Genomic DNA, 56,802 nt, shown 5'->3' on the forward strand with positions numbered 1-56,802 from the left:
CGGCAAGTAGCGGGGCAGGTACTCGGGATGGCAACGGAAAATGGGAGATAAGCAAATGTTGATGCGTAAACTGCTCGCCGCTTCGGCGATGTCGCTGGTCATGGGCGTCGCCGCCACCGCGGCGCTGGCCGCCGATGGCGAGGCCTGCAAGAAAGTTCGAGTTGCTGAGGCTGGTGGCTGGACGGATAACACAGCTACCAATGGGTTCTTTACCACTGTGTTGAAGGGCCTGGGCTACGAAACATCAGTCGATTTGCTGGCTCTGCCAGTCATCCTGGAGTCTCTCAAGAATAAAGACCTCGATGTCTTTCTCGACAACTGGATGCCCAGTCAGACGGCCGAAATGAAGCCCTATATCGAAGAGAAGACGGTCGATAGCATCGGCGCCAATCTGGAGGGTGCTGGTTACGGCCCAGTTGTTCCGCAGTATGCCGCTGATGCCGGCGTCAAGGATCTGAAGGACCTCGGCAAGTTTACCGAAAAGTTCGACGGCAAGTTCTACGGCATCGAGCCGGGCAATGACGGCAACCGCATCGTCCAAGCCAAGATCGACGATCCGGCCAATGGTCTCGATGGTTGGGAGATGGTGGAGTCGAGCGAGCAGGGGATGCTCGTCCAGGCCGAAAAAGCCATCTCAAAGAATGAATTTGTGGCCTTCCTCGCTTGGACCCCGCACCCGATTATGGGCAAGATGCCGCTCCACTATCTCAGCGGCTTCGAGGCTGACGGATTTGGGGGAGCAACAGTTTATACCCTGAGCCGCTCGGGGTACTCCGCCGAATGCCCCAACGTCGGCGCGCTGCTCAAAAACCTGAAGTTCTCGCTCGATCAGGAAAGCGCGCTCATGGAAGCCATTATCGGCGGCAAGGATGGTGAAGCCGCAGCTGCGGAATGGCTGAAAGCCAATCCTGCCGTACTAGATGCATGGCTGGCCGGCGTCACCACTCTTGACGGCAATGATGGTCTCGCGGCGGTTAAGGCCAGCTTGGGCCTTTAAGACTTCCAATTGACTAAGGGCGGCCTTGGCACGGTAGAATGTGCCAGGGCCGCCTGCATTTCGGGGGTGTCTGTCATGTCAGAAGTCGGCATGGCAGACTGATGGGGGCAAGTGCGATGGAATCGCTTGAGAAACTGATCACGGCGAACAAGATTCCCTTCGGCCTGTGGTGCAAAGCGATTGTCGACTGGATGAAGGAAAACCTTGAGTGGTTTTTCGACATCGTCACCTTTGTCATCAAGGGGATCGTCGATGGCACCAGCGGGTCGCTCCTAGCGATGCCGTCTCTTGTCTTTATCGTCGGAATAGCAGCTCTTGCCTTTGCACTTCAGCGCAGCTGGAAACTAGTTATCTTTACGATTCTTGGGCTTCTGCTCGTTCTGAATTTTGGCCTCTGGAAAGAGACGATTGAAACGCTTGTTCTAGTGCTTTACTCCACGTTTGCTTCATTGTTGATCGGCGTGCCAATCGGCATCCTGGCGTCGCGGCGCCCGTGGGTTTATCAGGCGATGAGCCCTGTCCTGGATCTCATGCAGACCTTGCCTACGCTAGTTTACTTGGTTCCCGTGCTCTTTTTCTTCGGGCTGGGTTTTGTACCAGGTTTGGTGGCGACTGTGATCTTTGTGGTCCCTGCACCAATTCGCTTAACGTATTTGGGTATAAGCCAGGTTCAAAAACCTCTAATCGAGGCGGGCGAGAGTTTTGGATGCACACGTTGGCAGCTCCTTGTAAAGGTGAAGTTGCCTGCAGCGATGCCGACGATAATGGCGGGCGTGAACCAGACTATTATGCTCTCGCTTTCCATGGTCGTGATCGCTGCGATGGTTGGTGCCAATGGTTTGGGTAAGCCGGTCTTGCGAGCGCTGGCGCAGGCGAATGTGCCATTGGGAGCTGAATCTGGGCTTGCCATCGTTATTCTCGCGATCATCCTCGATCGAATGCTGAAATATCGTCAGCGCGTCGATCACAGCAAGCGCTGAGCGAGGAGAACGACAATGCAAAGCAATAACGCCGTCCGTTTCGAGAATGTCGACGTCGTATTCGGGCAGAATGCGAGCCAAGCGATTTCCCTTCTGGACAAAGGCGAAGGCCGAGACAGCATTCTGCAATCAACCGGCTCCCTCGTCGCCGTTCACGACGCCTCGCTTTATGTCAACGAGGGCGAGATCCTCGTGCTGATGGGCCTGTCCGGGTCGGGCAAATCGTCGCTGCTGCGCTGTGTCAACGGCCTCAACCAGGTCAGCCGCGGCCATGTGCAGGTGGCGACCGGCAAGGGCGAGGTCGATGTCGCCAGCTGCTCGGAGGAGACGCTGCGCGAGCTGCGCCGCAACCGCATCTCGATGGTGTTCCAGCAATTCGCGCTGATGCCCTGGCTCTCGGTGCGCGACAATGTCGGCTTCGGCCTCGACATTCGCGGCATGGCGAAGGCGGAGCGGGACCGGATCGTCGATGAGAAGATCGCCCTGGTGCGCCTCGACAAGTTTGCCGACAAATATCCGCACGAGCTGTCGGGCGGCATGCAGCAGCGCGTGGGCCTCGCGCGCTCGTTCGCGACGGAAGCCGACATCCTGTTGATGGACGAGCCGTTCTCCGCGCTCGATCCCTTGATCCGCGAGCATCTGCAGGACGAACTCATCGAACTGCAGCGCAAGCTCAAGAAAACCATCATCTTCGTCAGCCACGATCTCGACGAGGCGCTGAAGATCGGTACGCGCATCGCCATCATGGAGGCCGGCAAGGTCGTCCAGTTCGCCGTGCCGGAGGAGATTATCCTCAACCCCGTCAACGACTATGTGCGTCAGTTCGTCGCCTCGATGAACCCCCTCACTGTCCTCAAGGGCGGCACGCTGATGCGTCCTGCGGGCGACCTGGTGCGCGAGCCGGGCTCCAGCTTCATCCAGCTCGACCGTGCCGGACGCTGCCGCTGCCAGCTCGACGAGGCTGGCAGGCCGATCAACCTCATGGTCAATGGGCGGCCCGCCCAGTTCGTGTCCTATTCGAGCGAACTCGACCTGGCCGAGATCGCCGAGAACAACATGATGGTGACCGGCCTCGACCGCACGCCGATGCGCGCCGCCGTTACCGTACGCCAGCAGACAAAGCGCCCGTTGATCCTGCTCGGCGATGACGGTGCCTTGCTGGGCGTGGTGGGCGAACATGAAATCTATCGCGGCATGCTGCGGCAGACGGAGTATGCCAAGGTAAACACGTCCGGCCCCGACAAAGTGGCGGTCTGACCCCGTGCCCCAGATTTCAGAATCCATTCACGCCATCCTGTTCGACAAGGACGGGACGCTGTTCGATTTCTACAAGACCTGGGGGCCGGTCACCGAGGAAGCGGCGCTGCTGGTTGCGCGTGGCGATCCGGCCAAGGCGCGGCATATACTCAAGGAAAGCGGCAAGGATCCGGAGACCGGCAGGTACGTGCCCGGCTCGCCGATCGCCTCCGGCAGCAATCGCGAGATTTCCGATCTCTGGGCGACGCTGGCCGGCCGTGCCGACCATGACACCGTCTATGAGGAAGTGCACCAGCTGTTCCTGAAGCGCCAGGCGACGGCGGCAACGCCGGTCACCGACCTCGACGTGCTCTTCACGCGGCTGCGCGTCAAGGGCCTGTCGCTCGGTGTCGCCACGATGGACAGCGAGGAATCCGCCCGCGCCTCGATGGCGCGCTTCGGCGTCCACGGCTCGCTCGACTTCATCTGCGGCTTCGATACCGGCCACGGACTGAAGCCGGGCGGCGGCATGGTGGAAGCCTTTGCGCGTCATGTGAACCTGCGTCCCGCCATGGTCGCGGTCGTCGGCGACAGTCCGCACGACATGGCCATGGCCCGTGCCGGCGGTGCTGGAAAGGCGATCGGCGTCCTTACCGGCGTCAGTCACCGCGAGCATCTGATGGATCACGGCGCCCATGTCGTGATCGAAAGCATCGCCGAGCTGGAAAGCGCGCTCTAACCCAGCGTGATGACCTTGACCTTCTTGCCGGCCGTGGTCAGCGCCAGCTTGCCGTGCTTCAGCTTCAAGGCTTCCTCGCCGAAGATCTCGCGCCGCCAGCCCTTGAGGGCCTGGATATCGGCATGATCGCTGGCGGCCAGCGCCTCAAGGTCGCCTGAATTGGCGATGAGCTTCTGGGCGACTTCATATTCGTCGCAATGGAATTTCAGGAGCACGCGCAGGAGTTCGATGATCGGCCCCAGCCCCGGCGGAATATCCGGGCGCGGATCGAGCTTGGGGGCGTCGCCTTCGGGCATATCCAGTCCGCGCTGCACGGCAGCGAGCACCCCGTCGCCCAGCTTCCCCTCGGCAAAGCTGCGCGATAGGCCACGGCAGCGGGAGAGGGCATCGACATCCTTCGGGGGGTGCGCCGCTATCTCCAGCAGCGTCTCGTCCTTCACCAGGCGGTTGCGCGGCAGGTCGCGGGCCTGCGCCTCGCGCTCGCGCCAGGCGGCGATTTCCTTGAGCACGGCCAGGAAGCGCGGCTTGTCGCTGCGCGTCTTCAACCGCATCCAGGCATTGTTGGGGTCGGCCCGATAGGTGTTGGGGTCGGTGAGGATCGCCATCTCGTCCTCGACCCAATGCGCCCGGCCGGATTTCTCGACCTTGGCATGCAGCTTCTCATAGACCGTGCGCAGATAGGTGACGTCCGACAGGGCATAGGCCAGCTGCTTCTCGGTGAGCGGCCGGTGCGACCAGTCGGTGAAGCGCGAGGATTTGTCGATCCGGGCGCCGGCCAGCTTGGTGGCCAGCGTCTCGTAGCTCGCCGCGTCCCCGAACCCGCAGACCATGGCGACCACCTGGGTGTCGACCAGGGGGGTCGGCACCTTGCCCGTCATGCGGACGAAGATCTCCACATCCTGCCTCGCCGCATGGAACACCTTGATCACGCGCTCATTGGCAAGAAGTTCGAAAAGCGGTGCTAAATCAATGCCCTCGGCCAGCGCGTCGATGGCGGCGGCCTCATTCGGGCCAGCCAGCTGCACCAGGCACAGGACCGGCCAATAGGTCTTGTCGCGGAGGAATTCGGTATCGATGGTGACAAAGGGCGCCGACGACAGCCGCTGGCAAAAGGCGGCCAAGGTGGCGGTGTCGGCGATTACCGTGGGCTGTTGTTTTGCTGCGACCATGTTCATCAGGTTAACCTATAACGACACCCACCGAGTCAAGGGAAGGGCCTCGTTTGCATTGCGGGACCGCCGAGCAGCAGACCTGCCGAAACCCTTGACAATCCGCCGCTTTCCGCGTCTTTTGCCCCCGAATTCCAACACCGTTTCCCTACAAAATCCGCTTGTTTTCAAGGACTTCCCAAGATGCATGCCTATCGTTCCCATACCTGCGGCCAGTTGCGTGCCAAAGACACGGGCGAGACCGTCCGCCTGTCCGGCTGGATCCATCGCAAGCGCGATCATGGGAATCTGGTGTTCATCGATTTGCGCGACCATTACGGCCTGACTCAGTGCGTGCTCGATGTCTCGAACCCGATTTTCGGCCGCGTTGAGCAGACCCGCCTTGAGAGCGTCGTCACCGTGACCGGCAAGGTCGTCGCCCGGACCGGCGACACGGTCAACCCGCGCATGCCGACGGGCGAGATCGAAGTGGTGATCCAGGATTATACCGTCCAGGGCACGGCCGATGTGCTGCCGCTTCAGGTCAACAGCGACGAGGATTACAGCGAGGAAATCCGCCTCACCCACCGCTTCCTCGATCTGCGCCGCGACAAGGTGCATCGCAACATCGTGCTGCGCGCCAATGTGATCGCGAGCCTCCGGCGTCGCATGATCGCGCAAGGCTTCACCGAGTTCCAGACGCCGATCCTCACTTCCTCCTCGCCGGAAGGGGCGCGCGACTTCCTGGTGCCCTCGCGCCTGCATCCGGGCAAGTTCTACGCGCTGCCGCAGGCGCCGCAGCAGTTCAAGCAGCTCCTCATGGTGGCGGGTTTCGACCGCTATTTCCAGATCGCCCCCTGCTTCCGCGACGAGGACAGCCGCGCCGACCGCTCACCCGGCGAGTTCTACCAGCTCGATTTCGAGATGTCCTTCGTCACCCAGGAAGATGTCTTTCAGGCGATCGAGCCGGTGCTCCATGGCGTGTTCGAGGAATTCGCCGAGGATCGCGTGGTATCGGCGATGCCGTTCCCGCAGATTCCATTTGAGGAATCCATGCTGCGCTACGGTTCCGACAAGCCGGATCTCAGGAACCCGATCCGCATCGCCGATGTGACGGAAGTTTTCCGCGGCTCCGGCTTCGGCATCTTCGCCAAGGCGGTGGAGGCGGGCTCCGTCGTGCGTGCCATTCCGGCACCGGGTGCTGCCGGGCGCCCGCGTTCCTTCTTCGACAAGCTCAACGATTGGGCCAAGGCCGGCGGTGCCGCCGGTCTCGGCTACGTCATCTTCGAAGCGGCGGGTCCCAAGGGGCCGATCGCCAAGAACCTCGACGAAGCGCGCCTTGCGCAGCTGAAGGAACAGGCCGGCCTCAAGGACGGCGATGCCGTCTTCTTCTCCTGCGACAAGAAGCTCGTCGCCGCGAAGTTCGCTGGCGCCGTGCGCACGCGTCTCGGCGAGGAGCTGGGTCTCATCGATCCGAAGAAGTTCGAGTTCTGCTGGATCGTCGACTTCCCGATGTACGAGCTCAACGAGGACACCGGCCAGGTCGAGTTCAGCCACAATCCGTTCTCGATGCCGCAGGGCGGGCTCGATGCGCTTCTGAACAAGGATCCGCTGACGATCAACGCCTACCAGTACGACATCGTCTGCAATGGCATCGAACTCTCGTCGGGCGCCATCCGCAACCATCGCCCGGACATCATGTACAAGGCGTTCGAGATCGCCGGCTATCCGGCCTCGGTCGTGGAAGAGAAATTCGGCGGCATGCTGAACGCCTTCAAGTTTGGCGCGCCACCGCATGGTGGCTCGGCGCCGGGCATCGACCGCATCGTCATGCTGCTGGCCGAGGAGAAGAATATCCGTGAAGTCATCGCCTTCCCGCTCAACCAGCGGGCGGAGGATCTGCTCATGCAGGCGCCGACCGAAGTGCCGCCGGCGCGGCTGAAGGAATTGAGCATTCGCCTCGATTTGCCTTTAACGAAAAAGTAGGTCAGTATCCCGCGAAATTCCACGCCGTGGAGGCCCCACCGGACCCAAACCGGCGGGAAATGGACCAGCCAATCAAACGCTGGCGGGCGTCGGAACGATCGGACCAATATCCAGGGGAGCGGATGTCCTTACCCTTCGATGACGGCTTTACCGTTCCGGCCGAGTGGGCAGACCATGCCCGTTGCTGGATGGCTTGGCCGACCCGCGCCGAAAGCTGGGGCGAGCATCTGGATGCGGCACGCGATTGCGTGGCCGAGCTTGCCAACGGCATTGCGGAATTCGAACCGGTGTCGATGATCACCAAGCCGAAGAATGTCGCCGAGGTTTCCTTGGCGACGGGCTCCGGCGTCAGCCAGATCTCCTTGCCGCACGACGATTGCTGGATACGCGATATGGGGCCGGGCTTTGTCGTCTCCGGCAGCGGCGATGTTGCCGGTGTGACCTGGGGCTGGAACGCCTGGGGCCATCGCTTCGAGGATTTCGAACGCGACGCCGCCGTCGCCGAGTCCGTGCTGAACCGGATAGAGATGCGCCGCTACGCAGGGTCGCTCATCCTCGAGGGCGGCGCCGTCAACAGCGATGGCGAAGGCACGCTGCTGACCAGCGAGAGCGTGCTGCTCAATCCCAATCGCAATCCGAATTTGAGCAAGGAGCAGGTCGAGGAGCAGCTCATTCAGATGCTCGGCGTGCGTCACATCATCTGGCTTGGCGAAGGCCTGCAGGACGATATGCGCGGCGGGCATGTGGAGAATCTGGCGCGCTTCGTGCGGCCGGGCGTTGTGCTCGCGGTATCCTGCAGCGATCCGGCCGACCCGAACTTCAAGGTCTGCGCCGACAATATCCAGCGCCTGCGCCAGACCCGCGACGCCAATGGCCGCGAGCTGGAGATTGTCGAGGTCGAACAGCCCAGGCCCCGTTTCGACGCCGAGGGGCGCAGGTTGGCATTGTCCTATGTGAATTTCTATCTGCCCAATGGCGCCGTCATCCTGCCGGCCTTCGAAGACGGCCCGGCCGACAAGCGCGCCTATGACGTCGCCACCCGCATCTACCCGAAGCGCGAGATCGTGCAACTCCCGGCCATCGAACTGGCCTATGGCGGCGGCGGCATCCATTCCATCTGCCTGCCGCAACCGGCCGGCAATATCGCCAGGCCGCTCTGACCGAGCCGCGCGGCATTGACGAAGGCACCCTTGCTGCGCTGATCGCAGCAAGAGCATCCGCGAACCGGCGTCTCATGGTCGGCATCGCCGGTCCGCCGGGTGCTGGCAAGAGCACGCTCGCCGAGGCCCTATGTGATCGCCTCAACCGGGATATCGAAGGTTCGCCGGCATCAGTCGTGCCGATGGACGGCTATCATTTCGACGATGCCGTCTTGAAAGCACGCGGCGATCTCCCGCGCAAAGGGGCGCCGCATACTTTCGATGCCGCCGGCTTCTATCACCTGCTCGCCAGATTGCGCGGCAGCGAAGCGGAAGTGGCCTTGCCGGTCTTCGACCGCACCCAGGAACTCGCCCGCGCCGGCGCCCGCATCGTGACAGCGGCACAGCGCATCCTGCTGGTCGAAGGCAACTACCTGCTGCTGAAGCAGGAGCCCTGGGCCAGGCTGAGGCCGCTCTTCGACCTCACCATCTTCCTTCCCGTGTCGCTCGCCGAGCTGGAGCGGCGCCTCATCCAACGCTGGCACGATCACGGCTTTTCGCCGGCGGCCGCCGAAGCGAAGGCACGCGGCAATGACATCCCCAATGCCGAGCTCGTCCTGAAGGAAAGTGCAGCCGCGGACTACAGGTTGATCGCATGAGGAAAAGCGGATGATCCGCCCGTCGCCGAATGCAGATATACGAGGGCGGGGCGAAGGGCTTATTGCTGAGGCGCGGTCGAAACTCCCTCGCCCCGCGACAGCGGGGAGAGGGGGGGGTGAGGGGCGTTTCCGTCAAATGCCGGAACGCTCTGGAAGTCAGGTGTTGCCACGCAGGAACGCCCGCATCGCCGCCAAACCTTCCGGCACATGATTGCGCCCGAAGCCGATGCGGAAGCGGTCGCTGGGCGTCGAGGTGAGTTCGGATCGGTAGAGGCTGGCTGGCAGCAGCACGACGCCGGCTTCCTCCACCAGGCGGCGGCAGAACGTCTCGACCCCATCCTTGCCCAGATAGCGCGGAAAGGCGATGCAGCCGCCGTCCGGGTGCCGCCAGTCGAACAGGTCCGGAAACTCGGCAAAGAAGGCATCGACGGCGGCGAGGTTGCGCCCGATGAGGTCGCGGTTGCGCCCGATGATCTTCTCCGACGCTTTCAGGGCGACGACCGCCAGATGCTCGCTGGGACCGGCATTGCAGATGGAAAGATAGTGCTTCATCCGCTCCATCTTGTAGAGGAGGGCGTGGTCCTTCGACGCAATCCACCCTACGCGCAGGCCCGGCAATCCATAGGCTTTCGACATGACGCCGAGCGTCAGGCCCTTCTCATATGCCTCGATGGCGGAGGGCAGGCGGATATCGGCTGACCGTTCAAGCCCGCGATAGACCTCGTCGGAGAACAGCCAGATGCCGTGCTGCCGGCACAGTGCCACCAATCCGTCGAAGGTCTTACGGTCGATCACCTTGCCGGTCGGGTTGTGCGGAAAGTTGATGGCGATGAGCTTGGTATTGGGCCGGATCGCCGCTTTCACCCGGTCCAGATCGAGCGCCCAGTTCCTGGCCGGATCGAGCGCCACGCCGGTGGTGGCGCACAAGGCGCGCGGCAGCTCCTCGCTCGATTGATAGTTGGGCGTCACGACGATGGCGTGATCGTCCTTATCGAGCAGCGCGTGCATCGCGCAGAAAATGCCTTCCTCTGCGCCGGCAAAGGCCAGGATATCCTCCGGCTTGACGCCTTCATAGGTCGCGGCAATGGCGGCACGTAAGGGCGCGGTGCCGGTGGGCTCGATGTAATGCAGCGGCAGTTCCTCAAAGGCGGCGCGGTCCTCGGGCGTCGCCATTGCCAGCAGTTCCTTGAGGCTAAGGGTCTGCATGTCCGACGCCGTCATGTGATAGCGGCAGGCAAATTCCCATTTGCCGAGATATGTCTCCAGGCGGAAGTCGGGCAGCATCGTCATCGTTTTCGTCCTTCAGCTCTGCCGGGCGTCGGCCAGCAAATTGTAGATCGTTGCGCGCGAGAGGCCGAGCGCATCGGCGATATGCTGCGCGGCCTTGCGGGTGGCAAAGAGATTGCGTTCGTCGAGATAGGAAACCAGCTGGACGCGGTCTTCGCGCGCCAGCGCCTTCAAGGTCAGTTGCCGCTCCTGCAGGAAGGCGCGGATGCCCAGATTGATCTGCTCGCGCCAATCCTGCGCGAAGATCGGTTCGGGGCGCGGCTGCCCCGCCCGCGTGAACGCACCGAGCAGGCCGATCGCCTGGTCGAAGATGGCGAGATCGAAATTGATGCACAGCAATCCGATGCGCCGGCCCGTCTCATCCTTCAAGACGGCGCTGATCGACTTCAACCGCCCGCCATCCGGCGCTGCCTTCTCGTAAGGCCCATGGACATCCTTCTCGCCGATAAGTTCGGGATCGTCGCCCAGATGCGATGGATCGCCGACCTTGCGCTTGGAAAAGGCATTCCAGATACCGGCCACCCGATCGTTGCGCAGATCGTGCACCACCACTTCCGCCTGCGGCGCCAGCAGCGCGGCGATGGCGGCGGCGGTCGGAAAATGCAAGGCAAGGCTGCCTGGCGATTTGGAAAGTTTGCGGCTCATGTGGAGAGCGATAGTCCAAATTAGACGAATTGTCAATATTCCCTGTTTGTTCTTGACAAGATGCTAGGAATTTGATACTAATACAGCTGTGCACACATCACCTCCGGTCCCCAGCCGGAACCGCTCGGTTGTCCGCGGCGCAAGCCTCATCGAGGCGCAGGCCGCCATATCCGCTCCCTTATCCGGAGCAACCCCAGGCCGGGGGTCAAACCGGCCTCCCGGATCGGTTGGATGAGCGATCCCCCGCGAGTCCCGGGTCACAGGACGCTCCCCTTGGGCCGCAGCGGTTGGCGGCCCCCGCCGGACCCGACGCGGTGACCGGGTTCCCCTTCGGTGCTGCAGGCAGCAGCACCCGTCACGGCCGAAACGAACGGCCGGCATGATCTGCCCGAGCGGTTTCGGATGGGGATCTGGAGAGAGAGGGAAGAGAGACTGGAGAGGAGAGAATTTTCAGCCACAGCCCCCCACCCGCCGACGCATGTCGGCATTCGCCGACGGGCCTCCCCCCTGAAGGTGGGAGGAGAAGAAAGAAAACCCCTCCCACCTTCAGGGGGAGGTTGGGAGGGGGGCCGCAAGTGACGGCTATTCGCCCATTAAACCCCTCCCACCTGGTCGGGAGGGGGCTGGAGGCGAAGACTCTTACATCCGCTCCGGCGTGGCAATGCCGAGAAGATCGAGGCAGAGTTCCAGCTCCTTCAACACCAACTCGGCCAGCGCCAGGCGCGACCGGCGGCGGGCGGCGTCCTGTTCCGAGAGGATATGAAACGCGCTGTAATAGGAGCTGAAGGTCTGCGCCAGGTTGAAGGCGAAGTCGGCAATGCGGTTGGGTGCGAGTTCGGCATAGGCGGCGTCGACCGCGTCCGGCATCTGCCCCAGCATCAGCATCAGATCGCGCTCGCCTTCCTCAGGCGAGAGAATCGTGCCCGGTCTGTCGCCCTGCGCCTCGGCCTTTTTCAGCAGCGACTTCACGCGCACGGCGGCGTAGAGCAGATAGGGCCCGGTCTTGCCTTCGAAGCGCGAGAAGCGGTCGAGGTCGAAGACGTAGTTGGCGATCGGGTTGTTGCTGAGATCGGCGAACTTCAGCGCGGCGACGCCGACCTTCCTGGAGATATCGGCCCGTTCCGCTGCGGAATAATCCGAGCCCAGTCCATGTTCGGTGAGCTTCTTCATCGCTTCGTCCGACATCATCTGGATAAGGTCGTCGAGGCGCATGACGCCGCCGGCGCGTGTCTTGAACGGCTTGCCATCGACGCCGTTCATGGTGCCGTAGCCGAGATGGAACAGCTTGCCCTTGCCGTTGATGCCGGCCTTGATCGCGGCGCGGAACACCTGGAGGAAGTGCAACCCTTGGCGATGGTCGACCACATAGATCGAACGGTCCGGATTCTGGCAATTGACCCGATCGACAATGGTCGCAAGATCCGTCGTCGCATACATCGCGGCGCCGTCCGACTTGATGAGGATCAGCGGCGGAATTTCCTGCTTGTCGCTCTCTTCCTTCACATGAACGATGAGCGCGCCCTTGTCTTCGACGGCGATGCCCTTCTCGCGCATCTCGGCAACCATCGGCGGGATGATGTCGTTGACGCAGGCCTCGCCCTTCCACAGATCGAAATGGACGCCGAGATTGCCGTAGTCGCGTTTCATCGCGGCAACCGAGATATCGAAGAAGTGCTGCCACACGGCGCGGTAGCCCGGGCGCCCGTCCTGCAGTTCCGCCGTCGCCAGCCGCGCGCGTTCAAGCCGCGCGGGGTCCGCTTTGCAATCGCCGGACGCCTTCGGATACATCTCCTCCAGCTCGGCCAGGGTGACTGGGCTTGCGTTGGGATAGGGGCCGGTGAATTTCGCGTCGAAATAGGGCAAGTCCGGGCGGCGGATTTCGAGCTCCGAAATCAGCATGCCCATCTGCAGGCCCCAATCGCCCATATGCACGTCGCCGATGGTTTCGTCGCCGACGAACTTGAAGATGCGGCGGATGGCATCGCCGATGATGGCGGCGCGCAGATGGCCGACATGCATGGGCTTGGCGATGTTCGGTCCGCCATAGTCGAGCATGACGATTTCGGGCTTCCCCTTGGCCGGTTGCCCCAGGCGCGGGTCGGCGGCCACGCGGTTCATCGCCGTGGCGAAATAATCGTCGGTGACGCTGAGATTGATGAAGCCGGGGCCGGCCAGCGACACGTCGCGGAAGATCGGGTTGGCGCGCAGCGCCTCGGCCACTTTCTCGGCGATGCCGCGCGGATTGGATTTCGCGGCCTTGGCGGCGGCCAGCGCGCCATTGCACTGGAACTGGCCCAGATCGGGCCGTCCCGAGACGATCACCTGCCCGAAGGCTGGGTCGAGCCCCTGTGCCTGGAAGACGGAACCGGCGATTTCACTGAGCTGGGTGGTGAAGGAAGTCATCGTGTTTGCTAACTATCTATCTGATCTCAAAAAGACGTCATCCCCGGGCTTGACCAGGGGATCCAGTTTTACCAGGCAAATGTGGATGCCCGGGTCCCCGCCGACGCATGTCGGCATGCGCCGACAGGGCCCGGGCATGACGCATGGTTGGGACGCCGTTATACCGGGATTAGAACGCTACGTCGCCAGCCGATGTGCGGTCGCGGCGGCGGGCGCGCTTGGTGGCCTGAACGGGATCCTCGCCGGAAAGCTGCGCCGTGGCACCTGCCGTCACCGGTCCCAGCCGTGCCACGATGGTGTCGACGCCGGGCTTGTCGCCGGGCGTATAGGCATTGAGGGCGCTGCGCATATGCGCCAGATGCTCGGCCGATGTGCCGCAGCAGCCGCCGACGATCCGGGCGCCGGAATCCCGCGCGAGGCGGCTGTAATCGGCCATCAGGTCTGGGGTGCCGTTATATTTGATCTTGCCACCCTCGAAGAAGGGGATGCCGGCATTCCCCTTGGCGATGATGATGTCGCCCGGATGGGCCGCCGCGGAAAGCTGGACAATCGTGGCGGTGAGGTCCGAGGCGCCGACGCCGCAATTGGCTCCATAGGCCACCGGCTTGGGCTCCAGCGTGTGCACGAAGGCGACGAAATCGGCCGGGGACAAACCCATCATGGTGCGGCCGTTGGTATCGAAGCTCATCGTGGTGACGATGGGCAGATCGGCTGCCGCCGCACCTTTGACGGCGGCGGCTACTTCGTCCTTGGCGGACATGGTCTCGATCCACAGCACGTCGGCGCCGCCGGCTTTGAGGGCCAGGGCCTGCTCGCGAAAGGCGGCGACGGCGTCAGCTTCGGTCAGGGAACCCAGCGGCTCCAGCAGCTCGCCGGTCGGGCCCATGGAGCCGGCAACCACGATGTCGCGTCCGCTGCGGTCGGCAACCCGCCGCGCGATCTCGGCCGCGCGCTGGTTGATCTCCGTGACGCGGTCCTGGGCCCCATGGAGCTTCAGGCGGTACTTCGTCCCGCCGAAACTGTTGGTCAGGATGATATCGGCGCCGGCACGCACGAAGCCTTCGTGCAAGGCTTCGATCCGGTCGGCATGCTCGAAGTTCCACAGCTCCGGCGCCTCGCCGGCCTGAAGGCCCGCCTGGAACAGGTTCGTGCCGGTGGCGCCGTCGGCCATCAGGAATGGCTTTTCCGCCAGCAGGCGCAGGAAACGGTTGGTCATTGGCTCAGAGATCCCAACTAGCAGCGCCGGAGTTCGCGCGATGTTCTCCATATAACGAGATTGTTATATAACATGCAACCTAAGACTTTCAGAGCCCCGGTTCAAGCCGATATCGACCGGGCAAACGGCCGCGGATCCCGCCGAATATCGGCCCGACTAGCCGATGGGGATCGCTTTCTCCTCCTTCAGCACGGAAAGCACGATGCTGGATTGCGTGTCGCGGACGCCGGGCATGCGCAGCAGCGTGTGGGTCGAGAATTCGCCGAGCGCGTCGAGGTCCGATGTCATCACATGAATGAGGAAATCGCTGCTGCCGGTGATGGCGTAGCAAGCGACGACCTCCGGGCGGCGCAGGAGGGCCGCCTCGAACGCAGCCACGGTCTTCTCCGCGTGCCCATCGAGGCGGATCCGCACGAAGGCCTGCAGGCCGCAGCCCACCTTCTTGGCGTCGAGCCGGGCGTGATAGCCGCGGATATAGCCTTCCTCTTCCAGGCGTTTTTGCCGCCGCGCGCAGGGTGTGGCCGAAAGCCCCACTTCGTCGGCAAGGCCGGTGGTGGAGATTCGCCCGTCTCGCTGCAGCACGCGGAGGATCTTCAAATCCGTCGCATCCAGATCCAGCATAAGTGAAAACCTCTAAAGAATGTTGAATTTCTGGAATAATACGCCACGCAACGGAGATTCAGAAGTGAGGTTTAGCGAATTTCGCCCAGCCGTTGGGGGCAAGATCATGTATCGACCATTTGCAGCGAGAAGCACGCCATGCTGAATTGGGAAACTCGTTCGACCGCCGCCACGGCGCAGGACTGGCTTGCCACGCAAGAGAAGCTGCGCGGCGATTACAGCGGCTGCGCCGCCGATTTCCGGGTCGAACAACATCTCGGCGCTTATGGCGCCGCCGAACACGCCTTATGGCGCCAGCTGTTCGACCGCCAGTCGAAAGTGGCACGGCGTTTCGCCGCCAGTGCATTTCTCGACGGCATGCGTAATCTGGATATGTCCTCGGACCGCATCCCCGATTTCGAGGCAGCCAGCAAACATCTGCGCCGGCTGACGGGGTGGGAGATCGTCGCCGTACCGGGTCTCATTCCCGACGACGCATTCTTCCGCCATCTCGCGCATCGCCGCTTTCCGGTCACAGTCTGGCTGCGCGAGCCCGAAGAAATCGACTATCTCGTCGAACCCGACGTGTTTCACGATTTCTTTGGCCATGTGCCGCTGCTCACTCAGCCGGTCTTTGCCGACTATCTCCAGGAGTATGGCCGCAAGGGCGACGAGGCGATGCGGCTCGGTGCCACCAAGATCCTGGCCCGGCTGTTCTGGTACATGGTCGAATTCGGGCTTATCCGCGAGAAGGGGACGATCAAGGCCTATGGGGCCGGCATGCTTTCCTCGGCAACCGAGACGGCCTACAGCGTCGAGAGTGCGAAGCCGCACCGCATCAGATTCGATCTGACCCGCGTGATGAGTACCGACTTCAAGATCGACGAGTTTCAGTCCACCTATTTCGTGCTCGACGATTTCGGCGCGTTGTTTGCGGCAATGGACCGTCCCTTTGCCCCGATTTACGCGGCACTGAAGCTCCGCCCACCGATCCCGGCGGGCGAAACGCGCCCTGGGGACATCCTTATTTCCCGAGGCCGTGCCGAATCTTGAGCATTTCCGGTATTAATGTTGCAAATCACAGATATTTTCCTGCCTTTAGCGTGATGTTCATCACATAACGCCGTGAATGACATTTTATCCAGCCCGGATCGTGCCAATTCTCTTGGCAACGAGGCAAGCGGGCGCCTGATGTCCCGCATTTAATGTGGGAGTTTGGTCATGAAATTGGTTGATTCCACGGTCCCCTTGGAACTCGAGAAGCGCAATCTGGACCTCCTCAACACGACCGCCTCGGGCAGCAAGGTTGCCGCGGGCGGCGATTTTCTGTTCGCCCCGATCGGACCGGATCTCGATCCGTTTCCGGCCGGGCCCGCCCAGTTCCTGATCGTCGGCACCGCCGGCGCGGACCAGCTCTACGGCACCGATTTCGACGATCTCATCCAGGGGCTTGGCGGCAACGATTATATCGAGGGCCGCTATGGCAATGACGAAATCCAGGGCGGCACCGGTAACGATTTCGCCTATGGCGGCGCTGGCAACGACCATTTGATGGGTGAAGACGGTGACGATTATCTGAACGGTGAAGCCGGCCGCGACTGGCTTGAGGGCGGAAACGGCAACGATGCCCTCTATGGCGGCTCCGGCGATGATTCGCTCTTCGGCGGTGACGGCGCCGACAGTCTCGTCGGCGATGACGGGCAGGACTATCTAGATGCCGGCGCCGGCAATGACGGGATGCATGGCGGTGCCGGCAATGACTGGCTGCTGGGCGGTCTCGGCGACGATTTCATCCAGGGCGGCGATGGCAACGATTATCTGGATGGCGGCGAGGGTATGGACGATTTGCAAGGCGGTGCGGGCGACGATCAACTCTATGCAGGTGCCGCGCGGGATCTGCTCTGGGGCGGCCTCGGCAACGACGTATTGAATGGCGGCGAGGGCAACGACTATCTGAACGGCCAGGAGAATGACGATTCCCTTTTCGGCGATGCCGGCGACGACGTCATGTATGGCGGCTCCGGCAACGACACCGTCTCGGGCGGCGACGGTGCCGATTATGCCGATGGCGGCGAGGGCAACGACACGCTGCGCGGCGATGCCGGCGACGACGGGCTCAATGGCGCCGCCGGCGATGACCGTATCTATGGCGGCGTCGGCAATGACTATATCAATGGCGGCACCGGCTACAATTATCTCTATGGCGAGGATGGCGACGATTATATCCTGGGCAGCGGCCGCCTCTATGGCGGTGCCGGTATCGACGCACTCTATGGCGGCGCCGGCGGCGACGCGCTCTATGGCGGCACCGACAACGATATCCTGAATGGCGGCGACGGCGCGGACACGGTGAGCGGCGACGAAGGCGACGACCAGATTTATGGCGGCGCCGGCAACGACACCGGCTTTGGAGGCGAGGGTAACGATGCCCTCAATGGCGATGCCGGCAACGACCGTCTTTCAGGCGGCATCGGCGATGATTTCATCAGCGGCGGCGACGGCAACGATACGCTCTATGGCGGCGGCACCGGTGTCGTCTATTCCGGCTGGGATCGCTTGGCCGGCGGCAACGGGCATGATTCCATCTTCATGGGGACGATGCCCAGCAGCTTCATCCCGGTCGAAAACCTCAACCGCACGGTCGACGCATCGGGCGGGGACGGCAATGACTGGATCGTCGGCACCAACTGGCAGGATCGAATCTATGGCGATGCCGGCAATGACGTGGCGCTTGGGCAGGGCGGCCGCGACTATATCAATGGCGGCCTCGGCGACGACACGCTCGCGGGCGGAGCGGACAATGACATTCTGGTGGGCGGCAGCGGCGAGAACAATCTGATCGGCGAGCAGGGTGACGACCTCATCTTCGCCGATTTCGAGGTCTATAGCGGCCAGCCCGGATTCCCGCCGTCCAACAGTCCAATCTACGACTATTTTGTCGATCATGCTTTCGATCAACTGCGCGGCGAGGATGGCAACGATCGGATCTACAGCAATGGCGCCGACCAGATTTCGGGTGGTGGCGGTTCCGATCTGATCTTCGTTTCGGGCGGGCGCAATACGGTCCTGATGGAAACGGCTCTCGACGGTCACGACCTGGTCTTCGGTTTCCGCGACGGCAATGACGGCAGCGGCATGCAGGATACCGTCAATCTCGACGCCCTGTTCGACGCATTGCACATCGCCACGGCCGACCGTGCCGGTCGCGTCAGCATCGAGCATGACGATTTCGGCGGCTATAATGGCGCGACGATCAAGATCGACACCAATGGCGACGGAATATTCAGCGATGCGGAAACGCAGGTGACGCTGGTGGGACGACCCAGCAGCGACATCGACATTGGCCAGGACGTGATCCTGGGCGCGCTCTGAGAAAGACAGGCGGGCGGCGGTTCAAGGACCGCCGCCCATACTGTTACTGTTCGGCGAAGGCTTTTTCGATCACATAATGACCGGGTTGCGCCACGCTGCCTTCGGTAAAACCGCGGGCTTCGAAGATCGGGCGCAGGTCGGCCAGCATCGCCGGCGAGCCGCACAGCATGATGCGGTCGTCATGGGAATTGAGCGGCGGCAGTCCGATATCCGAGAACAGTTTGCCATTCTCGATAAGATGCGTGATGCGGCCATTGTGCTTGAAAGGCTCGCGCGTCACGGTCGGGTAGTAGATCAGCTTCTCGCGCACCAGATCGCCGATCAGTTCATGTGCCGGCAGTTCCTTCTCCAGGAAATCCGCGTAAGCCAGTTCGTTGATATGCCGCACGCCATGAACCAGGACGATCTTTTCATAATGGTCGTAGACCTCCGGATCCTTGATCAGGCTGAGGAAGGGGGCGAGGCCCGTGCCGGTCCCCAGCAGATAGAGATGCTTGCCGGGCAGCAGGTTCGTGGGCAGCAGCGTGCCGGTTGCCTTGCGGCCCACCAGGATCTTGTCGCCGGTCTTCAGATGCTGAAGGCGCGAGGTGAGGGGACCGTCCGGCACCTTGATGCTGAGGAATTCGAGCATGTCTTCGTAAGCGGCACTCGCGATCGAGTAGGCGCGCAGCAGCGGCTTGCCGTTCACTTCAAGGCCGATCATGGTGAACTGGCCGCTGGCGAAGCGGAAGGCCGGGTCGCGCGTGGTCTTGAAAGTGAACAGGCGGTCGGTCCAATGGTGGACATCAGTCACTTCCGCCTGCAACAGATTGCTCATCGTCTTCTTCTCTTCACCAAAACAGCGAGCCGCCGATCAAGCGGCTCATATTGCATTGCAGCATTGAACACTTGTTGCGCGCTGTCTAACCGGAAAACGACAGAATATCAATCACCTGCAAGGCGATATCCCGCGCTGGGCAGTGTGAATTCGGTGGATGGCGCTGAACATCATTATTGCGAACGAGTCGCAAGTGCAAGTCGAAAGAGCCGGGCCGGACCGACAAACGCCTGCATCGGAACGAAAATCGGGAAGCTCGCCGGCTGCATTCATGACCATCCGCCTGAAACGGTCTGGGCGAGCCATGCGCAACTGCATCGCCGGCACGCCATTTTCTCATCGCTGGACTCAAGGTCTCGGCGCGGTCCACTCCCGGTCGAGCAGGGCGAAGACGAGTTCGTCGGTCCACTCGCCCTTGATGAATTCGTTCTCCAGAAGATGTGCTTCCCGGCGCATGCCGAGCTTGGCCATGACGCGCGCGGATGCCGTGTTGCGACCGTCGCAGCGGCCGATGATGCGGTGGAAACCCATCTCCTCGAAGCCGAAGGCGAGCAGGGGCCGGATCGCCTCGCCGGCGAAGCCCTGACCCTGGCAGGTGGGGTGGATGATGAACCCGGCTTCCGCCGACCGGTGCACGGCGCTGAGCCACACCAGTATGATTTCGCCGACGAGCCTGCCGGTCGCTTTCTCTTCCACGGCCAGGATGAGCTTGTCGCCTTCGGCATCGAGTGCCGTCTTGGACCGGCGTTCACCGAGCGACTTGGTGATCTCCTCATCGGAGCGCGGACCGACATAGAGATAGCGTAGCACCTCGGGAATGGCATAGAGCGCGATCAAGTCCTTCAGATCCCTGTCGGCGAACGGGCGGACAAGAAGACGCTGGGTTTCCATTGGATAGGTCGGAGCCGGCATCGAGACTGCCTCAAACAGGGCCGCGACACATAACCGCATCGTGACTGGGGTTATGACGCGCGCGCAATCAACGGATACTCGATATCATCGCCGAGTCGGGGAAGCACCAATAGCGAAAGGAGTGTCACATGGCGCAGAGCATGCGACAGGGATATTCAGGACTGCAGATCCTTCTGCATTGGGTCATCGCCCTGCTGGTCTTGTTCCAACTGGTCTTCGGCGAAAGCATGGGCGCCGTCGGCCGGGCCATCGAACGCGGCGAGACACCCGACCCCACCGAACAGTCCTTGGCCAGCGCCCATTACTGGGTCGGCATCGCCATCCTGGTGCTGGTCATGCTGCGGTTGATCCTGCGCGCGGTTCAGGGCGCGCCCGCGCCGATCGGCAACGGCGCGCAACTCCTCATTGCCAAGCTTATCCATGGCGTCTTCTATCTGCTGCTGATCGCGGCACCCGTGACGGGTCTGCTCGCCATCTATGTGAATGAGGAAATCGGCGAGGTGCATGAAGTGGCCAAGCCGCTCTTTATCGCCTTCATCGTCATTCACGCGTTGGGGGCGTTCCTGCATCACTTCAAGCTGAAGGATGCGACGCTGCGGCGGATGTTGGTGCCGAAATAGCGCGGGTCACCCGGTCGATGGATCCCCGCTTTCGCGGGGACGACAAATGGGGCAGAGCAAGAAGAAACGCCCCGGTCTTTCGGCCGGGGCGTTTTGTTTGGATCAGATGAAGCTCGCAGATCAGGTGCGCGGCTTCAAATTCTCCGGGTCGTAGAGGGGCTTGTAGCCGACGCCAGCGACTTCGACCGGGTATTGCTCGCCGAAATATTCGACGATGAGCTTGCGGCCCACTTGGGCATAGGACCATGGCAGGTAAGCAAGTGCGATGTTCTTGCCGATGGTGGGACCGTAGGCCACCGAGGTGGTGAAGGAGCGGCGGCCGAGTTCGTCGATTAGTGTCTCGCCTGTGGCCGGGTCCATCACCGGCATGATGCCGACCGGGTAACGGGCGACGCCCTTGCTGTCGATGTTCTCGGTCATCACGAGGGTGCAGAGCATCGCTGCCTGGTTCGGCAGCGCGCGGTGCCGGATATTCGCCGCCTTGCCGCGGAAATCCGCTTCCTTGACCTTGGGGCGCTGCAGATCGCTCTCGATCAGATTGTATTCGGTGAGGAGATCGGCGTTCTGCAGCCGGAGGCTCTTCTCCATGCGGCGGCTGTTGGCGTAGGTCTCGACGCCGAAGGCCATGACGCCCGTCGAGCGCAGCGCGTCCCAGACGGCGAGGCCGTCCTCGTAACGCATGTGCAGTTCCCAGCCCTGCTCGCCGACATAGGAGATGCGGAAGGCGGTGACGGGTTTGCCGCCGATCTTGATCTGCTTGATCGCGGCGAAGGGGAAGGCGGCGGGCTCAAGGCCGGCCGGATCCTCGACGACCTTCTGCAGGGTCGTGCGGGCGTTGGGCCCCCAGATGCCGATGGTGACATACTCAGCCGCGACGTCGGTCACCTTGACGTTGTAGCCCTTATCCTCGGCCATGCGGCGGATGTAGTGGAAATCGCGCGGGCCCGCATCGGCACCGTCGATGACGCGGATGCGGTCGGCCATGCGGATGACGGTCAAGTCGGCGCGCACCATGCCCTCGTCATCGAGGAAGTGCGTGTAGATGCCCTTGCCGATATTGGCATCGCCACCGATCTTGGCGGCGCAGATCCATTCCATCAGTTCGACATGGTCGGGACCTTCGACGTCGAACATGTAGAAGTGCGAGAGGTTGACGATGCCGCAATCCTCGCTCATCGCCAGATGTTCGGCATTGGAGACGCGCCAGAAATGGCGGTTGTCCCATTCGTTCGCGCGCACCGGCACGCGGTCGCCGTATTTTTCCAGGAGATGCTCGTTGGCCTTGTAGCCATGGGCGCGTTCCCAGCCGCCCAGTTCCATGAAATAGCCGCCGAGTTCCTTCTCGCGCTCGTAGAAGGGCGAGCGCTTGACGTTGCGGCCGGTGTCATAGGGTTCGCGCGGATGAACCGCGGGGTTGTAAATCTTCATGGCCGCTTCGCCGCAGCGGCCTTCGATGAACTTCTCCTCCATCATATGCGGGTAGAAGCGGCTGAAATCGATCCGGTTATGGTCGATCGACGTGCGGCCGTCGGTCATCCAGTCGGCCAGCAGCTTGCCCATGCCGGGGCCGTCCTTCACCCAGACGCCGACCGCATACCACAGGCCGCGCACCTTCTGGCTTTCGCCGATCGACGGGCCGCCATCCGTCGTCACCTGGAGGAGGCCGTTGAAGGAGCGCTTCTCCTCATAGCCGAGTTCGGCGAGGATCGGCGTCAGTTCGATGGCGCGCTCCAAGGGTGCCAGTATCTGTTCCATGTCCAGATCGCGCTGCGAGGGCGACAGACGCGCCTGTTCCTTTTCGAGGAGGTCGCGCGGATGACAGAGGCGCGGGTTCTTTTCCTCGTAATAGCCCCATTCGATCATGCCGCCTTCGGACGTCTTGGGATCGCCGGTGTCACGCATGTAGGCCGAGTTGCCCTGGTCGCGCAGCAGCGGCCAGCCGATTTCCTTGCCGGTATTCGTGAACTCGTTATAGGGCCCGAAGAAGCAGAGCGGATGGTCGACCGGCATGACGGGCAGATCCTCGCCCGCCATTTCCGCGATGAGGCGGCCCCAGAGGCCGGCGCAGACCACCACGTAATCGGCCATGATGGTGCCGCGCTCGGTGACGACACCCTTGATGCGGCCATTCTCGATGACCAGCGATTTCGCCGGCGTGTTGGTGAAGACCTGCAGCTTGCCGGCGGCCTCCGCCTGGTTGACCAGCTTGCCGGCAACGGTCTGCGAGCGCGGGATGACGAGACCGGCATCCGGATCCCAGAGGCCGCCCTGCACCTTGTCTTCCTCGATCAGCGGAAACTTCTTCTTGATCTCGGCGGGGCCGACGAGGCGCGCGCGGGTGCCGAAGGCTTTCGCCGAGGCGACCTTGCGCTTGATTTCGTCCATGCGCCCGTCATCGCCGACACGGGCCACTTCCAGGCCGCCGATGCGCTCGTAATGGCCCATCTTGTCGTAGAAATCGATGGAGTAGAGCGACGACCAGCAGGACAGGAAATCGTGGCTGGTCATGTAGCAGAAGTCGGATGCGTGGGCCGTCGACCCGATGTCGGTGGGCACGCCCGACTTGTCGATGCCGACGATGTCGTCCCATCCGCGCTCGATCAGGTGATGGGCGACCGACGCGCCCACGATGCCGCCAAGGCCGATGATGACGACCTTCGCCTTTGCCGGAAACTCTGCCATAACCCGCTACTCCGAAGTGGTATTGCTGTCAGACTATAGGGCGGTGGCGCCGCGCCATTGCCGCCTGTTTGCGACATTAGCAAAATGCGGCGCGACAAGAAGCCGGCGAAATCGGTGCTAGACGGCTGTTATCCCAGCAGTTTTCCCTATGTGCCGGGGCGAATCGCCCGTGATGCGCGTCGATGGCGCGAATGAGACAGGTTGCGGTATTGCGCCGCAAAATCAACGTTTTCCGCCATGGCGCATTTGGCGCGATCAGATGAGGGCTTGTCGCGCTTTCGCTAGAGGAAACGCCCTGCCGGTGACGATATGGGCGACGAATATGTCATCGGTCTATTAGTTTGATTCACGAGAAAGGCGCACAAGAAATGTCCACAGCGGAACAGACGGCGGAAGCGGGTGGTGGTCGCCGGGCACGTGGCGGCGCCGATGCGCGCCGTGCCCAGCGCCAAAGGCCCAAGCTGGTTCAGAACCCCTACATCGTGCGCAACATTCCGCTGGTGACGGTGCTGGACGAAGAGGGCCTGAGCATCATCGAGCGCAATGCCGACACTATCCTGCAGGAAGTCGGCATCGAATTTCGCGACGAGCCGGAAGCGCTGGAACTGTGGAAAAATGCCGGCGCCGACGTGAAGGGAACGCGCATTCATTTCCCGCGCGGCCTGGCACGCTCGATCGTGCAGAAATCGGCGCCCAAGCAGTACATCCAGCATGCGCGCAATCCGGAGCGCAGCGTGCAGATCGGCGGCAACGCCACGGTCTTCGCGCCGGTCTATGGCCCGCCCTTCGTGCGCGACCTCGATGGCGGCCGCCGTTATGCGACCATCGCCGACTTCCAGAATTTCGTGAAGCTCGCCTACATGTCGCCCTCGATCCATCATTCGGGCGGCACGGTCTGCGAGCCGGTCGATCTGCCGGTGAACAAGCGGCATCTCGACATGGTCTACAGCCATATGAAGCTCAGCGATAAGCCGTTCATGGGCTCGGTCACGGCGCCGGAACGCGCCGAGGACACGGTCGAGATGGCCAAGATCCTGTTCGGCGCCGACTTCGTCGCCAAGAACACGGTCATCACCAGTCTCATCAACGCCAACTCGCCGATGGTCTGGGACGGGACGATGCTGGGGGCGATGAAGGTCTATGCCCGCAACAACCAGGCCTGCATCACCACACCGTTCATCCTGGCTGGCGCGATGAGCCCGGTCACCGCGGCGGGCACGCTGGCCCAGGTGCTGGCCGAAGTGCTGGCCGGTGCCGGCACCTCGCAGCTCTACAATCCGGGTGCCCCGGTCATCTTCGGCGTCTTCGCCTCGTCCATTTCGATGCAGTCGGGTGCGCCGACCTTCGGCACGCCGGAACCGACGCTGGTGAGCCTTGCCGCCGCGCAGCTCGCCCGTCGCTTAGGCATTCCGTTCCGCACCGGCGGCTCGCTCTGCGGCTCCAAGATCGCCGACGCCCAGGCGGCCTACGAAAGTGCCCAGACCCTGCTGCCGACTCTCCAGGCGGGGACCAATTTCGTGCTGCACGGCGCCGGCTGGCTCGAAGGCGGCCTCTCGGCCGGCTATGAGAAGTTCATCATGGATGCCGATCAGCTCGGCATGATGCAGGTGCTGGCCAAGGGCATCGACCTTTCCGAAAACGGCCAGGCGCTCGACGCCATCCGCGAAGTCGGCCCCGGCAGCCATTTCCTCGGCTGCTCGCATACCCAGGCCAATTTCGAAACGGCCTTCTATCGGTCGAACATCGCCGACAACAACTCGTTCGAGCAGTGGGAAGCCGAAGGCGGGCTCGACGCCGCCCAGCGCGCCAACAAGATCTTCAAGCGCATGCTGTCGGAATACGAAGCCCCGGCACTCGATCCAGCGATCGACGAGGCGCTCAACGAGTTCATCGCCAAGAAGAAGGCGGCGACGCCCGACAGCAACGTCTAGGACGAAACGACGAAAAGGGCGCCCTCGCGGCGCCCTTTTTGCGTCTAGCCAAGGAAGGCCCTGGCGATGGCAAGAATGCCGATGGCCAGGAGGAAGAAGAGGGCAACGCGCTGATAGGTGCTGGCCTTGGCGCGGTCGAACAAGCGGTCGCCGATCACATTGCCGAGCGCCATCACCGGGATCATCAGCAAGGCCAGCACCAGGACCTTGAGGTCGATGAGGCCGGCCACGGCCTGCGCCACGATGCTCCAGGCGGAGATGAAGAAGAAGTAGACCAGCAAAGAGGCGCGGCCGATGGTCACACCTTCGGGTGCTGCCAGGAAGAAGAGGATGACCGGCGGCCCGCCCATGGCGGTGGCGCCGTTGAGCAGGCCGGATGTGATGCCGATGCCGATCTGAGCCGCGGTCGGTGGCCGCTGCTTGAAGCGGTAGCCGCGCCACAGGGCGAGCACGGCGAAAAGCAGAACGAGCCCGATCATCGCGCGCATGGCATTGGCCGGCAGATAGGTGAGGGCGAGGACGCCGAACGGCGCCCCCAGCACCGCGCCGATCAGCAGGCGATTGATCGCGTGCCAGTTCGCCATTTTCCAGGCGCGACGCAATTGCTCCGCGCCCGCCACCATGGCGACGATCGGGATGGACGGCACAACGGCAGCGGGCTCGACGAAAAGCGTGATGACCGGCACGGCGGCGAGCGCAAATCCAAAGCCGGTAAAGCCGCGCAGGAAGCCGGCCAGGAAGACGGTCCCGAAGACCAGGGCGGCCGCGCCGGTACTCATGTCCGGCAGGAGGATGGTGAGAGCTGCCGCCGTCACGATGTGCGTCAGCTCTGCTCCGTCGTCTCGACCATATGGCGCTTCATCAACGGCATCTGGCTGAGGCTGAACAGGATGGTGAGGCCGAATATGCCGAACACCTTGAAGTCGATCCAAAGGTCTTCCGACACATTGCGCCAGACGATTTCATTGAGGATCGCCATGAAGGCGAAGAAGAGGGCGAAGCGGAAGGTCAATTGCCGCCAGCCGGCATCGGTGAGCTTCAGGGCCTCGCCCATCACGTATTGCAGCGTCGGGCGCTTCAGGATCAGGCCGCCGAACAGGATGATGGCGAAAATCCCCTGGACGATCGTGGGCTTCATCTTGATGAAGGTCTTGTCCTGCAGCCAGAGGGTGAGGCCGCCGAAAATGACCACGACGACGGCCGTTATCAGCGGCATCAGGGCCAGGCGCCGCGTGGCGCCGTAGGCCAGGGCCAAGGCCGCCACCGTGGCGACCACCAGGGCAAGGGTGGCGGTCATCAGGCCGTCGATCTTGTAAGCCACGAAAAAGACTGCCAGCGGACCGAAATCTACCAGGTATTTGATGCCTTTGGGAGAAGATGCGCCGGCCATGAGACGGGTTGGTCCTATTGTTCTGATGCAGCGCGGCATGGTATGCGAGGTCCGGCATTCTGCCTAGTCCCAGGCTATTCTCCGCATCCAGGGCGCTTCCCATGTCCGAAAAGACCCATGCCGAACTCTTCGAGCGCAACCGCAAATGGGCCGAGCGGCAGCGCGCCGCCGACCCCGCATATTTCAAGCGCCTGGCCGAGCAGCAGGCACCCAGATATTTCTGGATCGGCTGTTCCGACGCCCGCGTCCCCGCCAACCAGATTCTCGATCTGCCGCCCGGCGAAATCTTCGTCCATCGCAACATCGCCAATCTCGTCTACCACATCGATACGAACTGCCTGTCGGTGCTGGAGTTCGCCGTCAATGTGCTGAAGGTCGAGCATATCATCGTCTGCGGCCATTACGGCTGCGGCGGTATCCGCGCCGCCATGGGCAATACGGAACTGGGCCTCATCGACAATTGGCTGCGGCAGATCAAGGATATCTACTCGGCCAATTCCGAGACTCTCGAAGCCGAACCGAATATCGAGAGGCGCCTCAACATGCTGTGCGAGATGAACGTCCGCCAACAGGTGCGCAATATCTGCCACACGACCATCGTGCAGAACGCCTGGAAATCCGGCCAGCCCTTGAGCGTCCATGGCTGGGCCTATTCGGTGCGCGACGGCCGCCTGCGCGATCTCGATTTCTGGGCCGACGGCGTCCATGATGTGGACCCGATCTACCAGATGCTCTCCTTCGACGAGACGCCGAGCTTCTGAGGCGGCCTATTCCGGCAGAACCGGATTCTCCGGCACGATGTCCTTCTTCCTGCGCGCATGGTGCACTTCGCGCTGGGCGATGTAGAGGTTGGCGGCGATGATGATGGCGGCGCCCACGAGAGTCTCCACCGTCGGAATTTCCTGCCAGATCGACCAGCCGAGGAAGGCGGCCCAGATGAGGGCGGTATATTCGATCGGCGCCAGCATCGACGCCTCGCCGCTGCGAAAGGCCTTGATCATGCAGAGCTGGGCGAGGGCGGAACTCATGCCCTGCAGCAGCATGATCGCCCAGTCCGGCCCGCTCGGCCAATGCCAATTCATCGCGGCCAGCGGGCAGACGATGATCAGCGTCGCCGTCGATGTGTGGAAGAGGATGTTGTGCGCACTGTCCTTGCCGGAAATGCGCCGCAAGGAGATGAGCGTCAGCGCATAGAAGAAGGCCGAACCCAGCACAAGCACCGCGCCGATATTGAGATGGCTGATGAAGCTGCCATCGCCGCGCGGTGCCGCGACGAGGGCGATGACGACGCCGACGAAGCCTACCAGAACCGCCATCCAGCGCCGCAACCCGACGCTCTCGCCGATCAGCGGACCCGACAGCGCCGTCACGAACAAGGGCGCGGCGAAGGCGATGGCGATGCAGTCGACCAGGGGCAGATACCGGAGGCCTTCGAAAAAGGTGTAGCCCGTCATCATGATCAGCACGCTGCGCATGGCGTGAAAGCGGAAGAAGCTGGTCCTGACCCTGAACGGGCTGCCCATGGCGCGGTGGGTCAGATAGAGCGCCACGACGAGGGCGGGAACGCGGCCCACGGCCAGGATCTGCCAGGTGCCGTAGCCGTCGGTCAGCCATTTGGTGCTGGCATCGGCCACCCCGAACAGCAGCACGCCCAGCGCCATGAAGAACATGGCGCCGGCCGGCGAAAGATGCTTGGCGCGAGCGAGGGCCTTGGTGGTCGGCGGGGTCATCGGGGGACACGCTGCGGATAATTTTGGCACGAATTACCCAACCGAATAGCATGGAAAAGTTGGTGGGAGGCCCTCTATTAACGCGTCCCCCTCATGCGGCGCTTTCCTTCGCCCCTGCGGTAGCAAAGAAAAAGGGCCGCTGCGGCAGCGGCCCTCGTTCTGTCGTTCGCGCGATGAATATTCAGTGCGCGCGGATGGCGAATTTGTAGTCGCGGCCGATGAGGCCCAGCCATTGCCACAGATAGTCGGCAAAGCTCTTCAGAACATAGACATCATAGGTCGGCGTGCCGTCGATCTGGTCGAGCATGATGTTGGCCTTGGTGAGGCCGGTCTGCGCGCACTGGCCGGGACCGAAGACCCGCGGATGGAGATCGAGGCTGCAGCCGCGCGCCAGCACATCGCGGGCGCCGGGCCCGGACAGCGTGATGACCGTGCGGCTTTCCGAAACGTCGATCACGGCGGCATGCTGGCCGTTGAAGGCCTGCCTGAGATCGGCCACCAGCTTTTCTTCCGAGCCGCCCGTGGTGACGATCCACCATTCGGTCGGGCCCAGCCACAGGATGCGGAAATCGCCGGCCCCCGAACCAGCCTGGGCCGTCGTGTTTGGCGTTACCGGCAGGTCGAGGCCGGTCACGGCCTTCACGGCGGCCTTGAAAGCCTCGCCGCCATCGCCGCGAATATTGACGATGGCGCGATGGGCGGATTCGCCAATGAGGAGGTCGGCGCCGGCGGCGTCGCTCTTGGCCGCGGCGGCGGTCAGGCCGAAATGCTGCAGCGCGCTGCGGCGGTTATAGGCGTCAGCCATTGGCGGGGGCTCCATCCTCGAGGAAGGTCGGTTTCGTGATCTTGGCCGCGACGACCTTGCCTTCATAGGGCAGATAGACCGTCTGGCCCATGCGGTTGCGGCCGTTCTTGATGACCGCCATGGCGATAGAGCGGTTGGCGTTCGGGCTCCAATAGCTGGAGGTCACATGCCCGATCATGGTCATCGGCGGCTTGTCCTTGACATGCTCGACGACCTGGGCACCTTCCGGCAGCACTTCCTTGGGATTCTCGGTGAGGAGACCGACGAGGTGCTTGCGGTCGGGCCGCTTGGTGTCTGAGCGCTGATGCGAGCGGCGGCCGATGAAGTCCGGCTTCGCCTTGCCGATGATCCATTCGAAGCCCAGATCCTGCGGCGTCATGGTGCCGTCGGTTTCCTGGCCGACGATGACGAAGCCCTTTTCGGCGCGCAGCACGTGCAGTGCTTCGGTGCCATAGGGGGTGATGTTGAACTCCTCGCCCGCATTCATCAGCGCACGCCAGACATGGAGCGCGTAGCTCGGCTGGATGTTGACTTCGTAGGAGAGTTCGCCGGTGAAGCTGATGCGGAAGATGCGCGCCTTGACGCCGGCCACGGTGCAATCGCGCCAGGTCATGAAGGGGAAGGCTTCTTCCGACAGGTCCGTGCCTTCGACGACCTTCTCCAGCACTTTGCGCGAATTCGGGCCGTTGAGCGCGATGACCGCCCATTGCTCGGTAACGCTGGTGAAATAGACCTTCTTCTCGGGCCATTCGCACTGATGCCATTCCTCCAGCCAGGACAGCACGCGGGGCGCGCCGCCGGTGGTGGTCGTCATATGGAAATGGTTTTCCGAAATGCGGCTGGTGACTCCGTCATCGAACACCATGCCGTCCTCGCCGCACATGAAGCCGTAGCGGCACTTGCCGGGCTCCAGCTTGGTCCAGGCATTGGTGTAGACCATGTTGAGGAACCAGGCCGCATCCGGGCCCTGGATGTCGATCTTGCCCAGGGTCGAGGCGTCGACGATGCCCACGGAATCGCGCGTCGCCTTCACTTCGCGGCTGACCGCCGTATGCATGTCCTCGCCGGCCTTGGGATAGTACCAGGCGCGGTGCCACTGGCCGACGCATTCGAAGGGCGCCCCGTGGTCGGTGTGCCATTGATGCAGCGGCGTCTTGCGGATGGGATCGAGGAAGTCGCCTTTGTCGGAGCCCGCGAACACGCCGAAGGTGACCGGCGTGTAGGGCGGACGGAAAGTGGTGGTGCCGACTTCCGGGATGGTGACGTTCTTGAGGCCCGCCATGATGGCCAGCGCGTTGACGTTGCTGGTCTTGCCCTGGTCGGTCGCCATGCCCATCGTGGTATAGCGCTTCAGATGCTCGACCGACTGATAGCCTTCGCGATGCGCCAGCTTCACGTCGGCCGCGGTGACGTCGTTCTGGTAATCGACGAAATGCTTGCCGCCCTGGCCCACCGGCACATTGGACGGCACGATCCACAGCGAGCGCAGGGGCTGGGATTCGGGTTCGGCCTCGGCGCTCGGCGCATTGCCGGTGACGTTGCTGAAGCCGAACCTGGCGGCCGCCTCGGCGCCGGCCTGATGACCTTCCTTGAGGCCCGCATCGAGCCCGAAGAGACCGCGCGCGGCACCGACCGAACGGTTGTTCTGGCCCAGCATGATCGGGCCCGGGATGAAGGCCTGGATGCCGTCGTCCCAGACGACCTTGGCGCGGGTCTGCGAATGGAGGTGCACGGTCGGCTGCCAGCCGCCCGAGCTCAGCACCGTGTCGCAATAGATATGGCGGGCCGAGCCCACCACGCCATTGCCGTCGCCGGTCAGCGATTGCACCTCGACCTCGCGCACCTGCTTGGTGCCCTTGACCTGGGTGATCGCCGAATTGTCGATGATCTCGATCCCCTTGGCGCGCGCCGCCTGCGGAAGCGCCCCCGTCGGATTGGCGCGCAGATCGACGACAGCGGCGATCGACACGCCGGCGGCGCTGAGGTCGAGTGCCGTCTGATAGGCGGTATCGTTGTTGGTCAGGATGACCACGCGCTGGCCGGGCGCGGAACCATAGCGGTTCACATAGGTGCGCGCGGCCGACGCCAGCATGCAGCCTGGGCGGTCATTGTCGCTGTAGACCAGCGGCCGTTCGATGGCGCCGGTCGCCAGGATCACTTCCTTGGCGCGGATGCGCCACAGCCGCTGGCGCGGGCCGGTGGCGGTGGGGCCGACATGATCCGTCACACGCTCAACAAGGCTCAGCATGTTGGCGTCGAGATAGGCAAATGCCGTGGTGCGGGTCAGCACGCGGACTTCCGGCATGCTGGCGAGCTCGGCCTTGACCGCCTCGATCCATTCCGCGACCGGCTTTCCGTCAACGGTGCGGTCGCGCTCGGAGAGCAGCGAGCCGCCCAATTCGGCCTGTTCGTCAACCAGCACCACGCGGGCGCCGGCACGACCGGCGGCCAGCGCCGCGGCGAGGCCGGCGGGACCGCCGCCCACCACCATCACGTCGCAATGGCCGTAGACCTTGTCATAGCGGTCGGGATCGGTCTCGGTGGGACCGGTGCCGAGGCCGGCCGCGCGGCGGATGAACTTTTCATAGAACAGCCAGCCGTCCTTCGGCCATTTGAAGGTCTTGTAATAGAAGCCGGACGGGATGAAGCGGCTGCCGATGGAGTTGACGGCGCCGATATCGAAATCGAGGCTCGGCCAGCGGTTCTGGCTGGTGGTGACCAGCCCGTCATAAATTTCGATCTGCGGCGCGCGGGTGTTGGGTTCGCGGTAGGCGCCGGTGCCGACTTCGACGAGGGCGTTGGGCTCTTCGGCGCCCGCGGTGAGGATGCCGCGCGGACGGTGATACTTGAACGACCGGCCGACCAGCGTCACGCCGTTGGCCAGAAGGGCCGAGGCCAGGCTGTCGCCCTGATAGCCGTAATAGGTCTTGCCGTCGAAGCTGAAGCGGACCGGCTTCGAGCGGTCGATGCGGCCACCGGTGGCGACGCGGTTCTTCTGCGCGCTCATGTTACTTCTGCTCCAGCTTCGGGGCCGGTTCGCCCATCTTGTAAACCTTGACGATTTCGTGCGTCACCGTATGGCGCGCGACGTTGAACCACTGGCGGCAGCCGCGGCTGTGCACCCAGCGTTCGAAATGCACGCCCTTCGGGTTCTTGCGCATGAACAGGTAATCGGCCCATTCGGCGTCGCTCATGCTGTTCTGCTGGTCGAGCGTCGGGCGCGCGATATGCGCCTCGTGGCCGTAAGCGAACTCATGCTCGTCGCGGGGACCGCAATAGGGGCAGGAGATGAGAAGCATCTGATTGTCTCGTCTGCTTGAATTAGTGCGCGACGCCGGCGGCGCCGTGCTCGTCAATGAGATAGCCGCTGGTGAACCGCTCGAGCGCGAACGGAACGGCCAGCGGATGCGGTTCGCCCCGCGCGATCGTGTGCGCAAAGACGTTGCCCGAACCCGGTGTCGCCTTGAAGCCGCCAGTACCCCAGCCGCAATTGATGAACAGGTTCTCGACCGGCGTCTTGCCGATGATGGGGCTTGCGTCGGGGCAGGTGTCGACGATGCCGCCCCACTGGCGCAGCATGCGCAACCGGCCGAAGCAGGGGAAGAGGTCGGTCAGCGCATTGAGCTGGTTCTCGATGATGAAGGGCGAGCCCACCTGCGCGTAGGACGTATAGGCGTCGATGCCCGCACCCAGCACCAGTTCGCCCTTGTCGGACTGGCTGACATAGACATGGACCTGGGGCGACATGACGACCGTGTTGAGGATCGGCTTGATCGGCTCGGACACCAGCGCCTGCAGCGGATGGCTTTCGACCGGCAGGCGGAAACCGGCCATGCCGGCCAGCACGCCCGAATGACCGGCGACGACGATGCCGATCTTCTTGCCACCGATGAAGCCTCGGGTGGTCTCGACACCTTTCACGACACCACCCACGATCTTGAAGCCGGTCACTTCGGTATTCTGCAGGATGTCGATGCCATGCTCGTCGGCCTTGCGGGCAAAGCCCCAGGCGACGGCGTCATGGCGGGCGACACCGCCGCGGCGCTGCAGGCTGGCGCCCATGATCGGATAGCGCGCCTTCGACGAGCAATCGAGGATCGGCACCATTTCCTTGATCTGTTCGGGCGTCAGGATTTCGCTGTCGATGCCGTTGAGCTGGATGGCATAGACGCGGCGGCGCAGCGCCTGCATGTCATGCTGCGTATGCGCGAGGTTCATCAGGCCGCGCTGGCTGAACATGACATTGTAGTTGAGGTCCTGCGTCAGGCCTTCGAACAGCTTCAACGAATGTTCGTAGAGATGGGCCGATTCATCCCACAGATAGTTCGACCGGACGATGGTCGTGTTGCGGCCCGTGTTGCCGCCGCCGAGCCAGCCCTTTTCAATCACCGCGACGTTCGTGATGCCGTGTTCCTTGGCAAGGTAATAGGCCGTCGCCAGGCCATGGCCACCGCCGCCGATGACGATCACGTCGTATTCCGGCTTTGGAGCCGGGCTGCGCCAGGCCTCCTGCCAACCCTGGTGGTAGCTGAGGGCGTTCCGAACCAGGCTGAAAATCGAATAGCTTTGCTTCATAGCGATCCCGATTTGGGGGTTTCCCCTAAGAACTGTCGCGCAAGAGGGGGTGTGCGTTTTCTACGGTGGCGGATAATGGCAGGGCAAGGGGGCCGAATCCGCCGATCGCGCGCCATCTAATGTCGCGTTAACGCCCTGGGTCAAGCTGACACATTTCATGCCCTTTTGAGATTTTCACCCACAAGACCATTGGGTTGGTGTGGATGCAGCTATTATTCGCGCGTCATTACAAGAAATTGGCGCAATGGCGGAAATGGCGCGATTTCTGACCGAAAGGTTTAAACTATGTCGCATGCGCGCCATTTTGCCTGTGGACGACATGTCGGAAATAAGATATTCCCTCGACGCGAAATTCGCTGAACTCACTCGATAGGGGGAATGCTGCCGTGTTCGGTGATCTGCCGGTGAAACTGCCGCAGGAAATGGCCTTCCTGCTGGTGCCCAACTTTTCGATGATCGCCTTCACGTCGGCAGTTGAGCCGTTGCGGCTCGCCAACCGCGTCGCCGGCAAGGAACTCTATCGCTGGCATCTCTTTTCGGCGGACGGCAAGGCGGTCGCTGCCTCGAACGGCATTCCCCTGGCGCCCGAAGGCTCGGTCGAGCAGATCGTGAATTACCAGACGATCGTGCTGTGCAGCGGCGTCGACGGGCATCTCTACGAAGACAAGAATGTGTTTGCCCATCTGCGCCGCGCGGACCGGCAGGGGGCCGATATCGGCGCGCTCTGCACGGGTGCCCATATCCTCGCCAAGGCCAATATGCTCAACGGCTATCGCTGCACCATCCATTGGGAGAATCTGGCGAGCTTTGCCGAGAATTTCCCGGAGATCGAGACGACCTCCGAACTCTTCGAGATCGACCGCAACCGCTTCACCTGCTCAGGAGGAACGGCGGCGCTCGACATGATGCTCAATCTCATTTCGCAGCAGCATGGCCACGAACTGGCCGCGGCGGTCTCGGAGCAGTTCATTCACGAGCGTATCCGCGACCGCCACGATCATCAGCGCATGGCGCTGACGGCGCGTCTGGGCGTGCGGCACCCCAAGCTCATCCAGGTCATTCAGCAGATGGAAGCCAATCTCGAGGAACCGCTGGACCGCGCCGAGTTGGCAGACGCCGCCGGCCTTTCCAGCCGCCAGATGGAACGCCTGTTCGCCAAATACCTGCATCGCTCGCCGGCGCGCTATTACGTCGAGCTGCGCCTGCACCGGGCGCGGCTGCTACTGCTGCAGACCAACATGTCGGTGATCGACGTGGCCTTGGCCTGCGGCTTCGTCTCGGCGTCGCACTTCTCGAAATGCTACCGGGACTTTTTCGGCAAGACGCCGCGCCGCGAACGCGCGACGCCCAGCGCCAGCCCGCGCCTGCAGATCGGCAGCGTTGCCGCCTAGCAGTCCATCTTTTCGAAGCGCTTGAGATTGGGTTCCTCGATCGCCTCGGAATCGACCGGCGGCTGCTGGACCGCCGTGCCCGGCTTGTCGAAATAGTCGCTGAAATCGTAGGCGTCGCCGTCGCGGTCGTTCTGCGCGAGGTTCTCTTCGTGGAGGGTCTCGGCGGGAAGCGAGGCATCGTTGACGTGAGGTCCGGCCGGCACCGGCGGTTCGTCGGCCATGGCAAGTCCGGCGCCGATGACGAAGCAGATGGCGATCATGACCAGCGTCGCGATGCTCATTATGCGGAACATGTTGGAACCCCTTGCTACCCACCTTCGTCGCGCGGATCGTTCGCGCCGTTCGATGGTCGCAAGATTAGCCCCATGCCACCCGGCCGTCTGTGATCGGCACCACAGCCAGGGTCAATGCGAACTAGTTGATAAATAAGTATTTATCTAGATTGTGTGACGGAATGCACAATGGTGTCGGGGGCGGGGACTTCAGGCGCGCGCGCGGCCGAAGGGCGGCTTGGCGAAGAGTCGCCGCACCATCGGTTCGAACGCTTCCATCGGAGCCGTGTCATAGGCCGGGTCGAAGCTGTTCTGGTCGTAATTCTGGCAGAAGAGGGCGGTCTTCTCGAACATCGGATGGCCGCGATAGCGCTCCCGCTCGAAGCGGTCCAGGCCGACATGGTGGAAGAAATAGTAGCCCTGGAAGATGCCGTGATGCTTCACCAGCCAGTAATTCTCCTCCGACACGTAGGGGCGCAGGATCGCGGCGGCGAGTTCGGAATGGTTCTCGGGCGCCAGCAGATCGCCGATATCGTGGAGGAGGGCGCAGACCACCAGTTCCTCGTCCTGCCCGTCGCGCATGGCGCGCGTCGCCGATTGCAGCGAATGCTGATAGCGGTCGATCTGATAGCCCATCCTGTCGCCCTCAAGCTTCCTGAGGTTGGCGATCACATTCCCGGCCAGGCCGTGATTGAGCTTCTGATAAACCTCGTCGAGGAACTGGTATTCCTCATAGGTGCCGTCTTCCATGCGGATGAAGTTGACGGTTTCCTGATCCATGGCGGCGCATCCTCGACATCATTTTGCCAAAATCGCATGCAGTCTAGGGTCAGAAAACTTCACGGTCCAGGTCCGCCTCATGCTCGCCGCGCTCAAAGATGCTCTAGCCGCCGCAGGCATGGCGCTGCGCGGCGGCTTTGCGCCTGAAAGCGGCGATCTGGTGCCGCTTCTGGACACCGGCGCAACCGCCCGCACGGTCCTCCTCATCGGCAATGTCGGCGGCGCCATGTGGCAGCCCTTCGCGGCTTCTGGCGCGCAAGACCGCTACGCCGCCGATCCGATGGATCGCTGGACGCGCGATGTGCTGGACCCGCTGGCGGCAGCTTTCGGTGCCAAGCCGCTCTATCCCTCCGACGGCCCGCCCTATCATCCGTTCCAGCGCTGGGCGGCGCGGGCGGAAGCGGTGCACGTCTCGCCCCTGCGGATTTTCATTCACCCGGCCTACGGCCTGTGGCACGCCTACCGCGCGGCCTTTCTTGTGGCCGAGGCGCTGAGACTGCCGGCGCCCGCCTTTGCCGACAGTCCCTGCCTGACCTGCGCCGACCGGCCCTGCCTGTCCTCGTGCCCCGTCGGCGCCTTCACCGAGAACGGCCTCGACGATCTGCGCTGTGCCCGCCACGTCGATGGGCCGGGCGGTGCCGAATGCCGCGACAATGGCTGTCTTGCGCGCCGTGCCTGCCCCGTCGGGCGCGGTCACGCCTATCCGCCGCAGCAGATGGCTTTTCACATGGAGGCCTTCCTGGCACGGCGGCGCTGACCTTTTTCCAAATATTCCGAACCGGCCGGCGCCCGGTTGCGACTGACGGCCGGCCATTGCCACAACATCCGACCAACTGAAGCTCTTCCAACTGAAAATCGATATGATCAAGCATCCCGGCCTCAAGGCCTTCGGTTCTCTCGCTCTCGCCGCCCTGGTCATGCTGGGCGGGGCTCTTCTCGCCAGCCTCCTTGCTGGCAGCTCTTTCGGTGGCTGACCGCGACGTAAAGGAACGTATTTTTCATAACCGGCCTTGTGTCCCGTCCCATGACCCGGAAACGCCGTCCAGGCGGGATAAAAGTCACGCGTCGCAAGGGCTTGTGACATCTTAACGAGGCAGGAGGGTGACCTCTCTTGACGCTTGTCGCTGTGGGAGTCGATGGGGTATCTACTATTGCTCCAAAAATGACCTCAACAGCCGGAGGGCGGGTTTTGCGCTCACTGATATTTTCGCTGGCAGCCTTCTGCGCCAGCCTTGCCGTCGTTCTGGGTGTCTCATTCTCCACGGCGCATGCCGCCGAAGTGACCCTGCTGGCGGTCGAAAACGCCGGCGGCCCGGAAGTGAAGGGCGCCATCGCCTGGTCGGTGGTCAAGGTGAACAAGGAAACCGGCAAGCCCGAAGCAAAGCCGACCGCAACCGGCAACGGCCCGCGCCTCCTGGCCCAGCTCGATCCCGGCCAATATCTGGTGACGGCGAAACTGGGCAAGATCGAATCCAGCCAGGCGATCATGGTCGGCAAGTCCGCCACCACGCGTTCGCTGGTGCTGGCCGACCCAACCAAGACCGCGTCGAGGAAGCCCGAGGCCGGCCCCCCGGCCCAGCTCTCCATCAACATGAAGCTCAGCAAGGGCAAGAGCCCGCTCAAGGAGCCCGTGCTGTGGGAAGTCTATACCTATGAAAAAGGCGGCACCGATGCCGGCGAGAAGGTCGCCGAACAGAAAGCCGCGACCGGCATGTTCTCCTTGCCCGGCGGCTCCTATGTGGTGCGCGCGCATTACAAGGGCACCAAGGCCGACCTGGTCATTCCGATCGAGCCCGGTCAGTCGCTGAAATACACGCTCAATCTTTATGCCGGCTATGTGAAGCTCGCGGCCCTGAAGCCGAAGAAGCAGAAGACCTCGGCCGAGGCCCTCTCCTGGCAGATCCTGCGCCAGCGCCCCAACGCGCCCGGCGTCTACGAACTCGTCACCAGCAGTGAAAAGCCGAACCCGACGCTGATGCTGCGCGAAGGCCGCTACCTCGCGGTGGCGCGCCTTGGCAACAAGCTCTGGGGCAGCGAGCAGATCGTCATCACCGCCGGTGAAACGGCCACCAAGAAGATCGATCTCAAGGAAGGCGTCGGCGCCCCGGAAGTGGCCGCGGCGAACTGAGGCCAGCTCCCTCCAAACTGGATCCCCGGGTCAAGCCCGGGGATGACGGGAATAACTGGACAGGGGCCTTCAAAGTCACTCGTCATGCCCGGGCGAAGACCCGGGCATCCACTGCCGGCAACTGAAGTGTAGGAGCGGCGCCCTTGGGCGCCGTTTTTCATTCCGCGTCCCCGATGATATGCCGGAATGCGTCTCATGAGACTTTCAGGGGACCGCAAGTGCTCAGCCTTTGCTAGTTTGGGAGCAGAAATTAACACCTGACGAGGCCCACCATGTCACGGGAAGCAGCGCGCGAGGCGCGCGGTCGCCGCAATACCAGGTCGGCGCGGGGATTGAAGCAGCTGCCCTGGCGCAATCATCGTAACAATTACGACCCCATCCGTGTCTTGAGCGACGATCAGATCGAGGCGATCCATCGCACCTCTCTGCGCATCCTCTCGGAACTCGGCATCGAGTTCCTCGAAGAAAACGCGCTGCGTATCCTCAAGGAGAATGGCGCCGAGATTGTTCCCGGCACTCAGCGCGTGCGTTTCGATCTGGGCTTGATCATGGAAAAGATCAAGACCGTGCCGAAGACCTTCACGCTCCATGCCCGCAACCCGGCACACAATCTGACCTTCGGCGCCAACCACATCAATTTCGGCTCGGTGGCCTCGGCGCCCAATGTCTCCGATCTCGACAAGGGCCGGCGCCCGGGCAATTTCGAGGATTACTGCAATCTCCTGCGCCTGGCGCAGTCCTTGAACGCCGTGCAGTTCCTCGGCGGCTATCCGGTGGAACCGGCGGACCTGCCGCCCAACACCCGCCATCTCGACGCGCTCTATATGGCGGCGACATTGACCGACAAGGTCTGGCATCCATATTCGCTGGGCAATGAACGCATCGAGGACGCGATCGAGCTGATGGCGCTGGCGCGCGGCATTTCCAAGGAACAGCTTGCCAGGGAACCCAGCGTCTTCTCGATCATCAACAGCAACTCGCCCCTGCGCCTCGATACGCCGATGCTGCAGGGCCTGCAGGCGATGGCCAAGGCCGGTCAGCCGATCGTGCTTACACCCTTCACCCTTTCCGGCGCGATGGCGCCGGCGACGATTGCCGGTGCGCTGGCACAGGCCAATGCCGAGGCGCTGGCTGGCCTTGCCTTCACCCAGATGGTCAATCCGGGCGTTCCTTGCGTCTATGGCGGCTTCACCTCGAATGTCGATATGAAGACCGGCGCCCCTGCCTTTGGGACACCGGAATACACGCGCGCCGCCATGGCCGGCGGCCAGCTTGCGCGCAGATACGGCTTTCCCTACCGCTCCAGCAATGCCTGTGCCGCCAATGCGGTCGATGCGCAGGCTGCTTACGAATCCGAAATGTCCCTCTGGGGCGCCGTCATGGGTCATGCCAACCTCATCCTGCATGGGGCAGGGTGGATGGAAGGCGGCCTCGTCGCATCCTTTGAAAAAATGATCATCGATGCCGAGATGATTCAGTCGATGAGCGAGTTCCTGCTGCCGCTCGATGTCTCGGAAGAGGCATTGGGCTTCGAGGCGATGAAGGAAGTCGGCCCCGGCGGCCATTTCTTCGGCGCCGCGCACACGCTGGCCCGGTACGAAACCGCTTTCTATTCGCCGCTCGTCTCCGATTGGCGGAATTTCGAAACCTGGCGCCTCGCCGGCGCACAGGATGCCGCCCAGCGCGCCAATACACTGTGGAAGCAGGCGCTCGCCGAATACGAACGGCCCGCCATCGATCCCGCCATCGACGAAGCCATGAAAGACTTCATCGCCCGCCGCAAAGCCGAGGGCGGCGTCAAGCAGATTTGAAAAACGAGAGCGTCTTCTTTTCTCTTGGAAAAAATCTTTCTTCTCCTCCCCCTGAAGGGGGAGGGATTTCTTAGTGAGTGTTTCCGGCAAATCCGCCGCGTTTCAGCAGGATCATGCAAGCTTCCGCCAGGAACGGGTATTAAGCGGCGGCCGTCCATGTGATCCCATGCGCGCACCTTCCATCCCATCTTTGAAGGATGCACCATGCCGCTTGATCATTTCGTGACGCTCGGCCGTTCGGGCCTGCGTGTTTCGCCTTTTTGCCTTGGCACCATGACGTTCGGCGAGGATTGGGGGTGGGGATCTTCGGTGGAGGATTCGACGGCCATTCTCGATGCCTATCTCGATCGCGGCGGCAATTTCATCGACACGGCGAATGTCTATACCAAGGGCCATTCCGAGAAGATCATCGGCGATCATCTCGGCCGCCATTCCGCCAAGCGCGACAAAGCGGTCATCGCGACCAAGTTCTTCGGCAATCTATATCGCGGCGAACCCAATGGCGGCGGCGCCAACCGCAAGAGCATCATCGCCGCCTGCGAGAATTCGCTGCGCCGCCTGCAGACCGACTATATCGATCTCTATTGGATGCACGCCTGGGACCCGCTGACCCCGATCGAGGAGACGATGCGCGCCCTCGACGATCTCGTGGAGAGCGGCAAGGTGCGCTATATCGGCTTTTCCGACACGCCGGCCTGGAAATGCGCCGAGGCGCAAACCATCGCGCGCTTCCGTGGCTGGGCGCCCCTCGTCGCCTTGCAGATCGAATATTCGCTGCTTGAACGCACGGTGGAAGGCGACCTTGTGCCGATGGCGCGGGAGCTCGGCCTCGGCATCACACCCTGGTCGCCGCTCAAGGGCGGCGCGCTCAGCGGCAAGTACCGGCGCGGCGGCAATGCGGAACCGGGTCGCGGCGCGCGCGTCGCAACGGCACTCACCGACAGAACCTACGACATTGTCGAGGCACTTGCGGAAATCGCGGCGGAGCTCGGCTCGACCGTGTCGCGCGTGGCTCTGGCCTGGTTGCTCACGCGGCCCGGCGTCGCGTCGCCCATCGTCGGTGCCCGCACGATGGCGCAGCTTGAGGATAATCTCGGCGCCCTTGAGGTTGCGCTCTCGCCGGACATGATCCGCAAGTTGAACGACTTAAGCGAACCGACGCTCAACTTCCCCGCGCGTTTCCTCGAATATGTCGTCCAGGCCGCCCAAAGCGGCGCCACGGTCAACGGCGTACCCTCCGAGCCATGGCCCCTCGCTCCGGAGGGAGATGCGGATCGTTATTAGGCGTCGGGTTCGTGGCACACCATTTCGATGTTGTGCCCGTCCGGACCAATGACGAAAGCTGCATAATAGTTCGCGTGGTAATGCGGGCGCAGGCCGGGCGCACCATTGTCTTTGCCGCCCGCCGCCAGGGCCGCGCGATGGAAAGCTTCGACCTGCCGGCGGTTCCCGGCCGTGAACGCCAGGTGAAGATGCGCCGGCTTCTCCTCGGTCTGGAACAAGCACAATGAGGACTTGCCGTCTGGGCTCAGTTCGACTCCCAGCGGCCCTTCGAGGACAACAGCCAGGCCGAGCGGTTCGAGTGCCTTGAGGAAGAACGCTTTGCTCGCCGCATAGTCGCTCACTCCGAATACGACATGGTCAAACATGATTCCTCCTCCGCTCTGTGCCAGCCAGTCCGTATCAGGGTGAGGCCTAACGTGTTCAGTGGGCACGGGCAAGCGGAAGTCCTTCACTTCTTTGAGACGCTTTTCGATTCACGTCTGCTGGATAGAGGACGGGCGGGTGAGGGGCCAGCCTCGCTTTGGAGTTTCATGCAATCAACTGACACGAACGGGCATTCATATCCGGGCGGAATCGTGTTGCAATTCATGTCTTGAGTCAGTCGCCCGTTCCGGGTTGCCAGCCATTGGGAGACGCAGATGCGTTCTGCGCGATTCAGCCTTCGACAATTCCCGTTTCTTATCCTCTTTTTCTTCGTGGGTTTGGCGTTGCTGATCTGGCAGGCCGGTCTCAACACGTCCAGGGGGGATACGGCACCCAGCGCCGCCGAAAGCATGGCCGCCTGGGACAAGGTCGCGACCGTGGTCCAGCATCCGCGCTGTCTCAATTGTCATCAGGTGAACTCGCCGCGCCAGGGTGACGAGCAGCGCCTGCATGTGCCGCTGGTCGTGCGCGGCGAGGACAATTTGGGAGCAACCGGCATGCGCTGCACCAATTGCCACAGTCAGACCGGCAACAATCCGACCACCGGCGTTCCAGGCGCGCCGCATTGGTCTATGGCCCCGCTGGAACAGAATTGGCAGGGTCTGTCATCGGGCGACATCTGTCGCCAGGTCCGCGATCCGGCGCGCAACGGCAATCGCAATGCCGAGCAACTGGTATCGCATTTTACCGAAGATCATCTCGTCGGCTGGGGCTGGAATCCCGGCCCCGGTCGCCAGCCCGTGCCGTTGACGCGCGCTGAACTCACCGAGCATCTGACGACATGGCTCGCCGGCGGCAGCGAATGCCCGCAATGATCCTCTGCAATGGGAGATTCTCATGATCAACCTCACGATTAACGGTCAGGCGCATGAGTTCGACGTCGACCCGGAAATGCCCCTGCTATGGGTGCTGCGCGACCGGCTCAATCTGACGGGCACGAAATTCGGCTGCGGTGCCGCGCAATGCGGTGCCTGCACGGTGCATGTCGATGGCGAGGCCTATCGTTCCTGCACGACCATGGTCGGCGATGTTGTGGGTTCGGACATCACCACCATCGAAGGCATTTCCGGCAAGGTCGCGGCGGCGGTGCAAGCTGCCTGGCAGAAGCTCGACGTCGTGCAATGCGGCTACTGCCAGTCGGGCCAGATCATGTCCGCCATCAATCTGCTCAGCGCCAACCAGACGCCGAGCGACGAAGACATCAACGCCAGCATGGAAGGCAATATCTGTCGCTGCGGCACCTATGTCCGCATCCGCCAGGCCATCCATGAAGCCGCCAAATCGTTGGCTTGAGGGAGGCCCGCCATGTTGAATCTGCGTCAAGCCGATATGCCCGCTTCGCGCCGCGCCTTCCTCAAAGGGGCGGCTACGGCGACCGCCACTTTCATGCTGGGCACCTTCGTGCCCTTCGGCCGTTTCGCCGCGGCGGAAGGCGAAGCCGCGGCACCCAAGGCCATCTTCGATCCCAATCTCTTCCTGCGCATCGGTGCCGACGATTCCGTCACGGTGCTCCTGAAGCATCTGGAAATGGGGCAGGGGGTCAGCACCGGCCTCTCCACTCTGGTGGCCGAGGAGCTGGATGCCGACTGGTCCAAGGTCGGCTTCGATCACGCGCCCAACAACCCGCAGGTCTACAACAACCTGTTCTTCGGCTCCTATATAGGCACCGGCGGCAGCACCTCCATGGCCAATTCCTGGACCCAGATGCGTGAGGTCGGCGCGGCCGCGCGGGCGATGTTCGTCGCGGCCGCGGCCAGGCAATGGAATGTGCCGGCTGCCGAGATCGCCGTGTCGAACGGTGTGCTCTCCCATGCCTCCGGCAAATCGGCGCGCTTTGGCGAACTGGTCGAGGCGGCCATGAAGGAGCCGGTCCCGGCCGAGGTCACTCTCAAGGATCCCAAGGATTGGAAATATATCGGGGCGCGGCTGCCACGCCTCGACACGCCTGGCAAGACCACCGGCAAAGCCATCTTCGCCCTCGATTTCCGCCGTCCCAACATGCTGGTCGCCATGGTGGCGCGCGCACCGCAATTCGGCGGCACGGTGGCGGGTTTCGACGATGCGGATGCGCGCAAGATTGCCGGCGTGGTGGATGTCGTGCAGATCCCCAACGGCGTTGCCGTGCTCGCCAAGGATACATGGTCCGCCATGCGCGGCCGTTCCGCCCTCAAGGTGGACTGGAAGCTGGATGGCGCGGAGAGCCGGTCGACCGATGAGATGGTTGCCGAGTATCGCAACCTCGCGGCAACGCCGGGTCTCAAGGCCGCCCGTCGCGGCGATGCGGCGGCGGGCCTGGACGGGGCCGACGCTCACGAGGCGGAGTTCCTTTTCCCCTTCCTCGCGCACGCGCCGATGGAGCCGATGAACTGCATCATCGAACTTACCGCCGACGGCGCCGAGATCTGGGCCGGCAGCCAGTTCCAGAGCATCGACGATTATGCCGTGAGCCAGGTGCTCGGCACCACGCCGGACAAGATCAAGATTCACACGTTGCTGGGTGGCGGCAGTTTCGGGCGCCGGGCCAATTCCATGGCCGATTGGGCGGTCGAAGCGGCGCAGATCGTCAAGGCGATCGGCGGCAAGGCGCCGGTGCAATTGGTCTGGACCCGCGAGGACGATATCAAGGGCGGCTATTATCGCCCGATGGTGCTGCACAAGGTAAGGGCCGCCCTGAAGGATGGCCGCATTTCGGGCTGGCAGCATACCATCGTTGCCAAGTCGATCCTGGTCGGCACAGCTTTTGAGCCGATGATGGTCAAGGACGGGGTCGATGCCACCTCGGTCGAAGGTGTCTCCGATACGCCCTATGGGATCGAGAACTTCGCCGTCGATGTCCACAATGCCAAAAGCGCGGTGCCAGTCCTCTGGTGGCGCTCGGTCGGCCACAGCCATACGGCCCATGTCATGGAAACGACCATGGACGAGCTGGCGCGCAAGGCCGGCAAGGATCCGCTCGACTTCCGTCTCTCCTATCTGAAGCCGGATTCGCGCGAAGCCGGGGTGCTGAAGCTCGCGGCCGAGAAAGCGGGGTGGGGCAAGGAGATGGCCAAGGGCAGCGGGCAGGGCATCGCCATGCACCATTCCTTCGGCAGCTATGTCGCGATGGTGGCCGAGGTGTCGGCCAGGGACGACGGGTTCAAGGTCGACCGGATCGTGGCGGCCGTCGATTGCGGCATCGCCATCAACCCGGATGTAATCGCGGCCCAGGTCGAAGGCGCCATCGGCTTTGCCATGTCGGCGGTCCTGCGCAACCGCATCACCCTCAAGGCGGGGGTGGTGGAGCAGAACAATTTCGACGATTATGAACCGACCCGGATCAGGGAGATGCCAGCGGTCGAGGTGCATCTGGTGAAGTCGGCCGAGGCGCCGACCGGCATCGGCGAGCCGGGCTTGCCGCCGCTGGCACCCTCGATCGGCAACGCGATTTTCGCGGCCACCGGCAAGCGCTTCCGCTCGCTGCCCTTTGCGGGGCCCATTTCGGCTTAAAAGGAATCCAGCTGATCGGTTAGCTGGCCTTCTTGTAGGGGTGGAAGATCGGTTCCTTGGGACGGAGCAGGTAGGCCCGGGCGAGCGCCCCATAGCCCGGCATGAAGTAGCCGCCATTCTCGGCCAGCAGCTTCGACTTCAGCTGCCGGTATCGGGCGGGGCGCTTGTACCAGGCCAGAGCGGGCTCGGCATGGTGCAGGGCGTGGAGATTGTTGTAGAGGAACATGAAGCCCCAGAAGGCGCCCGCCTCGCAGATGATCGAGCGGGTCTTCTCATCGGGCGCGGCGCGGTGCTCGGCGTAGGAACGCACCAGCGCCATCGACGTGCCGGGATAGGCGAAGCACAGCACATAGGCCCAGAACGGGATGTTGCAGACCCCGATCACCCAGTAGAGGATGATCGCCACCGTGAAGAAATGCCAGGCCCAGGGCACGATTCGGTAGCGATCGCCCGAGCCAAGATCCCGCATCGCCTGGCGAATCGAGGCCAGTGTGTAATAGCCGGGGCCAAGAAGCATGCGCCCGCCAAGGGTCCGCATCGCCTGCCGCACCGCGCGGTGCGGGCCCGACATCTGCGCCCATTGCTCTTCGGTGAGATAGTTCGATTCCGGGTCGAGGAACGGATCGGTCAGGTCCTGGTCGATATGGTGCCTGGTATGCGTCTTCACATAGACGTCGTAGGGGATCCACAGCCACAGCGACCAGCCGGTCACCCAGCGGTTGAGCCGGCGCGACTTGAACGGATAGCCGTGCACAGCCTCATGCTGTAGCGACCCGTGGAGGCAGACGATCGTGGCGCCGAGCCCCAAGACCGCCCACCAGGGCAAGTCCTTGTAATGCCAGGTTGTTAGAAAAAAAGCGGTGTATATCCCAGCTGCCAGCAGCAAAGTCGGGATATCGGCCTCGTATGCGTGGCGGCCTATCTCGCCCTTATTCTCCCGCCAGGGCTCGGCGGTCTGCGGCTGCGCGGACATGTGCCTCAATGGGCGTTGGGTTTCTGTGGTTATTCGTAATCAAATTGTGCAACACCGACAATGAAGAAATACTTATAGCCGCCATGCGCGGCGCTTGGTTGCACCACCGCCGGCAGCTATGCTCGCGCCTGGGAGGAAATGGTTAATGCTGCAGGACATTCACCACGGCCACTGCCTGTGCGGCGCCGTTCGTTTCGAGATCGCGGGTGAGCTTGCCACCCCGACGGCCTGCCATTGCGCCATGTGCCGGCGGGTCCACGGGGCGCTCGGCGTCTATACATCGGCCCCGGCCGGGAAGGTCCGGATCGAAGGCGCCCGGCATCTGGAATGGTATCGTTCGAGCGAGACGGCGGAGCGTGGCTTCTGCGGTGCCTGCGGCTCCAAGCTGTTCTGGCGCAAGGTCGGCGGCGACGATCTCGACATCGCCATGGGCTGCCTGGAAGGGCCGACCGGGCTCAAAGTGTCGAAGCATATCTGGGTGGCTTTCAAGGGCGACTACTACGATATCGCCGACGAGTTGCCGCAATACGCCCAATCCTCGGCCAATGCCGCGCCGAGCGCGCCGGCCCCGGCGGCGGCGCATGCGAACCCGGCATCGCATCATGGCCACTGCCAATGCGGCGCGGTCGATTTCACCGTGACGGGGAGGATGCGCGATATCAGCCAATGCCATTGCGGCCAGTGCCGCCGCTGGCACGGCCACGCCCCCGCCTATACCAAGGCCAAATGGGCGGACATGGTGTTCAAGAGCGGCGAGCGTATCGGCTGGTACAAATCGTCAGGTGAGGCGCGGCGCGGCTTCTGCCGGGATTGCGGCTCGTCGCTGTTCTGGGAGCGGTCGGGCGCCGACGCCGTTTCCATCGCCGCCGGTGCCCTCGATGCGCCGATGGGGCCGCGCCAGCGCCACCACATCTATGTCGCCGACAAGGGCGATTACTACGACATTTCCGACAGGCTGCCGCAATTCCCCGGCACCGGCGGCAATTCGCTGCCGTTCTAGCGCAGGCCCCAACCAGACGAGTCAAAGCCCATGATCGCGGCCCTGCCGATGTATGACTTCCCGGAACTCAAGGACGCGACCGACGCCTTCTGGCAAGGGCTGCGCAGCCACTTTGCCGCTGCCGGCGTCACGAACCTGCCGGAGCAGCTGACGCGGCCGCAGGATCCATATCCGCTGTGGCTTTCGCGCGACCTGGTCTTTGCGCAGACCTGCGGCTATCCGCTGACCCACGTATTGAAGGGGCGCGTGCGCTATCTGGCGACGCCTTGTTTCAAGGCCGAAGGCTGCGAGGGCAGCGCCTATCGCTCGTTCATCATCGTGCGCGCGGACGATCCTGCTGCCACGGGCGCCGATCTCGGCGGGCGCATTGCCGCGTTCAACAGCCGGGATTCGCAATCCGGCTACAATGTGCTGAAGCACTATCTGGCGGGGCAGGGCATTGCCAACGGCTTGCTGCGCGAAGCGCTCGAAAGCGGCGCGCATCGCCAGTCGGTGAAAATGGTGAAGCAGGGGTTGGCCGATTTCTGCGCGATCGATTGCGTGAGTTGGGCTCTGCTTGGCGCCGTGGCGCCGGACGAAGCAGCGGGTTTGCGCGTGCTTGACCAGACGGCACCGGCACCGAGCCTTCCCTACATTACCGGCCTCGACCGGCCCGTCGAGGATGTGGCGGCCCTGCGGAGCGGGCTTGCAGCAGTGTTCGGCGACCCGGATCTCGCGGACATCCGGGATCAGCTGCTGCTCGACGGTGTGAGCGTGCTCGATGAAGACGCCTACGATGTGATCCCCGAACAGGAAATGGCGGCCAGGCTTTCCGGCTGGGCGCAGGTTGCGTGACGCGATGATGGCGACCAGTTCGACGGTCCCTGTCGGCGGGATTCTGTGGCCGAGCCTGGCCATGATCGGCTCCTCTATCTTCTGGGGATCGATGTGGTACCCGCTGCGCGCGGTGGAAGCCGCCGGCATCCCGGCGGCGCTGGCGGGCGCGCTGTGCTACGGCGTGCCGCTTATTCCGCTGCTGCCCTTCCTCTATCTGCGGCGGCACGAACTCGCAGCCGGCGGCTGGCGTATGCTGCTGTGCGGCGGGTCGCTTGCCTGCTGCAACATCCTCTTTGCCGTCGCCGTGGTGCTGGGCGAAGTTGGCATCATCATCCTGCTTTTCTATTTAAGCCCGATCTGGTCGACCATCCTGGAGCGCGTCTTCATGAAGACGCCGCTCACACCTGTCCGCTGGATCGGCATCGGCCTGGCATTGCTGGGCCTCGTCATCCTGCAGGGTGTCGGCGGTCGCTGGCCCTGGCCGTCGGACCTCGCTGAATGGATGGGGCTGGGCGCGGGCCTCTGCTGGGCGGTGGCGCTGCTCACGGCGCGCATGTGGTCGGGGATCACCGTGCTGGATAAGAGCATCGCGCAATTCGGCTGTGCCCTGCCGGTGGGGCTGCTGGTCTTTGTGCTGATCGGCGACGGCGGGGGCACTGCCGGCTGGCCCGAAACTGCTATCCTCATCGGCGCGCTGCCCTGGATCGTTGCTGCCGGTTTCATCTGGGTGGTGCCGGCGATGGTGCTGAGCCTGTGGGGCGCCGGGCGCCTGTCGCCGGGCCGCGCCAGCATCCTGATGACATCGGAGGTTGTCGTCGGAGTAGGCTCCGCCGCGTGGCTGGCCGGCGAGGATCTTGGCTGGCACAAATTGCTGGGCGGCGTGCTCATCGTCAGCGCCAGCCTGTTGGAAAGCTGGCAGGCCCGCCGCGAAACGAAGGCCGCCACCGCCGAAGGAGTGAATGCATGATCCGTCAGTACGACGCCCGCGGCCTCAAATGCCCGATCCCGGTCCTCAAGGCGCGCAAGCTCATCAAGGAGCTTCAGCCCGGCGACATCCTCGAAGTCGACGCCACCGATCCAGGTGCCCCCAAGGATTTCGCCCATTTCTGCGAAGTGACCGGCAACAAGCTGCTCGACGGGTCCGAGCCGGAACCGGGCGTGTGGCGGATCAGGGTCGAGGTGGTGGGGTAGGGCGTCGTTCGAGCGAACTTATTGCGCTGCCCGCATATTTCCCAGAGTCACGTCGGTCGTGTAGTTCTCCTGCATGAAGCGGATGAAATTGTCGCGGAACTGGCGCGTGTGTTCGTGGGCGAGTTTGTCGGCGCGTTCGACGTCGCGGGCCTTGATCGCCGCAAGCATGTCGTGATGCTCGTCGGTCAGCAGATAGCCTTCATGCGTGCGTTCGAGGAATTCGAAATGGAGATGCAGCATGCGGCGCCCCTGGTCGAGCAGCCGCTCATAGAACGACGTGAGATAGGGATTGCGGCCGGCATGGGCGATGGCCATGTGGAAATCCTTGTTGGTCTGCGACATGGCGAGGTGGTCGCCTGATTTGATGGCCGCTTCGAATTTTCGCTGGCGGCTGGCCATCGTCTTCAGATCCGTCTCGGTCCGGAGTTCAGCAGCCAGGCGGCTGTTCATGCGCTGCGCGATATCCAGCGCATCGACATAGGCGGGGAAGGTCACGATTTCGATCGGCGCCACGATGGTGCTGCGGTTTGGCAGGGTGACGACCAGATCCTCCAGCGACAGGCGGATGAGCGCCTCACGCACCGGCGAGCGGGAGAGGTCGAAGCGCTCGGCCAGGGAGGTTTCGTCCAGCAATTGCCCCGGTGCCAGGGCGAGGGCCAGGATCTCGGTCCGGAGCGTCTCGTAGACATGCTTCCAGCCCTGTCCCTTGCCGCGCTTGGCTTCGCTTTCTTCTGCGCTCACGCGATTTCTCCTGAAGGCGCGGGTCGGCGCCGGCTGTGTTTGTCGAGGATAGCGATCCTCGCTTACATTGTCGACACATTGTATTTCATATTGACATTGTCGACAATGTGCCGACAATGTCAATGAAAGCGAGCGCGGTTCAAGGCCGGGCTTGTGCGCGAAATTCGCCAATTCTTAGAGATGGATGATGGACATGAAGCTCAAAGGCATCCTGCCGGCCCTGGTGACGCCCTTCGACGCCAATGGCGAGACGGATTTCAGGACGCTGGGGCGGATCATCGAATGGCATCTGTCGGCGGGGGTGCACGGCTTCGTGCCCATGGGGTCGACCGGGGAATATTATGCCATGTCGGACCAGGAGCGCGCCGATGTGCTGCGCTTCGTCAAGGAGCAGGTCGGATCGCGCGGGCTGCTGGTTGCCGGCACCAATGCCGGCTCCACGCGCGATGTGATCCGCCACACCGAGACCGCCAAGAAGATCGGCTACGATACCGTCCTGCTGCCGCCGCCTTATTATTCCCTGCCCTCGCAGGACGAACTGCTGGCGCATTACCAGGCCGTGCTGGATGCGGTCGATGTCGAAATCGTCCTCTATAATTTTCCGTTGCGGGCGGGTGTAGAGGTGGGTTTCGACGTGATGGATGCCCTGGCCGACAATCCCCGCGTCATCGGTATCAAGGAAAGCAGCGGCAACCTGCTGCGCGCGCTGGAGATCAACCGGCGGTATGAAGGCAAGTACCAGCTTTCGTGCGGCAGCGACGACCAGTCCTTCGATTTCTTTACCTGGGGTGCCACGAGCTGGATCTGCGGCCCGGCCAATTGCATGCCGGAGCAGACGGTCAAATTCTACAACGCCTTTACCAGCGGCGATCTGAAGAAGGCGCAGGCGGTTACCAAGGCGCTCTATCCGGCGATGACCAATCTGGAATCCGGCAAATTCGTGCAGAAGGTGAAGTATGGCTGCGAACTGGCAGGTATTCCGGTCGGTGAGACGCGGCGTCCGCTGCTGCCGCTGAACGCGGCGGAAAAGCAGGAACTGGCGCAGGTGCTTGCCGCGGCAAAGGTCTGAGCGGAGGGGCTTACCGGATGGCATGGGACCGCGCGATCGACTTGATCCTGGTGCATTGCCAGGGCGAGGTCGGCAAGGTCATCGTTGGCGGTGTCCCGCCGATTCCAGGTGCCACGGCGCTGGAGAAGATGTACCATATCAACAACGTCGATGACAGCCTGCGCCGCTTCGTCACCTTCGAGCCCCGCGCCGGCGTCGCCATGTCGGTCAATCTGCTGATCGAACCGACACGGCCCGACGCCGATGCCGGCTTCATCGTGCTGCAGGCAGACCGCGCGCATCCGATGTCGGGCAGCAACTGCATCTGCGTGGTGACGGCGTTGCTGGAGACCGGCCGCGTGCCGATGCAGGAACCCGAGACGATCGTGCGCCTGGACACGCCTGCGGGGCTGATCGTCGCCCGCGCGCGTTGCGCCGGCGGGCGTTGCGTGTCGGTCAGCCTGGATAATGTCCCGGCCTTTGTGCAGGCATTGGATGTCGTGATTGAGACGCCGCGCTGGGGCAGGATCAAGGCCGACATTGCCTTCGGCGGCGTGTTCTATGCCATCGTGAATGTCGACCAACTGGGTGTCGGCATTGCGCCCCGGAACGCGCGGATGCTGGCGGAAGCCGGTATCGAGTTGAAGAAGCTTGTGGGCGAGCAGGTCACCGTGCGCCATCCGGAGATCGAAGGCCTCGACGAGATCGCCTATGTGATGTTTCGCGCCGATGAAACGGATGGCGCCGTCCGTACTTGCACCACCTTGAAACCGGGACGCGTGGACAGGTCGCCCTGCGGGACCGGCAGTTCGGCCAACCTCGCCGTTCTCCATGCGCGGGGCCTGGCAAAGGCCGGCGATAGCCGGCGGTCGCGATCGATCATCGGCGGCGAATTCCTGGCCGAAATCGTCGAAGAGACCCGGGTTGGAAGTTTCCCCGCCATCCGCCCCCGGATCACAGGGCAGGCCTGGATCTATGGCAAGGAGCAGTTGCGGGTCGATAAGGCCGATCCTTTTCCGACCGGATTTGCCCTCTCCGACACATGGGGGCCGCAAGTCGATCAGCTCGACGAGGGTTAAGCCCGGCTCTAGAACGGCATGGCGAAGGCGATCGTTGCGGCATGGCCTTCTTCGTCGGCGCGGCGTGCTGTCGAATTTACCCGGTCATAGGCGTAAGAAGCGGTGAGGTCGATGGCGCTGAAGGTCGGATCCGTGCTGTGCCAGGAGGCACTGAAATCCAGGCTCTGCACATTGTCGATGCGGCGTTCGGCGTTGCTCGAAAAGCGCGGCAGCTCGTCGCTGCTGCGGCAATAGCGATAGGCGGCGGTGAGGTCGATCGAATCGAAGATCGGGAAGGACATGGCGATGGCCGGGCCGATATCGCTGGCGGCATAGGACAGGTCGTCGAGGCTGATCGCTTTTGCCTTGCCGTCCTCCGAAAGCCTGTAGGCGGCATTGAAGTCGAGATCGAATTTGGCGCGCGGGCCGAACCGGTAGGAAATGCCGGTATAGGCGTTCGCCTCCGCGTAATCGTCGCCCTCGGTCGAGGAATCGTGCTCGCCATAGCGAACGCCGGCAGCGAGGCTGAACCCGTCCGCAAGATCCTTTTCGGCACGGAACCCGGCGCCAGAATCGCGCGCGGTCACCAGCGTTTCCACCATGGCGATGCGCCAGCTCGGCTCGAAGGCCAGGCGTATGCCGTCATATTCGTAGCGCAAGGATGTGGCAGCACGGACTCGATCGGTGCCCCAGGGGTTTTCCGGCAGCCCGTCTTCCAGATAGCCGGTCTTCGAGACGATGCCGGCGATCGCGAACGTCAGGCGCTCGCCAAGATCGGCCGTGTAGTCCGCATGCAGTCCGGCTTCCAGCCCAAGCTTTCCCTCGCCCGTGCCGCGCTTGGTCCCGAATTTGAGAGGCACGCCGATCAGATCGAACTCGGCTTTGTCGAATGACGGCAACTCGCTGGCGGCAGGCACATCGCTGTCGTTGAGAACGTCGATATGGAAGGCGACCATCAGCGGCTGCGTCTTCATTTCTTCCGCATGAAGACGGGTGGCGGAAAGAACGGTGACGAGAAGACAGGCTGCTGCAACTGGCGCGCTGCTGCGTGCATGCTCGGCGAAAATGGGCTTCATGACGCGACCCCTGAATCGATCTCCCCTGCGATCGAGAGTTGGCGAGCGGCATGAACATTTATTTAAGCGCGGTGGGCAATGGAGGCGGAGAAAGCGGCGCATTGCGACGCTTCATCCGACTGCGCGCCCGCGCGGCAAGGTTTTTGCTTAACCTTTGCGCGGCGGGCGAAACTTGTCACAGGTGATGAAGTCTACTGCGTCATTCCTCGGGGCGGTCGAGATTGTCTTCTGACCAGGAGATGAAAAAGAGCAACACGGTTTCCGTCTGATAGGAGGCACTGGCCGGTGGTGCCGCCGTGGCGATCAACGTCCCTTGCCTGGCATCATAGGAAGCGGCCGAAAATTTCGCGACGCCCAGTTCCGTTCCACGCTTGAAGAGGGCGATTTCAGGAAAGGAGAAGGCGCCGCCGGCGAGCGGGACGGGAAGATCGAAACTGGGTATGCCGATGAGCAGGGCCTTCTGGTCGGCCGACAGGGCGCCGGCGCGGATTTCGATGATGCATTCGGCATCCTTCTTCTCCGCCACCAGGCGCAGGCCCTTGCGCAAGGCCTGCTCGCGGATCGCGGCGATGGCGTATTTGGAATCGTAGCCGTCGAAATTCGCCGGTTCGACGAAGACCTTCTTGCCGGCAGGCACGCCGAAATCCAGGCTCCGCGCCTGTGCCTCCGCCGCGGTCGAAAGCAGCAATTGCTCGGTCGCGGTGCGTTCCGGCCGAGTAACGCGCACGGTGGTGCAGGCGCAGAGGATCGGCAGTGCGAGGAAGACGAATGAAAGGGTGCGGAAGCGCCGGCGAAAGTGCTGCATGTGGTGGATTCCTGGTGCGCGAAGGGTACGGGACCTGTCCCTTCAACACAGGAAAACGGAATTGGGTGCGGCAGGCGGGGATTTTACCCCGCGCGGCCAGCCTGGCTAGTTGGTCTTGACCGCCGGATCGGTGCGCAGGTTGGCGGGCAAGAAGCGGGTGACGCCGTGTTCGTCGTAATATTTGAGCGCGCCCGGATGGAAAGGGACGCTGACGCCGGCGATCGCGAGCTGCAGATCCAGTGCCTTGCCGGCCGCGGTGACCTGATCGAGATTCTTGCGGCTGGCTTCGAGCCAGACGGCGCGGGTGAGCTGGTAGGCCATATCCGCGTCGAGGCTGGCCGGGGCCAGCCAGACCGCCACCAGTTCGACGGTCGGCGTGTCGGGAATATTACGGAACGTGCCCGCCTTGACGATGCCGGCCGCGACGAAGCCGTAGCTCTTCATCATCTTGCTCACCGGCTCGCCCTCGATGGGCAGCAAGCGCAGCGGCATGGAGGCGGCAAGGTTCGTCACGTCGCGGCTGTCGACCGCATCGACCACAATCATGGCGTCGATCTTGCCGGCGGCCAAGGCCTCGGCGGCGGCCGGGAAATCGAGATAGCTCGGTTTGATGCGCTTGGTGGTCAGTCCATGGAAGTTCAGGATCTGGCGGGCCGTCACCATATTGTCGCTCTTTTCGGCGCCCAGATTGACGCGCAGGCCCTTAAGGCCGGCGACATTCTTGGCGGCCGATTGCGGGCCGACGATGACCTTCACGCTGAGACGGCCGAGACCGCAGATGGCGCGCAGGTCCGGATCCTTGCCGACCGCCTTGAAGACATCCTTTCCGGTATAGGCGAGATAGGCGATATCGGCCTGGGCCACGGCGGATTCGATCATCTTGCCGCGCAATTGACTCAAATTCTCGACCGAACCGGAGCTGGTCTGCGCCAGGCCGATCATGCCGGGAACGCCGCACGAGCCGCCTTCCTCGCAGGTCCGGGCGCCCGGCGGGTTGCTGATGGCGCCGCCGATAAGACCGGCGAGTTCGGCGATGGGGGTGCCCGGCTGGCCGGCGCCGACCCGGAAATAGCTCAGTTCCTGGGCGCTGGTGGTGACCGGCGCGGAAAGGAGCGGCAGGCCGAAACCGACCGCACCCGCTGCGAGCGCGCTGGCCGCGCAAGCAGCACCGCCCAGCCCGAACAGGACATTGCGGCGGGTTACTAGATCGCGGCGCGATCCGTCAGGCCTTATGACCGAACGGATTGCCTGCTGGCTGGCTTTCATAAAACGCATTGGGGTGCCGGTCGCTTCAAGAGCTCAGGCTGCGACAAAAATCCGCTTGCGCAGCACACTCAAGATATAGAACGAGAGTTAACGAGTCGCCAATAAGAAGGCGGCATGAAGCGTGTGCGTTTCGGTCAAAACTCCGCGATTGAAACGGGGCGCGGCGCGCTTAAGGATTGTGACGGAAGTGCGGCAGTGCGCTTCAGCGGCCGGCCGGGCCGCACACCCGTCGCCTGGCCCTCGCGCCAGACTAAGGCCCCATTTACAAGCACAAACCGAATGCCGAGGCTCGGCTCCGAAGGTGCCGTGAATGTGGCGCGGTCGATCACCGTGGCGGGGTCGAACACTGTGACATCGGCAAAGGCACCCTCAGCCAGTTTGCCGCGATCGATGAGGCCAAAGCGGCGCGCGGTAAGGCCCGTCATTTTATGGATCGCGGTTTCCAGGTCGAAAAGCCCGAGATCGCGGCTGTAATGGCCGAGCACGCGAGGAAAGCTGCCCCAAAGCCGGGGATGGTTGATTTCGCCACCCGGCAGGCCGTCGCTGCCGATCATGGTCGGCGGGTAGGCGAGGATGCGCTGCACGTCCGCCTCGTCCTGGCAGAAATAGATGGCCCCGCCGGGGATGAGCCGGAGGGCGGCGTCGTCGCGGCCGACGCCCCACTCGGCGGCAACGTCGTCGAGCTCTCGACCCGCCATTTCCGGGTGCGGCTGGGAGGAGCTGATGAGGATCCGGCCGGCCGAGATGACGAAGGCCGGATCGATGATGGTGGCGGCGGCGTTGTAGGGATAGACGTCGAGGGCGACCTTCTGGCCCTGGCGGGCCGCGTCGATCATGGGCAGCGACCAGGCGGTGTGGCCGATATTCTCCGGCCCGTCGCCCTGATGATGGGAGAGGACCAGCGGTACGTCGGCGGCACGGCCGATCTCGATTGCCTCGGCGAGGGCTTCACGGAAGTGGCTGTCATAGTTCCGCGCATGGGTGGTGAAGATGGCGCCGGCTTTCCCGGCCAGGCGTGCCAGTGCCGCAACCTCGCGCGTGTCGGCGGCCTTGTTGCTGGGATATTCGAGGCCGGTCGAGAAGCCCAGGCCGCCATCGGCCAGCGCCTGGCGCAGGCGCTCGGCCATGGCGGCGATCTCGGCTTCCGTCGCGGCGCGGTCTAGCTGGTCCATGCATTCGACGCGCAGCACGGAATGGCCGACCAGGGCAGCGGAATTGATCGCGGCCGGTGTCTGTTCAAGGGCAGCGAAGTAGTCGGCCAGACGCGGGAAGCGATAATAGCTCTCATCGCCGAGAAGGAAATCGAGCGGGTAGGAATCGCGCGGCGTGAGCGGGGCAGCGCTGAAGCCGCAATTGCCGACGATGACGGTGGTGCAGCCTTGGC

At 63.0% G+C, this 56,802-nt stretch carries 51 protein-coding genes (1 of these 51 cut by a window edge); 26 read left to right on the top strand and 25 right to left on the bottom strand.

Annotation, left to right across the window (positions count from 1 at the left end):
• The first annotated feature begins 55 nt into the window (after positions 1-55).
• From ACE3TY_RS09125 to ACE3TY_RS09140, 4 genes are all read left to right on the top strand, one after another.
• Positions 56-997, top strand: a complete 942-nt coding sequence (locus ACE3TY_RS09125) for a glycine betaine ABC transporter substrate-binding protein (protein ID WP_374652716.1) — start codon at positions 56-58, stop codon at positions 995-997.
• 134 nt (positions 998-1,131) lie between these two features.
• Positions 1,132-1,977: a choline ABC transporter permease subunit gene (gene choW / locus ACE3TY_RS09130; protein WP_374652848.1), complete on the top strand. Its 846-nt coding sequence runs from the start codon at positions 1,132-1,134 to the stop codon at positions 1,975-1,977.
• 15 nt (positions 1,978-1,992) lie between these two features.
• Positions 1,993-3,234, top strand: a complete 1,242-nt coding sequence (choV, locus tag ACE3TY_RS09135) for a choline ABC transporter ATP-binding protein (RefSeq protein ID WP_374652717.1) — start codon at positions 1,993-1,995, stop codon at positions 3,232-3,234.
• Positions 3,235-3,238: 4 nt separating this feature from the next.
• Positions 3,239-3,952 carry an HAD family hydrolase gene (locus tag ACE3TY_RS09140; RefSeq protein ID WP_374652718.1) on the top strand — a complete coding sequence of 238 codons (714 nt, stop codon included), beginning with the start codon at positions 3,239-3,241 and terminating at the stop codon, positions 3,950-3,952.
• On the opposite strand, the gene rnd is transcribed toward ACE3TY_RS09140, so the two are convergent.
• Positions 3,949-5,127, bottom strand: a complete 1,179-nt coding sequence (gene rnd / locus ACE3TY_RS09145; RefSeq protein ID WP_374652719.1) for a ribonuclease D — start codon at positions 5,125-5,127, stop codon at positions 3,949-3,951. The genes ACE3TY_RS09140 and rnd overlap by 4 nt on opposite strands.
• Before the next feature lie 177 nt (positions 5,128-5,304).
• Between rnd and aspS the strand changes: the two genes are divergently transcribed.
• From aspS to ACE3TY_RS09160, 3 genes are all read left to right on the top strand, one after another.
• A complete protein-coding gene (gene aspS, locus ACE3TY_RS09150; RefSeq protein WP_374652720.1) occupies positions 5,305-7,086 on the top strand; it encodes an aspartate--tRNA ligase in 1,782 nt (593 codons plus the stop codon).
• 122 nt (positions 7,087-7,208) lie between these two features.
• Complete coding sequence (locus ACE3TY_RS09155; RefSeq protein ID WP_374652721.1) at positions 7,209-8,246, top strand: agmatine/peptidylarginine deiminase; 1,038 nt, start codon at positions 7,209-7,211, stop codon at positions 8,244-8,246.
• Positions 8,247-8,284: 38 nt separating this feature from the next.
• On the top strand, positions 8,285-8,884 hold the full coding sequence (locus ACE3TY_RS09160; RefSeq protein ID WP_374652849.1) for a nucleoside triphosphate hydrolase: 600 nt from the start codon (positions 8,285-8,287) through the stop codon (positions 8,882-8,884).
• 156 nt (positions 8,885-9,040) lie between these two features.
• On the opposite strand, the gene ACE3TY_RS09165 is transcribed toward ACE3TY_RS09160, so the two are convergent.
• The 5 genes from ACE3TY_RS09165 to ACE3TY_RS09185 all read right to left on the bottom strand — a co-directional run bounded on the left by ACE3TY_RS09165 (position 9,041) and on the right by ACE3TY_RS09185 (position 15,056).
• Positions 9,041-10,174, bottom strand: coding sequence for an aminotransferase class I/II-fold pyridoxal phosphate-dependent enzyme (locus tag ACE3TY_RS09165; protein ID WP_374652722.1), 1,134 nt, complete (start codon positions 10,172-10,174; stop codon positions 9,041-9,043).
• Positions 10,175-10,186: 12 nt separating this feature from the next.
• Complete coding sequence (locus ACE3TY_RS09170) at positions 10,187-10,816, bottom strand: transcriptional regulator (protein WP_374652723.1); 630 nt, start codon at positions 10,814-10,816, stop codon at positions 10,187-10,189.
• 639 nt (positions 10,817-11,455) lie between these two features.
• Positions 11,456-13,219 (bottom strand): arginine--tRNA ligase, encoded by a 1,764-nt coding sequence (gene argS, locus ACE3TY_RS09175; RefSeq protein ID WP_374652724.1) that lies wholly within the window; start codon positions 13,217-13,219, stop codon positions 11,456-11,458.
• Positions 13,220-13,388: 169 nt separating this feature from the next.
• Entirely contained in the window at positions 13,389-14,435 is a 1,047-nt protein-coding gene (gene bmt, locus ACE3TY_RS09180) for a betaine--homocysteine S-methyltransferase (protein ID WP_374652725.1), read from the bottom strand.
• A 156-nt stretch (positions 14,436-14,591) separates the two neighbouring features.
• Entirely contained in the window at positions 14,592-15,056 is a 465-nt protein-coding gene (locus ACE3TY_RS09185; protein ID WP_374652726.1) for an Lrp/AsnC family transcriptional regulator, read from the bottom strand.
• A gap of 138 nt (positions 15,057-15,194) precedes the next feature.
• Between ACE3TY_RS09185 and phhA the strand changes: the two genes are divergently transcribed.
• The gene (gene phhA, locus ACE3TY_RS09190) at positions 15,195-16,088 is read left to right on the top strand and encodes a phenylalanine 4-monooxygenase (protein ID WP_374652727.1); all 894 of its coding nucleotides are present in this window, start codon (positions 15,195-15,197) and stop codon (positions 16,086-16,088) included.
• 168 nt (positions 16,089-16,256) lie between these two features.
• A complete protein-coding gene (locus ACE3TY_RS09195) occupies positions 16,257-18,407 on the top strand; it encodes a calcium-binding protein (RefSeq protein ID WP_374652728.1) in 2,151 nt (716 codons plus the stop codon).
• A 43-nt stretch (positions 18,408-18,450) separates the two neighbouring features.
• Here the strand turns inward: ACE3TY_RS09195 and ACE3TY_RS09200 are convergent, their stop codons facing one another.
• Together ACE3TY_RS09200 and ACE3TY_RS09205 are read right to left on the bottom strand one after the other, a co-directional pair.
• Positions 18,451-19,224, bottom strand: coding sequence for a ferredoxin--NADP reductase (locus tag ACE3TY_RS09200; protein ID WP_374652729.1), 774 nt, complete (start codon positions 19,222-19,224; stop codon positions 18,451-18,453).
• 348 nt (positions 19,225-19,572) lie between these two features.
• Positions 19,573-20,136, bottom strand: a complete 564-nt coding sequence (locus ACE3TY_RS09205; protein WP_374652730.1) for a GNAT family N-acetyltransferase — start codon at positions 20,134-20,136, stop codon at positions 19,573-19,575.
• A 128-nt stretch (positions 20,137-20,264) separates the two neighbouring features.
• Here ACE3TY_RS09205 and ACE3TY_RS09210 point away from each other — a divergent pair, with 128 nt between their 5' ends.
• The gene (locus ACE3TY_RS09210; RefSeq protein ID WP_374652731.1) at positions 20,265-20,756 is read left to right on the top strand and encodes a cytochrome b; all 492 of its coding nucleotides are present in this window, start codon (positions 20,265-20,267) and stop codon (positions 20,754-20,756) included.
• Positions 20,757-20,876: 120 nt separating this feature from the next.
• Here ACE3TY_RS09210 and ACE3TY_RS09215 read toward each other — a convergent pair whose 3' ends face one another.
• Entirely contained in the window at positions 20,877-23,438 is a 2,562-nt protein-coding gene (locus ACE3TY_RS09215; RefSeq protein WP_374652732.1) for an FAD-dependent oxidoreductase, read from the bottom strand.
• A gap of 368 nt (positions 23,439-23,806) precedes the next feature.
• Between ACE3TY_RS09215 and ACE3TY_RS09220 the strand changes: the two genes are divergently transcribed.
• Positions 23,807-25,369 carry a trimethylamine methyltransferase family protein gene (locus tag ACE3TY_RS09220; RefSeq protein WP_374652733.1) on the top strand — a complete coding sequence of 521 codons (1,563 nt, stop codon included), beginning with the start codon at positions 23,807-23,809 and terminating at the stop codon, positions 25,367-25,369.
• Between the two features lie 44 nt (positions 25,370-25,413).
• Here the strand turns inward: ACE3TY_RS09220 and ACE3TY_RS09225 are convergent, their stop codons facing one another.
• Together ACE3TY_RS09225 and ACE3TY_RS09230 are read right to left on the bottom strand one after the other, a co-directional pair.
• Positions 25,414-26,184 (bottom strand): sulfite exporter TauE/SafE family protein, encoded by a 771-nt coding sequence (locus ACE3TY_RS09225; RefSeq protein WP_374652734.1) that lies wholly within the window; start codon positions 26,182-26,184, stop codon positions 25,414-25,416.
• 8 nt (positions 26,185-26,192) lie between these two features.
• A complete protein-coding gene (locus ACE3TY_RS09230) occupies positions 26,193-26,759 on the bottom strand; it encodes a septation protein A (RefSeq protein ID WP_374652735.1) in 567 nt (188 codons plus the stop codon).
• A gap of 101 nt (positions 26,760-26,860) precedes the next feature.
• On the opposite strand from ACE3TY_RS09230, the gene can reads away from it, so the two are divergent.
• Positions 26,861-27,520, top strand: a complete 660-nt coding sequence (can, locus tag ACE3TY_RS09235; RefSeq protein ID WP_374652736.1) for a carbonate dehydratase — start codon at positions 26,861-26,863, stop codon at positions 27,518-27,520.
• A gap of 6 nt (positions 27,521-27,526) precedes the next feature.
• Here can and ACE3TY_RS09240 read toward each other — a convergent pair whose 3' ends face one another.
• The 5 genes from ACE3TY_RS09240 to ACE3TY_RS09260 form a co-directional block, all read right to left on the bottom strand.
• Positions 27,527-28,489 (bottom strand): DMT family transporter, encoded by a 963-nt coding sequence (locus ACE3TY_RS09240; protein ID WP_374652737.1) that lies wholly within the window; start codon positions 28,487-28,489, stop codon positions 27,527-27,529.
• A gap of 181 nt (positions 28,490-28,670) precedes the next feature.
• Positions 28,671-29,294: a sarcosine oxidase subunit gamma gene (locus ACE3TY_RS09245; RefSeq protein WP_374652738.1), complete on the bottom strand. Its 624-nt coding sequence runs from the start codon at positions 29,292-29,294 to the stop codon at positions 28,671-28,673.
• Positions 29,287-32,301: a sarcosine oxidase subunit alpha gene (locus tag ACE3TY_RS09250; protein WP_374652739.1), complete on the bottom strand. Its 3,015-nt coding sequence runs from the start codon at positions 32,299-32,301 to the stop codon at positions 29,287-29,289. Before ACE3TY_RS09250 ends, ACE3TY_RS09245 begins: the two co-directional genes overlap by 8 nt.
• 1 nt (position 32,302) lies before the next feature.
• Entirely contained in the window at positions 32,303-32,593 is a 291-nt protein-coding gene (locus tag ACE3TY_RS09255; RefSeq protein ID WP_374652740.1) for a sarcosine oxidase subunit delta, read from the bottom strand.
• Positions 32,594-32,615: 22 nt separating this feature from the next.
• On the bottom strand, positions 32,616-33,869 hold the full coding sequence (locus ACE3TY_RS09260; RefSeq protein WP_374652741.1) for a sarcosine oxidase subunit beta family protein: 1,254 nt from the start codon (positions 33,867-33,869) through the stop codon (positions 32,616-32,618).
• Between the two features lie 386 nt (positions 33,870-34,255).
• Here ACE3TY_RS09260 and ACE3TY_RS09265 point away from each other — a divergent pair, with 386 nt between their 5' ends.
• Positions 34,256-35,260, top strand: coding sequence for a GlxA family transcriptional regulator (locus tag ACE3TY_RS09265; protein WP_374652742.1), 1,005 nt, complete (start codon positions 34,256-34,258; stop codon positions 35,258-35,260).
• Here ACE3TY_RS09265 and ACE3TY_RS09270 read toward each other — a convergent pair.
• Complete coding sequence (locus tag ACE3TY_RS09270) at positions 35,257-35,553, bottom strand: hypothetical protein (protein ID WP_374652743.1); 297 nt, start codon at positions 35,551-35,553, stop codon at positions 35,257-35,259. The genes ACE3TY_RS09265 and ACE3TY_RS09270 overlap by 4 nt on opposite strands.
• 189 nt (positions 35,554-35,742) lie before the next feature.
• On the bottom strand, positions 35,743-36,312 hold the full coding sequence (locus tag ACE3TY_RS09275) for an HD domain-containing protein (protein ID WP_374652744.1): 570 nt from the start codon (positions 36,310-36,312) through the stop codon (positions 35,743-35,745).
• Between the two features lie 79 nt (positions 36,313-36,391).
• Between ACE3TY_RS09275 and ACE3TY_RS09280 the strand changes: the two genes are divergently transcribed.
• The 4 genes from ACE3TY_RS09280 (at position 36,392) to ACE3TY_RS09295 (ending at position 41,535) form a co-directional block, all read left to right on the top strand.
• A complete protein-coding gene (locus ACE3TY_RS09280; protein WP_374652745.1) occupies positions 36,392-37,069 on the top strand; it encodes a ferredoxin in 678 nt (225 codons plus the stop codon).
• Between the two features lie 432 nt (positions 37,070-37,501).
• On the top strand, positions 37,502-38,440 hold the full coding sequence (locus tag ACE3TY_RS09285; protein ID WP_374652746.1) for a hypothetical protein: 939 nt from the start codon (positions 37,502-37,504) through the stop codon (positions 38,438-38,440).
• Between the two features lie 272 nt (positions 38,441-38,712).
• Positions 38,713-40,251: a trimethylamine methyltransferase family protein gene (locus ACE3TY_RS09290; protein ID WP_374652747.1), complete on the top strand. Its 1,539-nt coding sequence runs from the start codon at positions 38,713-38,715 to the stop codon at positions 40,249-40,251.
• Positions 40,252-40,455: 204 nt separating this feature from the next.
• The gene (locus ACE3TY_RS09295; protein ID WP_374652748.1) at positions 40,456-41,535 is read left to right on the top strand and encodes an aldo/keto reductase; all 1,080 of its coding nucleotides are present in this window, start codon (positions 40,456-40,458) and stop codon (positions 41,533-41,535) included.
• Here the strand turns inward: ACE3TY_RS09295 and ACE3TY_RS09300 are convergent.
• Positions 41,532-41,900, bottom strand: a complete 369-nt coding sequence (locus tag ACE3TY_RS09300; protein WP_374652749.1) for a VOC family protein — start codon at positions 41,898-41,900, stop codon at positions 41,532-41,534. The genes ACE3TY_RS09295 and ACE3TY_RS09300 overlap by 4 nt on opposite strands.
• Positions 41,901-42,173: 273 nt before the next feature.
• Here ACE3TY_RS09300 and ACE3TY_RS09305 point away from each other — a divergent pair, with 273 nt between their 5' ends.
• Genes ACE3TY_RS09305 through ACE3TY_RS09315 form a run of 3 tightly spaced genes read left to right on the top strand, consistent with a single transcriptional unit; the run spans position 42,174 to position 45,444 of the window.
• A complete protein-coding gene (locus tag ACE3TY_RS09305) occupies positions 42,174-42,773 on the top strand; it encodes a hypothetical protein (RefSeq protein ID WP_374652750.1) in 600 nt (199 codons plus the stop codon).
• Between the two features lie 22 nt (positions 42,774-42,795).
• Positions 42,796-43,251, top strand: a complete 456-nt coding sequence (locus ACE3TY_RS09310) for a (2Fe-2S)-binding protein (RefSeq protein WP_374652751.1) — start codon at positions 42,796-42,798, stop codon at positions 43,249-43,251.
• A gap of 12 nt (positions 43,252-43,263) precedes the next feature.
• Positions 43,264-45,444 (top strand): molybdopterin cofactor-binding domain-containing protein, encoded by a 2,181-nt coding sequence (locus ACE3TY_RS09315; RefSeq protein ID WP_374652752.1) that lies wholly within the window; start codon positions 43,264-43,266, stop codon positions 45,442-45,444.
• Between the two features lie 19 nt (positions 45,445-45,463).
• Here ACE3TY_RS09315 and ACE3TY_RS09320 read toward each other — a convergent pair whose 3' ends face one another.
• Positions 45,464-46,417, bottom strand: a complete 954-nt coding sequence (locus tag ACE3TY_RS09320; RefSeq protein ID WP_374652753.1) for a fatty acid desaturase — start codon at positions 46,415-46,417, stop codon at positions 45,464-45,466.
• 145 nt (positions 46,418-46,562) lie between these two features.
• Here ACE3TY_RS09320 and ACE3TY_RS09325 point away from each other — a divergent pair, with 145 nt between their 5' ends.
• The 4 genes from ACE3TY_RS09325 to ACE3TY_RS09340 are packed head-to-tail and all read left to right on the top strand — an operon-like array spanning position 46,563 to position 49,424.
• Positions 46,563-47,417: a GFA family protein gene (locus tag ACE3TY_RS09325; RefSeq protein WP_374652754.1), complete on the top strand. Its 855-nt coding sequence runs from the start codon at positions 46,563-46,565 to the stop codon at positions 47,415-47,417.
• 30 nt (positions 47,418-47,447) lie between these two features.
• Positions 47,448-48,251 (top strand): phosphate/phosphite/phosphonate ABC transporter substrate-binding protein, encoded by an 804-nt coding sequence (locus ACE3TY_RS09330; protein WP_374652755.1) that lies wholly within the window; start codon positions 47,448-47,450, stop codon positions 48,249-48,251.
• Positions 48,252-48,255: 4 nt separating this feature from the next.
• Positions 48,256-49,200, top strand: coding sequence for a DMT family transporter (locus ACE3TY_RS09335; RefSeq protein WP_374652756.1), 945 nt, complete (start codon positions 48,256-48,258; stop codon positions 49,198-49,200).
• On the top strand, positions 49,197-49,424 hold the full coding sequence (locus ACE3TY_RS09340; protein ID WP_374652757.1) for a sulfurtransferase TusA family protein: 228 nt from the start codon (positions 49,197-49,199) through the stop codon (positions 49,422-49,424). The genes ACE3TY_RS09335 and ACE3TY_RS09340 overlap by 4 nt, the downstream gene beginning before the upstream one ends.
• A gap of 18 nt (positions 49,425-49,442) precedes the next feature.
• On the opposite strand, the gene ACE3TY_RS09345 is transcribed toward ACE3TY_RS09340, so the two are convergent.
• Positions 49,443-50,165: a GntR family transcriptional regulator gene (locus ACE3TY_RS09345; protein WP_374652758.1), complete on the bottom strand. Its 723-nt coding sequence runs from the start codon at positions 50,163-50,165 to the stop codon at positions 49,443-49,445.
• 193 nt (positions 50,166-50,358) lie between these two features.
• Between ACE3TY_RS09345 and dapA the strand changes: the two genes are divergently transcribed.
• Both dapA and ACE3TY_RS09355 read left to right on the top strand, forming a co-directional pair.
• Positions 50,359-51,234, top strand: coding sequence for a 4-hydroxy-tetrahydrodipicolinate synthase (gene dapA / locus ACE3TY_RS09350; protein WP_374652759.1), 876 nt, complete (start codon positions 50,359-50,361; stop codon positions 51,232-51,234).
• Positions 51,235-51,251: 17 nt separating this feature from the next.
• On the top strand, positions 51,252-52,292 hold the full coding sequence (locus ACE3TY_RS09355; protein WP_374652760.1) for a proline racemase family protein: 1,041 nt from the start codon (positions 51,252-51,254) through the stop codon (positions 52,290-52,292).
• An 8-nt stretch (positions 52,293-52,300) separates the two neighbouring features.
• Here the strand turns inward: ACE3TY_RS09355 and ACE3TY_RS09360 are convergent, their stop codons facing one another.
• From ACE3TY_RS09360 to ACE3TY_RS09375, 4 genes are all read right to left on the bottom strand, one after another.
• Complete coding sequence (locus ACE3TY_RS09360; protein ID WP_374652761.1) at positions 52,301-53,347, bottom strand: hypothetical protein; 1,047 nt, start codon at positions 53,345-53,347, stop codon at positions 52,301-52,303.
• A 199-nt stretch (positions 53,348-53,546) separates the two neighbouring features.
• On the bottom strand, positions 53,547-54,152 hold the full coding sequence (locus tag ACE3TY_RS09365; RefSeq protein WP_374652762.1) for a DUF6655 family protein: 606 nt from the start codon (positions 54,150-54,152) through the stop codon (positions 53,547-53,549).
• Between the two features lie 105 nt (positions 54,153-54,257).
• Positions 54,258-55,427: a TAXI family TRAP transporter solute-binding subunit gene (locus tag ACE3TY_RS09370; protein ID WP_374652763.1), complete on the bottom strand. Its 1,170-nt coding sequence runs from the start codon at positions 55,425-55,427 to the stop codon at positions 54,258-54,260.
• Between the two features lie 125 nt (positions 55,428-55,552).
• Positions 55,553-56,802: the 3' portion of an amidohydrolase family protein gene (locus ACE3TY_RS09375; protein WP_374652764.1), read on the bottom strand. Its footprint extends 238 nt past the window's final position; the window shows 1,250 of its 1,488 coding nt (coding positions 239-1,488); the start codon falls outside the window, past its right edge; it ends in the stop codon at positions 55,553-55,555.

The sequence above is a fragment of the Dongia sp. genome, from assembly GCF_041918875.1.
In the GTDB taxonomy this organism is placed as follows: Bacteria; Pseudomonadota; Alphaproteobacteria; order Dongiales; family Dongiaceae; genus Dongia.

What these genes read in the sequence shown, in the direction of transcription:
- ACE3TY_RS09125 (WP_374652716.1), top strand. Translation starts at nt 56, where the DNA reads ATGTTGATGCGTAAACTGCTCGCCGCTTCGGCGATGTCGCTGGTCATG.
- choV (WP_374652717.1), top strand. Translation starts at nt 1,993, where the DNA reads ATGCAAAGCAATAACGCCGTCCGTTTCGAGAATGTCGACGTCGTATTC.
- rnd (WP_374652719.1), bottom strand. Translation starts at nt 5,127, where the DNA reads ATGAACATGGTCGCAGCAAAACAACAGCCCACGGTAATCGCCGACACC.
- aspS (WP_374652720.1), top strand. Translation starts at nt 5,305, where the DNA reads ATGCATGCCTATCGTTCCCATACCTGCGGCCAGTTGCGTGCCAAAGAC.
- ACE3TY_RS09155 (WP_374652721.1), top strand. Translation starts at nt 7,209, where the DNA reads ATGTCCTTACCCTTCGATGACGGCTTTACCGTTCCGGCCGAGTGGGCA.
- ACE3TY_RS09165 (WP_374652722.1), bottom strand. Translation starts at nt 10,174, where the DNA reads ATGACGATGCTGCCCGACTTCCGCCTGGAGACATATCTCGGCAAATGG.
- ACE3TY_RS09170 (WP_374652723.1), bottom strand. Translation starts at nt 10,816, where the DNA reads ATGAGCCGCAAACTTTCCAAATCGCCAGGCAGCCTTGCCTTGCATTTT.
- argS (WP_374652724.1), bottom strand. Translation starts at nt 13,219, where the DNA reads ATGACTTCCTTCACCACCCAGCTCAGTGAAATCGCCGGTTCCGTCTTC.
- bmt (WP_374652725.1), bottom strand. Translation starts at nt 14,435, where the DNA reads ATGACCAACCGTTTCCTGCGCCTGCTGGCGGAAAAGCCATTCCTGATG.
- ACE3TY_RS09185 (WP_374652726.1), bottom strand. Translation starts at nt 15,056, where the DNA reads ATGCTGGATCTGGATGCGACGGATTTGAAGATCCTCCGCGTGCTGCAG.
- phhA (WP_374652727.1), top strand. Translation starts at nt 15,195, where the DNA reads ATGCTGAATTGGGAAACTCGTTCGACCGCCGCCACGGCGCAGGACTGG.
- ACE3TY_RS09195 (WP_374652728.1), top strand. Translation starts at nt 16,257, where the DNA reads ATGAAATTGGTTGATTCCACGGTCCCCTTGGAACTCGAGAAGCGCAAT.
- ACE3TY_RS09200 (WP_374652729.1), bottom strand. Translation starts at nt 19,224, where the DNA reads ATGAGCAATCTGTTGCAGGCGGAAGTGACTGATGTCCACCATTGGACC.
- ACE3TY_RS09205 (WP_374652730.1), bottom strand. Translation starts at nt 20,136, where the DNA reads ATGCCGGCTCCGACCTATCCAATGGAAACCCAGCGTCTTCTTGTCCGC.
- ACE3TY_RS09210 (WP_374652731.1), top strand. Translation starts at nt 20,265, where the DNA reads ATGGCGCAGAGCATGCGACAGGGATATTCAGGACTGCAGATCCTTCTG.
- ACE3TY_RS09215 (WP_374652732.1), bottom strand. Translation starts at nt 23,438, where the DNA reads ATGGCAGAGTTTCCGGCAAAGGCGAAGGTCGTCATCATCGGCCTTGGC.
- ACE3TY_RS09220 (WP_374652733.1), top strand. Translation starts at nt 23,807, where the DNA reads ATGTCCACAGCGGAACAGACGGCGGAAGCGGGTGGTGGTCGCCGGGCA.
- ACE3TY_RS09230 (WP_374652735.1), bottom strand. Translation starts at nt 26,759, where the DNA reads ATGGCCGGCGCATCTTCTCCCAAAGGCATCAAATACCTGGTAGATTTC.
- can (WP_374652736.1), top strand. Translation starts at nt 26,861, where the DNA reads ATGTCCGAAAAGACCCATGCCGAACTCTTCGAGCGCAACCGCAAATGG.
- ACE3TY_RS09240 (WP_374652737.1), bottom strand. Translation starts at nt 28,489, where the DNA reads ATGACCCCGCCGACCACCAAGGCCCTCGCTCGCGCCAAGCATCTTTCG.
- ACE3TY_RS09245 (WP_374652738.1), bottom strand. Translation starts at nt 29,294, where the DNA reads ATGGCTGACGCCTATAACCGCCGCAGCGCGCTGCAGCATTTCGGCCTG.
- ACE3TY_RS09250 (WP_374652739.1), bottom strand. Translation starts at nt 32,301, where the DNA reads ATGAGCGCGCAGAAGAACCGCGTCGCCACCGGTGGCCGCATCGACCGC.
- ACE3TY_RS09255 (WP_374652740.1), bottom strand. Translation starts at nt 32,593, where the DNA reads ATGCTTCTCATCTCCTGCCCCTATTGCGGTCCCCGCGACGAGCATGAG.
- ACE3TY_RS09260 (WP_374652741.1), bottom strand. Translation starts at nt 33,869, where the DNA reads ATGAAGCAAAGCTATTCGATTTTCAGCCTGGTTCGGAACGCCCTCAGC.
- ACE3TY_RS09270 (WP_374652743.1), bottom strand. Translation starts at nt 35,553, where the DNA reads ATGTTCCGCATAATGAGCATCGCGACGCTGGTCATGATCGCCATCTGC.
- ACE3TY_RS09275 (WP_374652744.1), bottom strand. Translation starts at nt 36,312, where the DNA reads ATGGATCAGGAAACCGTCAACTTCATCCGCATGGAAGACGGCACCTAT.
- ACE3TY_RS09280 (WP_374652745.1), top strand. Translation starts at nt 36,392, where the DNA reads ATGCTCGCCGCGCTCAAAGATGCTCTAGCCGCCGCAGGCATGGCGCTG.
- ACE3TY_RS09290 (WP_374652747.1), top strand. Translation starts at nt 38,713, where the DNA reads ATGTCACGGGAAGCAGCGCGCGAGGCGCGCGGTCGCCGCAATACCAGG.
- ACE3TY_RS09295 (WP_374652748.1), top strand. Translation starts at nt 40,456, where the DNA reads ATGCCGCTTGATCATTTCGTGACGCTCGGCCGTTCGGGCCTGCGTGTT.
- ACE3TY_RS09300 (WP_374652749.1), bottom strand. Translation starts at nt 41,900, where the DNA reads ATGTTTGACCATGTCGTATTCGGAGTGAGCGACTATGCGGCGAGCAAA.
- ACE3TY_RS09305 (WP_374652750.1), top strand. Translation starts at nt 42,174, where the DNA reads ATGCGTTCTGCGCGATTCAGCCTTCGACAATTCCCGTTTCTTATCCTC.
- ACE3TY_RS09310 (WP_374652751.1), top strand. Translation starts at nt 42,796, where the DNA reads ATGATCAACCTCACGATTAACGGTCAGGCGCATGAGTTCGACGTCGAC.
- ACE3TY_RS09315 (WP_374652752.1), top strand. Translation starts at nt 43,264, where the DNA reads ATGTTGAATCTGCGTCAAGCCGATATGCCCGCTTCGCGCCGCGCCTTC.
- ACE3TY_RS09320 (WP_374652753.1), bottom strand. Translation starts at nt 46,417, where the DNA reads ATGTCCGCGCAGCCGCAGACCGCCGAGCCCTGGCGGGAGAATAAGGGC.
- ACE3TY_RS09325 (WP_374652754.1), top strand. Translation starts at nt 46,563, where the DNA reads ATGCTGCAGGACATTCACCACGGCCACTGCCTGTGCGGCGCCGTTCGT.
- ACE3TY_RS09330 (WP_374652755.1), top strand. Translation starts at nt 47,448, where the DNA reads ATGATCGCGGCCCTGCCGATGTATGACTTCCCGGAACTCAAGGACGCG.
- ACE3TY_RS09335 (WP_374652756.1), top strand. Translation starts at nt 48,256, where the DNA reads ATGATGGCGACCAGTTCGACGGTCCCTGTCGGCGGGATTCTGTGGCCG.
- ACE3TY_RS09340 (WP_374652757.1), top strand. Translation starts at nt 49,197, where the DNA reads ATGATCCGTCAGTACGACGCCCGCGGCCTCAAATGCCCGATCCCGGTC.
- dapA (WP_374652759.1), top strand. Translation starts at nt 50,359, where the DNA reads ATGAAGCTCAAAGGCATCCTGCCGGCCCTGGTGACGCCCTTCGACGCC.
- ACE3TY_RS09355 (WP_374652760.1), top strand. Translation starts at nt 51,252, where the DNA reads ATGGCATGGGACCGCGCGATCGACTTGATCCTGGTGCATTGCCAGGGC.
- ACE3TY_RS09360 (WP_374652761.1), bottom strand. Translation starts at nt 53,347, where the DNA reads ATGAAGCCCATTTTCGCCGAGCATGCACGCAGCAGCGCGCCAGTTGCA.
- ACE3TY_RS09365 (WP_374652762.1), bottom strand. Translation starts at nt 54,152, where the DNA reads ATGCAGCACTTTCGCCGGCGCTTCCGCACCCTTTCATTCGTCTTCCTC.
- ACE3TY_RS09370 (WP_374652763.1), bottom strand. Translation starts at nt 55,427, where the DNA reads ATGCGTTTTATGAAAGCCAGCCAGCAGGCAATCCGTTCGGTCATAAGG.